This is a genomic window from Helicobacter brantae (genome assembly GCF_003364205.1).
GTDB lineage: Bacteria > Campylobacterota > Campylobacteria > Campylobacterales > Helicobacteraceae > Helicobacter_G > Helicobacter_G brantae.
Window position 1 is genome coordinate 1 of record NZ_NXLV01000011.1, and the last position, 52,108, is coordinate 52,108.

At 39.1% G+C, this 52,108-nt stretch carries 43 protein-coding genes; 11 read left to right on the forward strand and 32 right to left on the reverse strand.

Features of this window, described 5'->3' with window-relative positions; translation table 11 throughout:
• Nucleotides 1–384: 384 nt before the first annotated feature.
• The 5 genes from uvrA (at nt 385) to CQA58_RS05960 (ending at nt 5,752) form a co-directional block, all read left to right on the forward strand.
• On the forward strand, nt 385–3,189 hold the full coding sequence (gene uvrA, locus CQA58_RS05940) for an excinuclease ABC subunit UvrA (protein ID WP_115569810.1): 2,805 nt from the start codon (nt 385–387) through the stop codon (nt 3,187–3,189).
• Complete coding sequence (locus CQA58_RS05945) at nt 3,183–3,749, forward strand: tetratricopeptide repeat protein (protein ID WP_115569811.1); 567 nt, start codon at nt 3,183–3,185, stop codon at nt 3,747–3,749. The genes uvrA and CQA58_RS05945 overlap by 7 nt, the downstream gene beginning before the upstream one ends.
• A gap of 190 nt (nt 3,750–3,939) precedes the next feature.
• Nucleotides 3,940–4,758 (forward strand): outer membrane beta-barrel protein, encoded by an 819-nt coding sequence (locus tag CQA58_RS05950; protein ID WP_115569812.1) that lies wholly within the window; start codon nt 3,940–3,942, stop codon nt 4,756–4,758.
• Nucleotides 4,759–4,884: 126 nt separating this feature from the next.
• Nucleotides 4,885–5,082 carry a hypothetical protein gene (locus tag CQA58_RS05955; RefSeq protein WP_115569813.1) on the forward strand — a complete coding sequence of 66 codons (198 nt, stop codon included), beginning with the start codon at nt 4,885–4,887 and terminating at the stop codon, nt 5,080–5,082.
• A 142-nt stretch (nt 5,083–5,224) separates the two neighbouring features.
• A complete protein-coding gene (locus tag CQA58_RS05960; RefSeq protein WP_115569814.1) occupies nt 5,225–5,752 on the forward strand; it encodes an outer membrane beta-barrel protein in 528 nt (175 codons plus the stop codon).
• Here the strand turns inward: CQA58_RS05960 and CQA58_RS05965 are convergent.
• On the reverse strand, nt 5,749–8,943 hold the full coding sequence (locus CQA58_RS05965; RefSeq protein WP_115569815.1) for an autotransporter outer membrane beta-barrel domain-containing protein: 3,195 nt from the start codon (nt 8,941–8,943) through the stop codon (nt 5,749–5,751). The genes CQA58_RS05960 and CQA58_RS05965 overlap by 4 nt on opposite strands.
• Nucleotides 8,944–9,062: 119 nt before the next feature.
• Here CQA58_RS05965 and CQA58_RS05970 point away from each other — a divergent pair, with 119 nt between their 5' ends.
• Nucleotides 9,063–10,232, forward strand: coding sequence for a pyridoxal phosphate-dependent aminotransferase (locus CQA58_RS05970; protein ID WP_115569816.1), 1,170 nt, complete (start codon nt 9,063–9,065; stop codon nt 10,230–10,232).
• Nucleotides 10,232–11,464, forward strand: coding sequence for an exodeoxyribonuclease VII large subunit (gene xseA / locus CQA58_RS05975; protein WP_115569817.1), 1,233 nt, complete (start codon nt 10,232–10,234; stop codon nt 11,462–11,464). Before CQA58_RS05970 ends, xseA begins: the two co-directional genes overlap by 1 nt.
• Here xseA and CQA58_RS05980 read toward each other — a convergent pair.
• From CQA58_RS05980 to CQA58_RS06015, 8 genes are read right to left on the reverse strand one after another with little or no spacing between them, the layout of a single operon-like run.
• Nucleotides 11,450–12,298, reverse strand: a complete 849-nt coding sequence (locus tag CQA58_RS05980) for an ankyrin repeat domain-containing protein (protein WP_115569818.1) — start codon at nt 12,296–12,298, stop codon at nt 11,450–11,452. The genes xseA and CQA58_RS05980 overlap by 15 nt on opposite strands.
• A gap of 9 nt (nt 12,299–12,307) precedes the next feature.
• Entirely contained in the window at nt 12,308–12,790 is a 483-nt protein-coding gene (locus CQA58_RS05985; protein ID WP_115569819.1) for an HIT family protein, read from the reverse strand.
• A gap of 8 nt (nt 12,791–12,798) precedes the next feature.
• Entirely contained in the window at nt 12,799–14,259 is a 1,461-nt protein-coding gene (locus CQA58_RS05990) for a Mur ligase family protein (RefSeq protein WP_245942786.1), read from the reverse strand.
• Nucleotides 14,256–15,005: an alpha/beta fold hydrolase gene (locus CQA58_RS05995; protein ID WP_342767785.1), complete on the reverse strand. Its 750-nt coding sequence runs from the start codon at nt 15,003–15,005 to the stop codon at nt 14,256–14,258. Before CQA58_RS05995 ends, CQA58_RS05990 begins: the two co-directional genes overlap by 4 nt.
• Nucleotides 14,971–16,005 carry a D-alanine--D-alanine ligase gene (locus tag CQA58_RS06000; protein WP_115569821.1) on the reverse strand — a complete coding sequence of 345 codons (1,035 nt, stop codon included), beginning with the start codon at nt 16,003–16,005 and terminating at the stop codon, nt 14,971–14,973. The genes CQA58_RS05995 and CQA58_RS06000 overlap by 35 nt, the downstream gene beginning before the upstream one ends.
• An 8-nt stretch (nt 16,006–16,013) precedes the next feature.
• On the reverse strand, nt 16,014–17,720 hold the full coding sequence (locus tag CQA58_RS06005; RefSeq protein ID WP_115569822.1) for a pyruvate carboxylase subunit B: 1,707 nt from the start codon (nt 17,718–17,720) through the stop codon (nt 16,014–16,016).
• Nucleotides 17,721–17,762: 42 nt separating this feature from the next.
• A complete protein-coding gene (gene yaaA / locus CQA58_RS06010) occupies nt 17,763–18,467 on the reverse strand; it encodes a peroxide stress protein YaaA (protein ID WP_115569823.1) in 705 nt (234 codons plus the stop codon).
• Between the two features lie 2 nt (nt 18,468–18,469).
• Entirely contained in the window at nt 18,470–18,775 is a 306-nt protein-coding gene (locus CQA58_RS06015) for a tetratricopeptide repeat protein (protein ID WP_115569824.1), read from the reverse strand.
• Nucleotides 18,776–18,881: 106 nt separating this feature from the next.
• Here CQA58_RS06015 and CQA58_RS06020 point away from each other — a divergent pair, with 106 nt between their 5' ends.
• Nucleotides 18,882–20,006 (forward strand): metallophosphoesterase, encoded by a 1,125-nt coding sequence (locus CQA58_RS06020; protein ID WP_115569825.1) that lies wholly within the window; start codon nt 18,882–18,884, stop codon nt 20,004–20,006.
• Here the strand turns inward: CQA58_RS06020 and CQA58_RS06025 are convergent.
• The 5 genes from CQA58_RS06025 to CQA58_RS06045 form a co-directional block, all read right to left on the reverse strand.
• Entirely contained in the window at nt 20,003–20,563 is a 561-nt protein-coding gene (locus CQA58_RS06025) for a DUF2393 family protein (RefSeq protein ID WP_147288615.1), read from the reverse strand. The two genes, CQA58_RS06020 and CQA58_RS06025, sit on opposite strands and share 4 nt — an antisense overlap.
• Nucleotides 20,564–21,637 (reverse strand): prohibitin family protein, encoded by a 1,074-nt coding sequence (locus CQA58_RS06030; protein ID WP_115569827.1) that lies wholly within the window; start codon nt 21,635–21,637, stop codon nt 20,564–20,566.
• A 2-nt stretch (nt 21,638–21,639) separates the two neighbouring features.
• A complete protein-coding gene (locus CQA58_RS06035) occupies nt 21,640–22,560 on the reverse strand; it encodes a branched-chain amino acid transaminase (RefSeq protein WP_115569828.1) in 921 nt (306 codons plus the stop codon).
• 65 nt (nt 22,561–22,625) lie between these two features.
• A complete protein-coding gene (locus tag CQA58_RS06040) occupies nt 22,626–24,104 on the reverse strand; it encodes a DUF2779 domain-containing protein (RefSeq protein ID WP_115569829.1) in 1,479 nt (492 codons plus the stop codon).
• 13 nt (nt 24,105–24,117) lie between these two features.
• Entirely contained in the window at nt 24,118–26,163 is a 2,046-nt protein-coding gene (locus CQA58_RS06045; RefSeq protein WP_115569830.1) for an AAA family ATPase, read from the reverse strand.
• A 122-nt stretch (nt 26,164–26,285) separates the two neighbouring features.
• Between CQA58_RS06045 and CQA58_RS06050 the strand changes: the two genes are divergently transcribed.
• Nucleotides 26,286–27,224: a Fic family protein gene (locus CQA58_RS06050; protein WP_245942787.1), complete on the forward strand. Its 939-nt coding sequence runs from the start codon at nt 26,286–26,288 to the stop codon at nt 27,222–27,224.
• A gap of 2 nt (nt 27,225–27,226) precedes the next feature.
• Here the strand turns inward: CQA58_RS06050 and CQA58_RS06055 are convergent, their stop codons facing one another.
• From CQA58_RS06055 to CQA58_RS06085, 7 genes are all read right to left on the reverse strand, one after another.
• Nucleotides 27,227–27,490, reverse strand: a complete 264-nt coding sequence (locus CQA58_RS06055; protein ID WP_115569831.1) for a Txe/YoeB family addiction module toxin — start codon at nt 27,488–27,490, stop codon at nt 27,227–27,229.
• A complete protein-coding gene (locus CQA58_RS06060) occupies nt 27,471–27,740 on the reverse strand; it encodes a type II toxin-antitoxin system RelB/DinJ family antitoxin (protein ID WP_115569832.1) in 270 nt (89 codons plus the stop codon). Before CQA58_RS06060 ends, CQA58_RS06055 begins: the two co-directional genes overlap by 20 nt.
• Before the next feature lie 49 nt (nt 27,741–27,789).
• Nucleotides 27,790–29,676 carry a BspA family leucine-rich repeat surface protein gene (locus CQA58_RS06065; RefSeq protein WP_115569833.1) on the reverse strand — a complete coding sequence of 629 codons (1,887 nt, stop codon included), beginning with the start codon at nt 29,674–29,676 and terminating at the stop codon, nt 27,790–27,792.
• Nucleotides 29,677–29,739: 63 nt separating this feature from the next.
• Nucleotides 29,740–31,080, reverse strand: a complete 1,341-nt coding sequence (locus CQA58_RS06070) for a BspA family leucine-rich repeat surface protein (protein WP_115569834.1) — start codon at nt 31,078–31,080, stop codon at nt 29,740–29,742.
• A 284-nt stretch (nt 31,081–31,364) separates the two neighbouring features.
• Nucleotides 31,365–32,738, reverse strand: coding sequence for an McrC family protein (locus CQA58_RS06075; RefSeq protein ID WP_115569835.1), 1,374 nt, complete (start codon nt 32,736–32,738; stop codon nt 31,365–31,367).
• A complete protein-coding gene (locus CQA58_RS06080) occupies nt 32,738–34,771 on the reverse strand; it encodes an McrB family protein (protein ID WP_115569836.1) in 2,034 nt (677 codons plus the stop codon). The genes CQA58_RS06075 and CQA58_RS06080 overlap by 1 nt, the downstream gene beginning before the upstream one ends.
• A gap of 62 nt (nt 34,772–34,833) precedes the next feature.
• Nucleotides 34,834–39,621, reverse strand: a complete 4,788-nt coding sequence (locus CQA58_RS06085) for an autotransporter outer membrane beta-barrel domain-containing protein (RefSeq protein WP_115569837.1) — start codon at nt 39,619–39,621, stop codon at nt 34,834–34,836.
• A 155-nt stretch (nt 39,622–39,776) separates the two neighbouring features.
• On the opposite strand from CQA58_RS06085, the gene CQA58_RS06090 reads away from it, so the two are divergent.
• Nucleotides 39,777–40,688: a helix-turn-helix transcriptional regulator gene (locus CQA58_RS06090; protein ID WP_115569838.1), complete on the forward strand. Its 912-nt coding sequence runs from the start codon at nt 39,777–39,779 to the stop codon at nt 40,686–40,688.
• A gap of 57 nt (nt 40,689–40,745) precedes the next feature.
• Here CQA58_RS06090 and CQA58_RS06095 read toward each other — a convergent pair whose 3' ends face one another.
• Entirely contained in the window at nt 40,746–42,161 is a 1,416-nt protein-coding gene (locus CQA58_RS06095; protein WP_115569839.1) for a GmrSD restriction endonuclease domain-containing protein, read from the reverse strand.
• On the reverse strand, nt 42,158–43,324 hold the full coding sequence (locus CQA58_RS06100; RefSeq protein WP_115569840.1) for a DUF262 domain-containing protein: 1,167 nt from the start codon (nt 43,322–43,324) through the stop codon (nt 42,158–42,160). Before CQA58_RS06100 ends, CQA58_RS06095 begins: the two co-directional genes overlap by 4 nt.
• Nucleotides 43,325–43,738: 414 nt before the next feature.
• Here CQA58_RS06100 and CQA58_RS06105 point away from each other — a divergent pair, with 414 nt between their 5' ends.
• Nucleotides 43,739–44,644: a helix-turn-helix transcriptional regulator gene (locus CQA58_RS06105; RefSeq protein WP_115569841.1), complete on the forward strand. Its 906-nt coding sequence runs from the start codon at nt 43,739–43,741 to the stop codon at nt 44,642–44,644.
• A gap of 3 nt (nt 44,645–44,647) precedes the next feature.
• On the opposite strand, the gene CQA58_RS06110 is transcribed toward CQA58_RS06105, so the two are convergent.
• From CQA58_RS06110 to CQA58_RS08460, 9 genes are all read right to left on the reverse strand, one after another.
• On the reverse strand, nt 44,648–45,481 hold the full coding sequence (locus tag CQA58_RS06110) for an SMP-30/gluconolactonase/LRE family protein (protein ID WP_115569842.1): 834 nt from the start codon (nt 45,479–45,481) through the stop codon (nt 44,648–44,650).
• Between the two features lie 70 nt (nt 45,482–45,551).
• Nucleotides 45,552–45,809, reverse strand: a complete 258-nt coding sequence (locus tag CQA58_RS06115) for a hypothetical protein (protein WP_115569843.1) — start codon at nt 45,807–45,809, stop codon at nt 45,552–45,554.
• Between the two features lie 129 nt (nt 45,810–45,938).
• Nucleotides 45,939–46,229 carry a hypothetical protein gene (locus CQA58_RS06120; RefSeq protein ID WP_115569844.1) on the reverse strand — a complete coding sequence of 97 codons (291 nt, stop codon included), beginning with the start codon at nt 46,227–46,229 and terminating at the stop codon, nt 45,939–45,941.
• 124 nt (nt 46,230–46,353) lie between these two features.
• Complete coding sequence (locus CQA58_RS06125; protein ID WP_115569845.1) at nt 46,354–47,064, reverse strand: agmatine deiminase family protein; 711 nt, start codon at nt 47,062–47,064, stop codon at nt 46,354–46,356.
• Between the two features lie 9 nt (nt 47,065–47,073).
• Complete coding sequence (locus CQA58_RS06130; protein ID WP_115569846.1) at nt 47,074–48,297, reverse strand: BspA family leucine-rich repeat surface protein; 1,224 nt, start codon at nt 48,295–48,297, stop codon at nt 47,074–47,076.
• Between the two features lie 44 nt (nt 48,298–48,341).
• Nucleotides 48,342–49,043 (reverse strand): uracil-DNA glycosylase family protein, encoded by a 702-nt coding sequence (locus CQA58_RS06135; protein ID WP_115569847.1) that lies wholly within the window; start codon nt 49,041–49,043, stop codon nt 48,342–48,344.
• A gap of 162 nt (nt 49,044–49,205) precedes the next feature.
• Complete coding sequence (locus tag CQA58_RS06140; RefSeq protein ID WP_115569848.1) at nt 49,206–50,468, reverse strand: hypothetical protein; 1,263 nt, start codon at nt 50,466–50,468, stop codon at nt 49,206–49,208.
• A gap of 113 nt (nt 50,469–50,581) precedes the next feature.
• A complete protein-coding gene (locus CQA58_RS06145) occupies nt 50,582–51,955 on the reverse strand; it encodes a rhodanese-like domain-containing protein (protein WP_115569849.1) in 1,374 nt (457 codons plus the stop codon).
• The coding region (locus CQA58_RS08460; protein ID WP_170126755.1) for a YeeE/YedE thiosulfate transporter family protein at nt 51,955–52,108 on the reverse strand (154 nt) is incomplete at its 5' end. The genes CQA58_RS08460 and CQA58_RS06145, both read right to left, overlap by 1 nt.

Here is a 52,108-nt window from a genome sequence, read left to right on the forward strand (position 1 = left end):
CTCTCACAAATCTTTTAAGAGGATAGAAAATCTCTTTATCTAGCTCTCTCATCAAAAAAATCTATCCATAGATAGATAGTAGTCTTGCTGATACCTCTAGTTTCTAGAGGTATCACAGAGCCTACTCCTTTGTTGAGAATTTTGATTTTTAAGGCTCTGTTTTTGTTTTTTTCTCATTTTTGAGTGGGCTTTGCCCCACTCTAGCAAAGATTTGCTGATACTTCTTTAGCTTAATCAAGGAAGTATCACAGAGTTTTTCCCCTAGCCTATTGCAAGAGGGTATAAAAGCCCTCTTAACCCACTCGCTCAAAAACTTCTAATACCTTTATTTGTGAGTTTTAATCTATAATCACAGATTTAATCCCCAATCTTTTGGAGCAATAAATGACAGAATACATCACAATCACAGGTGCGAAAGAAAACAATCTCAAAAATATCAACCTCACTCTTCCCAAAAACAAACTAATCGTCTTCACAGGACTTAGTGGAAGTGGCAAAAGCACCCTAGCATTTGACACCCTCTATGCTGAAGGACAAAGACGCTATATCGAATCCCTCTCAAGCTATGCAAGACAATTCTTGGATAAAGTGGGCAAACCCAATGTCGATAAGATTGAGGGGCTAACCCCTGCGATTGCGATCGATCAAAAAACCACTTCCAAAAACCCTCGCTCCACCGTGGGGACGATTACAGAAATTTATGACTATTTAAGACTTTTGTATGCAAGGGTGGGCAAACAGCATTGTCATCTCTGTGGCAAACCTATCTCTCATATGATACAAACTGATATTATCAATCAAGTGCTATCTCTCCCCCAAGAGAGCAAACTTATCATTCTCTCCCCTATCATCAAAGAAAAAAAAGGAAGCTTTGCTGATAAGCTTGAATCTTTACGCCAAAAGGGATATGTAAGAGCCTATATCGATGGGGTAATGGTGCGACTTGATGAAGAGATTACACTAAGCAAAACCAAAAAACACACAATCAAAGTCGTGATTGATAGAGTGGTTTTAAATGAAGAAAACCACACAAGAATCGCTCAAGGAGTAGAAAAAGCCCTTAAAGAATCTTATGGGGAAGTCGAGCTTGAAATCTTGGGAGAAGAAGGCTCTAAATTTTTGCATTACTCTGAGCATTTTGCTTGTTTTGATTGCAAGGTGAGTTTTGAGCCACTAGAACCTCTAAGCTTCTCATTCAACTCTCCAAAAGGAGCGTGTGAGGATTGTGGGGGATTGGGAATGAAATACAGCATTGATATCAAAAAGATTCTCAATCGCTCTCTTCCCCTCAATCAAGGAGCAATCAAATTCATCTTTGGCTTCAATCGTGGGTATTACAATCTTCTTTTTGAAGGGTTTTGTGAGGCCAATAAAATCGATATGAAAAAATGCTTTGATGAGCTTGAGTCTGTGGAGCAAAACGCCCTGCTTTATGGCAATAGTGTAGAAGTGGAGCTAAACTGGAGAGGAAGCAAACTCAAACGCCCTTGGCAAGGGATTATGCAAATTGCCTATGATTTATTCAAAGATGAAAAAGATTTGGCTGATTTTATGAGCGAGAAGACTTGCCCAAGCTGTCAAGGACATAGGCTAAAGCCCCAATCTTTGGCTGTCAAAGTCGCTGATAAGGGGATCGCTGAAGTGCTAGATATGCCCTTGCAAGAGTGCTATGAGTTTTTTGCAAATGAAGATAATTTCTCCTATCTCACAGCCCAAGAGCACCTTATCGCCTCTCCTATCTTCAAAGAGATTAGAGAGCGATTGTTTTTTCTCTATGATGTGGGGCTTGGATACCTCACACTTGGAAGAGATGCAAGGACGATTAGTGGAGGGGAAAGTCAGAGGATTAGAATCGCCTCTCAAATCGGAAGTGGTTTGACAGGAGTGATGTATGTGTTAGATGAGCCAAGTATCGGACTTCACGAGAGGGATACCCTCAAACTCATTCGCACCCTAAGAAGTTTGCAAGAGAAAGGCAACACCGTGATTGTGGTAGAGCACGACAAAGAAACAATTTTGCAAGCAGACTTCATCGTGGATATTGGTCCAAGAGCAGGGGTAAATGGAGGAGAAGTGATTTTCTCAGGAAGTGTGAAAGAACTTTTGAAGCAAAACACCCTTACAGCCCAATATATCAATGGAGAGAAGCAAATTTTCTATCCTCACAACAGACCTCAAGAAAAATTTATCGAGATTCAAAATGTCAATATCAACAACATTAAAAACCTCAATGTCAAAATCCCACTTTCAAACTTTGTGTGTATCACAGGAGTGAGTGGAAGTGGAAAAAGCTCTTTGATCCTCCAAACCCTCCTCCCAGTGGCTCAAGAACTCCTCAACCATAGCAAAAAGATTCAAAAATGCGATGGGGTGAGTATCATCGGATTAGAGCAACTTGATAAAGTCATCTACCTAGATCAAAGCCCTATTGGGCGAACTCCACGCTCCAATCCTGCCACCTATACAGGGGTAATGGACGATATAAGGGCACTCTTTGCTGAAGTGAAAGAGGCTAAGATTCGAGGCTACAATGTAGGGAGATTTAGCTTCAATGTCAAAGGTGGGCGATGTGAGAAGTGTCAAGGCGAGGGAGAGATAAAAATCGAAATGCACTTCTTGCCTGATGTAATGGTAAAGTGTGATAGCTGTAATGGTAGCCGATACAACTCCCAAACGCTTGAAATCCTCTACAAAGACAAGTCAATCGCTGATGTTCTCAATATGAGTGTTGATGAAGCCCTACCTTTCTTCTCCAAACTCCCCAAAATCGCCCAAAAGCTCCAAACCCTCCAAGATGTGGGGCTTGGCTATATCACACTAGGGCAAAATGCCACAACCCTTAGTGGTGGGGAAGCTCAAAGAATCAAACTTGCCAAAGAGCTTTCACGCAAAGACACAGGCAAAACGCTCTATATCCTTGATGAGCCTACGACGGGATTGCATTTTGCTGATGTGGATCGATTGACAAAAGTATTGCACCATTTAGTCAGTTTGGGGAATTCTGCGATAGTGATTGAACATAATCTTGATATGATTAAGAATGCTGATTATATCATCGACATTGGACCTGAAGGTGGAGATAAAGGAGGAAAAATCGTGGATATGGGAAGTGTAGAGCATATTGCCAAAAATGCCAAAAAAAGTGGAAGCTATACAGGAGCATTCCTAGCCAAAGAGTTGCAATGCTAAAGAGTTGTCTAGTTTTGGGGGTTTTGAGTGTCTTGCTTTTTGGAGCTGAAAGCCCAAACCCCTATATAGAGGCCTCTAAGAAAAAAAAAGATCCCCATGTAACCTCAACTCACGGCAAACCCGTCCCTCGCTATCAACTCCTCCCACCCGTAACTGCCAAAAAACCCAAGCCCAAACCAAAGCCCAAACCCAAAATCATCATCGATGAAAATGGCAAAGAAGTAGTTGTGCAAGAAGAAGAGGTCAAGCTCAGCCCTCAAGAGCTAGAGCTAAAAGAGGCAAAAATGAAATGTATTGATGATGATGGGGCGTGGTGCTGGAAGGTGGGAATCTACTATCTTGAGGGAAAAATCGTGGAGCAAGACTATGATGAAGCCCTCAAAGCTTTTGAGGCAGGATGTGCCAAAAAAAGTGGAGGAGCGTGTTATAACGCAGGATACCTCTATGAGTTTGGGCGAGGAGATATCCCCTATGATCACGCAAAAGCCCTAGATTACTTCCTCAAATCTTGCAACTATGGATATGATAGAGGGTGTGGAGCGTGGAGGGATATGAAGTAATCCCCCTACTCTTCTCTCCTCAAAAAACCAAAATCTCAAAAACCCTTCTCTGTATTCTTCAAAAAAGTGTTACAAAATGTAAAAAAATATCAAAATTGAAAAAAATTTTCAATTTTTTTCAATTTTTAAGCTTCTTTTAAGGGGGGGGGGGTAGAATGCGATTTTTCATTTTTATTACAAGGAGAAAAATATGAAAAAAGCATTAGCTTTTTTATTTGCGTGTGCTTTGGTATTTGCAGTAGATCCAGAGCTTGAAGAAGAGATTGCAGGACTTGAGGAAACAAAGGCCTCTATTGAAGAGCAACTCAAGGCAGATGATGCCAATACTGCTGTTTTGAATTTGGAGCTAGAAGCTCTTGAGGCACAGATTGAAAAACTCAAAAATGAGCCTTCAAGAGATGATTTCCGAACAGGTTGGTTTGCTGGTGCAGGTGTTGGAATCCTTAGCACAAATTGGGATTGGACTGCTGGAAGCGAAACACTTTATAAATCAAGTGATAATCTATTTACTATTGATGCACAAGGTGGTGGTATCACAATGTTTAATCGCTATTTTGGGATTCAATACTATGGAGATGTTGAAATAGGCATTCCTAGCACAAGCAGTAATTTAGATGGTATCCTTCTTGCCACTGCAACTGCAAATGTTGATTTGATTGTGAATTTTTATAATACACGAAAATTTGGAATCGGTGTATTTGCAGGTATTGGTGGAGGGACAGAAATTGTCTTTGGTGAATATAGTAGAGATTACTCTTATAACTATCAAACAGGAAATGTTGAGGTTACAAGAAATTATGCTCCATCTCGCTATGGTTGGGTTGGAAGAGCCAATGTAGGTATGAGAATGACATTTGGTAAATATGGAGTGGATTTTGTAGCAAAGATTCCCTTTACAGACTCAATCATTATGGATTCTGTGAATGCACCTACATACCTTCAAGGATCTGAGGTAAAACTCAAAGACAAAATTGCTTTTAGCGTTCGATTTGTCGCAGGACAATTCTAACCCCACTCAATAGAGGATTTTTCCTCTATTGTTAAAAAATACAAAACTTATCCTTCATCTAATTGCATTTCCATCTCTTTGTGATATAATCTTTGCCTTATCAATCTCAAAATGAAAGGAAAAAATATGAAAAGACTCGTTTTTTCATCATTGATTGCTTCTTCATATCTTTTTGCAATAGATATGACATTAGAAGAATTACAACAAGAAAACCAAAGATTGCAACTCCAAATCCAAAATGCACAAATGAAGCAACAACTTCAAAGTATGACACAAGAGAATACAACTACTCCCCCCCCCCCAACAAGTAGAAAAACACGATAAACACGAGCCTGAAAGCTCCAAAATTTCACAATCCCAAGACAAAACTCCACCTCAAGAACAATCAGAGCAAACACAAGAGGAAACTATCATTTCCAAAGATGAGTATAGAAAAGGGATTTTATGGGGAATTGGACTTGGTGGGGTGCTTTCTGAATATCAAACACCCTCTGCCATTTTTGGCTCAAGTCTTTTGAGCAATGAATCTATCTCGTTTTTCTCTCTTCAATCACAGCTTGGACAGATTTTGATGTTTAATCGATATTTTGGCTTACAACATTATGCTAATTTAGAGCTTGATTTTGGTGGAAACTCAATGTGGAGTAATATCTATGCAGATGTTACTTACAATCTTGATTTGCTACTCAACACTTACAATAGCGACTCTTTTGGAAGTGGATTGATTCTAGGTGTGGGTGCAGGACTTAAAATCTCCTCCTTCAAACTTGCATTAGAAGATCAATCCACAAAAATGGCTGATTTTATAGCCAAAGTCAATGTAGGGGCAAGACTGATTTTTGGACGCTCTTTTGCACTTGATGTCATTATGAGAATCCCCTTGCTTGAAACTCAAACAGGCTATTATCGCACTACCTCATCAGGAGATAAAGAATTTTTGAAATACAAAGACTATTTTTCTGTGGCTGTAAATCTCACACTTGGCACTTTTTAATCCAAGATGATATACTCTGCTCCTCTTGTAGATACACCACTCCCCCCAAAGCTTGGATTTGGAGGGGTTGTAATCTTCTCACCAAAGATAAATCTCACGCCTACATTGAGATTGAATACGGGTTGAATGTATCCCAAAAACTTAGAATCTGCTTCAAAATACATTCTGACTCTATCTTCAAAAATGATATTTCCCCCTACTCCTACTTTGAGATTGAACAATCCTTTGCTATTGAGGGTAACCTCATTGACAGGGCTTGAAATCAAAACATTGCCCTTGCTAAATGCTGTATATTCTCCCCCAAAAGTTGCAAAAATATCTCCAAGCACTCTAGGGCTATCAAATCGCTTCCCAAAATCCACACCTGCCCTCATCTGCAATGGAGTGGAAGAAGAGAGAGTGGAGTTGAGGGCATACCCTCCAATATGGCTAAACTCCACGCTCTGCCCTGATAGCACCCCCAATGCCACTCCCACTTCAGGCTTGAGATAGAAAAACCCTCTTTGAAAATCTTGTGTAAAAATAGGAAGTCTAAATTTTTTACCCACCTCAACTGAAGCGATGAAGCCGTGAGTGGAGAGCTTGGGAGCATTATTGACTAACTCTTCTACCCCCATAACAAACTCACTACTTGCATAAAAATACTTCAGCACGCTATCGATATAAAGTCCATTGTGAAACAAAAAAGTATCATACACACTCACCCCAAAGCTCATCGCACTGCCCTCATAAGCTTTGGAAACCCCCTCAAACTCTCCACCCCAATCTTGATAAAAACTCACATCAAATCCACCCCCTAAGAAGTTTCTCCCATAGGGGGTATAAAAGCTATAATCAGCCCCAAAAGAAAGCGTAGTATTCATCTGCTTAGAGGAGATAAACTCGCTCCCCTCCTCTCCTAGCATAATTCCATATTTAATCTTGCTCCATACATTGGTAGGGGTGGTGAGATTCCTTAAATCCCCTAAGCGTGAATGGAGATTTTCGACTTGAAAACTCCAAATTTTGTATTGTGAGGATAAAAGGGTGTTAATCACTTTGGCAGGGGTGGAGAGCGTGGGTGTGGGGAGTGTGATTGTGGGAGGTGTAGGGGGCGTGGGTGTGGGAGTTTCAGGCTCAGGCTCAGGTGTGGGTTCAGGGTCAGGTTCAGGTTCAGGTTCAGGATCTATGGGTGGTTCAGGAGTAGGCTCTACATATTCCCCCAAAATCCACTCATACCCCACGACATTATCATTTTCATCTTTTTTCTCTACCTTTGTAAGCTTAGTATCATACTCATACACTCCAAAGCTACTCTTTGCTCCCACAAACTCTCCCCCTCCATTAGTGCTAGTTTGCTCTGCGACAACAATATGCTCATCATAGAGATTGGTTTGAAGCAATGATTTATCAAGCTTGTTGAGATCCCAAAAGATTTTGATATTGTGAGTGCCTTGCAAGGTGGTAGTAGAGATTTTATCTGTGGCAATTTTCCCTCCCTTGGCATCTACTCCCCACGCAGTGCGATTGAGAATCCCATACAGAGAAAAAGTCCCACCATTTCCTGTGATGGTGTGGGCTTGTAAGAGTAGGCGATTACCCTCATTGATATTTATCAAACTTCTTGCTTGGGTTATGTCAAACCCTGATGTTGTAAAATCCACATTTGAAGCACTATTGAAAGTCAAAGTATTGACCTTGCTACTTGCTTGGATATACCAACTGGCATTGTTGCCCATTGTCATTTGGATATAATCTGTTGTATCTTGCATAATATTTCCCAAAAAAATCGCGTTATCAAGATTGACTTGGGATTTTGTAGGGGATGAGTTTGCAGATAGCTCAATGATTGCTTTTGAGGTTGAGTTTCCTTGAAGCTGAAGGGTAAAGCTTGGAGTAGAAGAGAGGGTAATATGGGAAGAAAAATTTGAGGAACTATCAATCGTGATTTGAGCTTGAGAAGCCCCACCTAGCGAAATCCTCCCCTCATAGGTAGAATTTTGTGTGAGAGAGAAGCCTGATGTGGCATTCTCAATCAAAGAAAGGCTGAAACTCCCTGTGCTTTGAGAAGAGATAGAAGTCTCAAATGCACTCCCTCCACTTGCACTCACACTTCCCTCAATCCTTGAAGCACTAGAGTTGAGTCTATATCCTGCACTGCCTCCTAGAGCGATTCTCCCATTATAAAGCGAGGTTTGATTAAGCTCTAGGCTGTGATTGCTTTGGCTATCTGCGATGATATTACCACGCCAAGTCCCACCTGTGAGGTTGGAAGTGCTTTGAGAATTGCCCAAAGCAGTCATATCTACAATGAAGCTAGAGTTGTTGATTGTGAGATTTGCTCTTGTGCTATCTGCTAGATTAAGTATGCCACTGATTTGGGATTGATTATCTGCAATGAGACTCATCTCTGAATTATTTGCCAAATCAAATACGCTATTGACTGCCCTTGCTTGAGAATCAAACTTGAAATTTGTATTTGAGCTATCCCTCAAAGCCACCCTGCCTTCAAGCAATGAGCGACTTGTGATGAAATTTGCCACTAGAGTGCCTGAAGAGAAGATGTCTCCCTTGAGGACAATATCATTATTTTTGAGATTGGGATTGACATAGATTGAGCCTTGTGATATATCAAAGATGGGTTTTAAAGCCCCTATACTCCCACTAGGAGTAAGCCTACCGACTGCACTCGATACATCAACATTGAGGGCTTTCTCAAAAGTAATTGAGCTATTTGCTCCTGCACGAAAAACAGAGAAAAGCCACTGCCTCTTTGTAATACTCACACTTGTATAAACATCAATAAGAATATTGCCACCACTATCTGCGTCAAAAAGACTCTTGGCTTGTTGAGTTCCTGAGATAAACAATGCCATTGTCCCATCTCCACTAATGTTTGTGGTTTTCCCCTTGGTGTGGTTTTTGTAAATTGTGCTTTGCAAAGCAGAACCTTGAGCATTATCCACTGCTAAAACATTGGCATTGATGACTAGATTGTGATTGCCATTGATTGTAATATCTCCACTATAAGCCCCACTATTTTTGATGAAAGCAGAATCTATTGTGAGATTGAGTGTGCTATCTTCAAAGACATTGATATTTGTAGGATTAGGCGTGGGATTCTGATTGAGTTCATACCACTGATTTGCAGTTTTTGCCTCAAGTATCCCATAGAACAATGCAAAACACAAAAGCCCTGTTTCTTTTTTCAATGCCTAATCCATTTATCCTAAATCTATTTCTAACTCTATCATTTTTACCCCATAGATTCAAATCTACTTAATCCTTGTTTTAGCTATAATCTAGCAAACACTAAAATAAGGAAAAGCAAATGCTATACTCAAATAAAATCCTCACACTTGAAGAATCCAACACTCTCGCTATCAGTGCTTTGGCTCAAAGTCTCAAAAAAGAAGGCAAAGAGATTATCAATCTCTCCACAGGAGAACCTGACTTTGACACACCACAAGCTATCAAGGAGAGTGCGATTAAGGCCATCAATGAGGGATTTAGCAAATATACAGCAGTCAGTGGGATTGCAGAGCTAAAGAGTGCGATTTGCCAAAAGCTACTAAGGGATAACTCCCTCTCCTACTCTCCTAGTGAAATCATTGTCAGCAATGGGGCTAAGCATTCGCTTTTCAATGCTTTTGGGGCTGTGCTAAATGCAGGAGATGAAGTGCTGATTCCCTCACCTTATTGGGTAAGCTATCCTGAAATTGCAAAATACAATCAAGCCACGCCTATTTTCCTCCCCACCACTCAAGAAAACAACTTCAAAATCACACCCCAACAGCTCAAAAATGCACTTACCCCTCACACCAAGCTCCTTATCCTCAACTCTCCAAGCAACCCCACAGGCTCACTCTATAGCAAAGAGGAGTTAGAAGCACTAGGGGAAGTGCTAAGGGGAAGCAATGTGTGGGTTATCAGTGATGAGATTTATGAGAAGCTTACTTATAGCGAGGGTTTTACTTCTTTGGCTTCACTCTCAGATGACTTGCTCTCTCGCACCATTACAATCAATGGCTTAAGCAAATCCACAGCAATGACAGGCTGGAGAATGGGCTATCTAGCAAGTAAAGACAAGACTCTTATTAAAGCTATTGATAATCTTCAAGGCAATAGCACAAGCAATATCAACTCTTTCACTCAAATGGCTTCAATCACTGCCCTCTCCCCTGCACTTGAGAGGGAGATTGCGATGATGAGAGAGAAGTTTAGAGAAAGAAGAGATTTTGCCTACTCTCAATGCTCTTCTATTCAAGGACTAAGCCTCAATCTCCCTGATGGAGCGTTCTATCTCTTTATCAATATTCAAGAAGCCAAAAGATTTGGTGGAGATAGTATGAGCTTCTGCAAAGCCCTATTAGAAGAGCAAGGTGTCGCACTTGTGCCGGGTGTGGCTTTTGGTGTTGATGGATATGTGAGAATGAGCTTTGCCACCTCTCTTGAAGTGCTAAAGAGAGGATTTGAGAAAATTGCAAAGTTTTTAGAGTAATGCAAAAGCCTCTAAGTGTCAATGAACTCAACCTTCAAATCAAAGGGATTTTGGAAGAAACCTTTCTTTCTGTGTATGTGGAGGGGGAGATTAGCAATCTTGTGATTCACACAAGTGGGCATATTTATTTCACACTCAAAGATGCTCAAAGCTCAATAAAATGTGTGCTTTTTAGAGGCAATGCACAATTTTTGGACTTCAAACCTCAAAATGGGCAAAAAATCATCGTTCTTGGTGGGCTAAGTGTCTATCCTCCTAGAGGGGATTATCAAATCTTATGTAAAAAACTCATCTCTAGCTCTATGGGAGATTTGTTCCAAGCCTATGAGGAGTTGAAAAGAAAGCTAGAATCCAAAGGATATTTTGGCAAAAATGCTCCACTCCCACCCTTTCCCAAAACAATCGCTCTAGTTACCTCTAGCACAGGGGCAGCTCTGCAAGATATGCTAAGAGTGGCTTCCAAACGCTGGAAGCTTAGCAAACTCAAAGTCATCAATACTTTGGTGCAAGGGGAGAATGCCAAAGAATCTATCGCTCAAAATATCGCTTATGCTGATAGTTTGGGGGTGGATTTGATCATTCTGGCTCGTGGAGGTGGGAACAAAGAGGATTTGTGGGCATTCAATGAAGAAATAGTCGCTAATGCTATCTATCAAGCCAAAACCCCCATCATCTCAGCCATAGGGCATGAGAGCGATGTGCTTATTAGTGATTTTGTGGCTGATTTGAGAGCCCCTACACCTTCAGCAAGTATGGAAATGGCATTGCCCGATCAAGTAGAGTGGCTTTATAGACTCCAAGATTTAAGAGAAGCACTCTCTCAAACTTTTCTCTATCATCTCAAAGGCAAAAAACAGCTCTTGGAATTTTTGAGTGAAAAATATCAACTTGCCTCATTTGAGGGCAAACTCAATACTCAAAGCAAACAGCTTGAGGATTTAAGAAAAATGCTTCATATCAAGCTCTCTTTAATTTTGCAACACAAACAAAGCTCACTCACTCTCCCTTTGATGCTCAAAAATCTCAATCCCCTTAGCCACTTTGAAAAACTTCTGGATAATCTCCAAGAGATTTACAAACTCCAAAATCCACAAAGCAAATGCCAAAATGGCTACGCACAAATCACACAAAATGGGGAGATTAAACAGCTTGAAGAATTGAGAGAGGGAGAGGTTTTTGAGCTTAGTAATCCCAAAACCTCACTTCTAGCCCAAGTGCTACCAAAGGTTTAGTTGCACAGGCTTTTCATTATCATAGCTCTTTGCAGAGCCATCAATCATATACTCAATGGCAAGTCCATAAGTAATCGTGCTTTTTCCATTGTTTTCGATTTTGAAAGATTGATAGATTGAAGTAGGAAGCTTGATTGTCCCAATATTGGGGACTTTTGAGTTTGGAGCGATATTTTTCTCCACTGAAAGCTCTCCGACTAAATCTCCATTGAAATACACTGCAATTTGAGTCACTTTCATAAATTTCTTTGTCTTATTGGCTACTCCAATGCTTACAACACTTTTACCAAGCAAAAATGATTGAGCTGAGATAATCAAATCAGGACTATCAAAGCTTACTGAGGGCATTGATTTTTGAGAGAGGATATAGCGTGCAGGGGTATCTCCTCGCTTATTTTTGATATACATATCTGCCCCATTATCAAGCAAAAGCTTAATCATCGCAGAATTTTTATTGAGGATTGCAAGATAAAGAGGTGTATTGCCATTTGCATCTTTGGCATTGACATCAGCATCGTTGTTGATAAGAATCCTTGCAAGATTGACATCATTGACTTTTCTACCTGCAACTTTGAGAAGTGGAGTTTCCCCATAGCTCTCTGCATCTACATCAGCTCCCTTTTTTATCATCAACTCCACCACATCGCCCCACCCACTTCTACACGCATTATAAAGGGGTGTCATTCCCCTCCATCGCACATTGAGATCTGCCCCCATACTGATTCCTTTTCTCACTGCTGTGTAATCATCGCTAAAAAGATAGGCATTCCAACGATCATCAGCACCAAAAAGCACACCAAAAATCAAGAAAAAACCAAAAACTATCTTTCTCATCTTTCCTCCTTAGAAATATTTGCGTGAAAGTTCTTGTATTGTATTGAAAATTTCTTCAAAATCACACCCATAAATGCGACCCTCAGCAATTGAAGTCATAAAATTGGTATCTCTTTGAAATCTTGGAACTAAATGCCAATGCAGATGATTGGGTATCCCTGCTCCCCCTGCTTGTTTGATATTGATTCCTGTATTGATCCCCTCTGCTCCAAACTCATAGAGCATTTCAATTCCACATAAAACCTTGCCTGAGAGATGAAGCCATTCGCTCTCGCTTAAGAGATGAGGAGAATCAATGTGCTTATGAGGGATAATCATAAAATGAGCAGGATTATAAGGATAAGCATTCATCACACCATAGCAAATCTCATCTTTGTAAAACACCCACTCTTGCCCCACCTCAACACTAGAGAGATGACAGAAGATACATTCACAATCTTGTTTTTTCTCTTGCAAGTATGCACTTCTCCAAGGAGAATAAAGGTGTTGCATTTTCCCTCCTAGATATAGCTTGGGGCGTCATTGGCAAAGAGGATTAGATCTCCATCTTTAACTGAAGCCTTAAGAGTATTCTCTAGCATTCCTTTCTCTTTGAGAAGGATTTTTTTGCTTTTGTGGATATTGTCTGAGAGGATTTTGGAGTTTAGCTCTCCTGTGATGATAGCGATTTCAAAGACTTCATCTATGGCTTTGGCAAGTTCGATATTTGCCTCTTCTGTGCTTTCTACAATACCAGGGGTTACGATAATTTTGCGTCCTTGATGCTCTGAGGAGATTCTAATCGCCTCTTTCATTCCCTCAAGATTACCATTGAAGCTATCATCTAAAATCACTCTGCTATTGACATCACTTCGGTGCAATCGATGTTCTACACCATTGAGTTTTTTTACTTTTGCACTAATCTCAGCCAAACTTAGCCCCACTCTCTTTGCCATAAGGATTGCTAGGGCGATATTGTAGGCATTAAATGTGCCAAGCACAGGGGTTTGGAAAGTATGCCAATTCCCATCAATCTCTAGCTCAAAACTTGTGCCTTTTAGCGTTGCGACTACATTTCTAATCCCTTGAGGGGCTTTTTGGACTTTGTTTTGTGCGTATTGGGGGATAGGATTGCTTGATTCTGTGAATGCATATCTTAAGCGATTGCTTTGCAAGGCTTCGTATTTGGTTTCTACAATATTCTCAAAGCTTTTGAAATACTCTAGGTGCTGTTCTCCAAGTTTGCCGATGATGACATATTGGGGGTTGAGAAATTGAGTGATTTGAGCTATATCACCCTTTTGTCTAGCCCCAGCCTCCACCACATAAAACTCATTTCTCACATCAAGCTCGGTATTGATATCAGCAATGATTCCTACCAAAGTATTGACACTTCTAGGGGTAGAATGCACCATATAGCGAGTTTTGAGAATTTGGGTTAGATAGTTTTTGATACTTGTTTTGCCATAACTTGCAGTGATAAGAATGATTTTGCAATGCGACATTGAAGCGATTTTTTCAGTGGCGATTTTTTTGTAGCGATTGAGAAGAAAATATTCAAAGAGATTAGAAACCACCACAGAGAAAGCCAAAGCCACAAAATAAGAAAAATAGTTATCTCCATAAGCGATTTGCAACCCCATATCAGAGAGAATAAAAAGCAGATAAATCCCAAAAAAGCGATAGACTCGCCCTGTCCATTTGAGGCGTTTGTCTAGCTTCTTTGCCCAAAAAAAGAGCGAGGGAATGTAGGCAAATAAAAAGTAGAAATAAAAAATATTCCCCCATTCTAAGGCATTGAGCAAGATAAAAAGTGTGATAGGCAAAACAAAATAGAGTAAATGCCAACGCCATTTGTGGTGCTTGGTAAGCACTCTAAAGATACTGTAATTATACCATTGTAGATTTGTTGCAAGATAGTAGCCCAAAGTCAGCAAAAAAGCGATATTCAATCCATCAAGCAACATTTTATTCTCTATCATTCTCTCCACTCCAAAAATCTTTCCTCAATCTCTTTGCTTCTCTTGATGAAAAAGAAGTGATCGCCCTCCATTGCATAGAGTTTGCTATCTTTAAGCAGTGAAGCGATTTTCTCTCCACTGCTTAGAGGTGTGGCAGTATCCTCTTTGCCCCAAAACAGCAAGGCCTTTGAAGTGCAAGAAGAAAAATGAGAGGAAAAATCCTCATCTACAACTCTCTTAAACACCTCATACATCACCTCACTCATTCCATTGACATCTTGACTTCTTAGCATTGAGCTTGAGATTTTAAATTTTTTGAAAATCTTAGCACAGATAATCTTGATTCTCACACTTAAGGGCTTAGGACATACAATTCCTGCACTACTTAGCAAGACCAATTCTTTGGGATTAAGCAAAGTTGCCACTTTCCCCCCAAAACTATGTCCAAACACCACGCTAGGGGTAACTCCTAGCTCTTGCAAGAAAATTGAGAGGATTTGAGCATAATCTTGTGTATCAATCACTTCAGTATTGGAGCTTTTCCCAAAACCAGGGAGATCGACATAGAGATGAGTAAATCCCTCAAATCTCCCTCCAAAAGAGCCTTTCATTATCTCTTTGTTACTCCCCCATCCGTGCAAAAATAAAATATATTCTTTTGTTTGATTACCCAATATCTCATAGGCAATCTCAAAATTTTTCCCTTTGTATTTTAAAAATTTTTTTGCCAAGTTATGCTTTTCCTTTGGCTCTTTGGATTTTTCCAATATAGCGATAATCTATATTGATCATTCTTGGGCTTGGCATCATCACTTCCTCTATGGCTTTAGAGAAATCAGGGAAGAGATAGTTTGCCATTGAACCTGGGATTGGGTTAATCTCATTGAGATAGACCCTGTCTTCAATCACAAAGAAATCACATCGGATAATCGCTCCCTCAAAGCAATTTTTATAAAGCTTGACAAACGCTTCTCTTAGTGCATTTTCTAGCTCTTGGCTGATTTGGGCTTTGCAAACTTGCTCTGTGCGTGAAAAATCCAAATATTTGTTTTCAAAGTTTAAAAAATCGCTTTTTTTAGGCTCTTCAACGATAGAGAAGACAAAATCTCCCTCTAAATTGCGATAACCTGCAAGGTTGTATTCTTTTACCCCTGAGATAAATGGCTCTACAAGAATGCACTCATCATACTCAAATGCCTCATCAAGTGCGTAAGCCAAATCATTTTCACTCTCTATCACGCTCACACCAATAGAACTTCCAAGTCTTAAGGGCTTGATAATGCTAGGATATTTACCCAAACTTTTGGGAGGATTTGCAATCTCAAAAAGCTCAAAAGGCAAAACCTCTACCCCCCTATCTTTGGCATAAAGCTTTGTGAGGTGCTTATCAAAACTCACCACACAAGCCTTAGTGCGTGGAGCAATAAAAGGGATTGAGTAAAACTCTAGCATTGAAGAAATAATCCCATCTTCTCCATCTCCACCATGAATCACGCTCAAAAGCTTTCTCACACCCAAAGCCTTATCACCCAAAAAACTTGAATGATAAAAATCTCTTCCTTTGATTGTTAGTTTTTTGCACTGCTTGTATTCTCCTGAACTAAATGTGCTAGATTTCATCTTTTCTTGAGGGATAAGATAAAACTGATGTTCGCAATCCAAGAAAATAAAATGCTCTATTTTCATAATCTTGCCAAGAGAAATCGCACTTACGATACTGATCTCATGCTCATAACTCTTGCCACCAAATAAAATACTAATTGCCATACTTTCTCCTACTTCAATAAAAATAAAATTGTTTTTGGGCTTACCCCTTCTCTGCACTCCACACAAACCTCTTCAATCACGCCATCACGATCGCTTAGGATTTCATTTTCCATCTTCATCGCTTCCACAACCCCTAGCACATCTCCCTTTTTGATACTTTGTCCGATTGAGACAAACACTTTGCTTAGCACTCCACTCATTGGAGAGTAAATCGCATTTTCTAGGACTTGTGAGCTTCCCTCTTGTGTGGAGCAAGAGATTTTAACCTCTCTTTCTTCATCATCGATTTTTACCCTCACACTCTCTTGAGAGATTTCTAAAATTTCAACTTTGTAATTTTGCCCCAAAATCTCTGCATCAAAGAAATTTCCTAAATCTTTTTTACTTTCAGTTTTGATTTGAGATTTTGCCTCGCCTTTGAGGAATGCCTTTGCCACATCGCCAAAGAGGGCATAAGAGATGATATCTGTGGGGGTTTTGGCAAAGTCTTTGCTCTCCTCTCTTGCCTTCTCTAGCTCATTTTGTGGTTTTTGGGGTGCTTCTTGGTGCGAGAGCTTTTGTCTAAGATTTTCACAAATGGGTGCAGGGGTTTTGCCATAAAGTCCCAAAATGAGATTTTTTGATTCTGTGGTGAGGGTTTTATACCTTTCGTTTTGCAATACATTTAGCACTGCTTGAGTCCCTACAATTTGGCTAGTGGGCGTAACTAGAGGGATATAGCCAAAGTCTTTTCTCACTTCAATTATCTCTCTAGCCACCTCTTGCATTTTATCTAGTGCGTTTTGTTCTTTGAGCTGAGAAGCAAGGTTTGAGATCATTCCCCCTGGGATTTGAGAAAGCAAGATTTCTGTATCAACAAAATTGTAGCGCGATTCAAACTCTGAGTATTTCTCCCTCACCTCTCTTAAAAGCTTTGAGGCTACTTCCATTGGCTCTAGGCTTAGTCCTGTATCCCATTGAGTGCCTTGAAGTGTAGCTACCATTGCTTGAGTGCAGGGATGAGAAGTCCCACCACTTAGGGCTGAGTTGCTTAAATCTAGCACATCAGCTCCTGCTTCTATCGCTTTGAGCATAGAGCCAAAGGCAAAGCCTGTGGTAGCGTGGATATGCACACTCAAAGGCACTCCTAGCTCTTCTTTGATTGCTTTGACTAACTCATAGGCTTCATATGGACGCAAAAGCCCTGCCATATCTTTGATAGCTAGACTTTGGCAACCCATAGAAACTAACTCTTTGGCATAGGAGACAAAAAAGCCCAACTGATGCACAGGAGAAGTCGTGTAGCATATCGCTCCTTGAGCCTCTGCCCCATTTTTCCTCACTTCTTCAATACTAAGTTTGAGGTTTGAGCTATCATTGAGGGCATCAAAGATTCTAAAAATATTGATTCCTCCTTGAGTGCTTAGAGCGATAAACTCCTTTAGCACATCATCAGCATAATGGCGATAACCCACAAGGTTTTGTCCTCTAAGGAGCATTTGAAGTGGAGTGGTTTTAAAAATCTCTTTGAAAACCCTCAATCGCTCAAATGGATCTTCATTGAGGTATCTCAAACACGCATCATAAGTCGCCCCACCCCACACCTCAACGCTATGAAATCCGATACTTTCAAAAATCTTAGCAACCTCTAGCATATCTTGTGTGCTTACACGCGTGGCTAGGAGGGATTGCACTCCATCTCTTAGTGAATTTTCGGTGATTTTTATGCTTTTCATTCTCTTCCCTTAGATTTCATAAAAACACAATTCTATCAAACCTTAGAGGATACAAAAAGTTAAAGTGGTGCAATTTTTTGAATTTTTGATCCCCTCACTTTGGATTCCATACTCTCTCACCCTCTCTTCAATCCCCTCAAAACCCCTATTTAGTGCCAACTCTCTTAGCACAATCCCACGATAGTATTTCCCAAAATGACTAACTTTTTTGCCATTTTTGTAAAACTCCATTGAGTAGTGATGAGATTTTGGCATATAGAGTTTTTTGTAAAACTCTGCCCTCAAATCTAGCACAAACTCCCCCTCCAAACTCTCATCAATCTCACTCTCTTGCTTTTGATAGACTTCTTTTGTGCTAAAGGAGGCAAACCCCTCTCCTTGCTTAAGCTTGTAAAATGGCAACAACTCCTCTGCACTCACTGCTCCAAAAAGATTGCTAAAGATTAGGGTGTTTTTGCTTAGCCATTGCTTGGAGTCTTGAGGGAGTGAGGGGAAATCTAGTGCATCATAAGCCACTCCACTATATAGCTCTATGGCTTTGCCTAGCTTTGGCTCTTGGGTGATATGGCTTAGGGCTTGGGCGACTTCTGAGAGCTTAGAATACCCCATCGCTTTGGCAATCTCCCCCTCACTTGCACTAGAGATAAACTCAAAATATCTCTGATAAATCCCCTCCACTCTCTCACTCATCACTCCCCTTTGGCTAGGGAAAATCTTGCCCTCAGAGGGGGAAAATAGGATTTTCATTGCTATCTCCCCAAATCCTCATATATCACGCCCAAAAGCACACACACTTGCATCTCTCCATTATCACACGCTTTTTGAAAGTATTGCATTGCTTTGGGTTTGCTCTTTTTCACCCCTTCACCCTTATCATACATTACTGCAAGATTGAAACACGCCTTTGCATTCCCCTCATTGCAAGACTTCTCAAAAAGCTCAAACGCACTCTTAAAATCCCCTCTCTCATAAGAGCTTTTTCCTTGCTCTAAAGCATTGAGGGTGCTATTTGCAAACACAAAACTTATCAGCCAAAACAAAATTATATTTCTCATCAAAAACTCCTTTTATCCCAAATCATAACAAGTATAGATAAAACTCTATACACAAAAAATCTATTTTTTGCTACATTACGCAATATTTTTGATTTAAGGATTATTTATGAGTTTAGAGAAAATGCTTATTGTGATAGTTTTGGGGTGTTTGATGCAAGTTTCTGTGTATTTTGGGCTTTTGCGACCAGCTTTTGGAATCTCATACAAATGGGTTGCTCTATCCCTCTCTTCTTTGCTCTCCCTTTGCTCGATTGCCTATATTATTTTTATCCACAATGCCAACTCTTTCACGCAAAATTTTTCCCTAGCTTTGGGGATACTTTTTATTTTCTTTAGTTATTCTCTTATCTCTTGGCTTGTCTTTGGGATTTGCAAGTTCTTTTTGCCCAATGCTTTGGAGTTTCAAAGGCTTTGGGCGATAGGTTTAAGTCTTTTGGCGTGTGTGAGCATTGTTTTTGCTCTCTTTCAAGCCTTGCAACCCCCCAAAATCTACACTCAAAATCTCCACCTCAACAATCTTTCCACCCCCCTAAGAGTCTTGCAACTGAGTGATTTGCATATTGGTGGAAGCTATCTGACAAGCAAAAAACTTGAAAAAATCATCGCCCAAAGCAACGCACTCAAGCCTGATTTGATCTTGCTTACAGGAGATATCATTGATGCTCCAAGTCAAAAAGTGCTTCCTCAAATCCATCTCCTAAGCCAACTCAAAGCAAAATATGGGGTATTTTATGCTCTAGGGAATCACGAATATTTTTATGATACAGACAATATCTTAAAAGAAATCCAAAAGATGGGGATAAAAACTCTAGTCAATGAAAACTTTGTCTTAGAGGTGGATTCAAAGCCTATTCTCAATCTTGCAGGGGTTGCTGACTTTAATGCCAAAAAATATCAAAAAAACTTTCCAAACAAGCATTTCATCTATCCTGATTTGGAGAAAACAATCAAAGAGTTAAATCCCTCTCTGCCAAGTATTTTGCTCTCTCATCAACCCAAAGTGATTGAGTTTTTGCCCTCTCCCTCGCCTTTTTCTCTCATCCTTAGTGGGCATACGCACGGAGGACAAATCTTTCCTTTTAACTTCCTTGTCAAGATTGAGCAACCTTTTGTCAAAGGGCTTTATCAAGAAAAAGATAGCTATATTTATATCAATCAAGGCACAGCGTTTTGGGGGATTCCGATGAGATTGGGAAGTGAGTGTGAAATCACACTTTTTGAGTTAAATTAATCTTTTTTTCCAAAGCAAAATACTTTGCTCTCATAGTGTTTGTAATCAAAATCATTAAAAGTGGTTTTAAAGTTTTGGGTTTGCCCAGCTTTTAAAGAAGTGTCAAACTCATAGCGATAAGTGTGAAGTGAAGAAAAGAAGTTTAAAATCTTATTTTTGGGATAGATAGGATTGCGAATCGCATTGAGGACATAAACACACTTGCCAATCTCTCTTTTGCCTATATTCTTAACATCTGCATCGACAAAATACGCAGGAGCATATTCTAAAGATTTGTTCATACGATAATTTACTTGAGTTTTATAAAAAAACTCTTGGGAAACATAATACATCCCCACAGGAGTTGCAAAAAATACCAAAAAAGCTAGGAGTTTAAAGAATTGAGGGATAAAAAACCTCACTCTTGCAAGTAAGCACCCTATCATATACAAACAGACAAAAACTATAAAGCAAATCAAAAAAATCAAGAAATCAAAAGGTGTGAGGATAGAGAGAATGCTAAGGAAAAAATCCTTAGCCAAAAATATGTATTCTCTAATTATTTCGATGAAATGCACTTAGTTACCTGCACTCATTGATTTTTGGCGACTTTTTGAATCTACCCAAAGGTTTGGAACTACACCATTGGGGGTAAGGAAAATTTGAGCATCTTTATTGACTTTGAGAGCTTCATTGAATTTGCCTTGCACCTCAATCTGTCGTAATTCCAAAAGTCGATTTGTCAAACTATCAGCAATTGTCTTGTTTGCCTTGCTTTGAGCATTTGCCTCGATCAAAATTGCATCTGCTACACCTTGAGCCTTCACACGATTTGCCTCTGCCTCTCCTCTAGCAAGTGCAGCGACTTTCTCAGCTTCTTGCTTGGCTTTATCCACTTCATATCTCACTCGCTCAGATTCTTGTCGTGCGATTTGCACTTTTTCAATCTGCTCTCTGATATTTGTAGGCAAAACAATCTCTCTAAGCTGGACTGAATCAAGCTTGACAGGGGAGTTTGGAAGCCTTGAGATTTCATCTTGAATATTGGTGCTAATGAGTTGAGCAATTTCATTTCGCTTGATTGGAAGCTCTTCAGCTGGATAGCGTCCTACCACGCTTCGCACTACATCACGCACCACAGGATTGATAATCTTTTGCTCCCAAGAAAGCCCATAAGTAGCGATAGTTTGAGGGACTTGAGAGGGGTTGAGAGAGTATTGAACGGTAAGCTCAATAGAGACTGAAAGCCCTCTTGAATCCATTACAGAAATCGCATCATTTCGGATAATCCCTTGATTTCTCCCCACTACTCCCATATCTTCGGTGCGTGAGAAGTTGATGATCCTTACTCGCGTATCTACTACAATCACATCTTGCAAGATTGGGACAAAGAAGTGAAATCCTGGTTGCAATGGAGTATTATCATACTTTCCTGCTGTAACCTTAATCCCCACTTCTCCTGAGTTGATTACCACAAAAGGACGCATAACAATAAGCAAGAGCAAAAGCACTCCTGCGACAATCAATCCTACAAGCTTCTTCCCACCAAAACCACTTATTTGAGGGCTGTTTTCCTTCTTTGGTTGAGGGCTTCTCCCCTCATCTCCTCCTAGATTTTTCTTCCTTAAGTGTTCATTTAAATCAATTGGCATTTTTACTCCTTAATATAAGTTAGATAATCACAAAAGCGTTCATCTTCGCCTCTTACCATAGAGAAAAATTTCTCTTGTAAGAAATGTGTGAGGGGTTTGCTCTCCCCAATTTTTCGGAAATCTAGCTCATTGATTGGCACAATCTCAGCAGCAGTTCCCACAAAAAATGCTTCATCAGCACTATACACTTCATCTCGTGTAATATGGCGTTGCACTACTTCAATCCCCTCAATTCTAGCTAAAGCAATGACACTCTCTTGAGTGATTGATTTGAGAGTGTTATCCCAAGGTGGGGTAATCAAAGTCTTATCTTTGACGATAAACACGCACTCCCCACTCCCCTCAGCCACCATTCCATTCTCATCTAGCAATAAGCATTCTTGAAATCCACATTTGTGAGCCTCATACCTTGCCATTTGAGAGTTGAGATAATTAGCTGCTACTTTGGCTTTGGAGAGAGAAGAGTTAGCTGAATTGCGTCTAAAAGAGCTAGTTTTGACTTTGATTCCTTTGCTCAAACTTTCTTCTCCCAAATAATTGCCCCACTCCCAACACGCCACGATCGTATGCACAGGGGCATTCCAATGAGCAATCCCCATACTTCCATAACCTAGATAAATCAATGGGCGAAGATAGACACTCTCCTTGCCACTAAAAGCATTGGCTCTAAGAATATCTATCTGAGCCTTGCATAACTCCTCATAGCCAAAAGGACAATCAATCGCAACAATTTTGGCAGAATCAAGCAATCTTTTTGTATGAGCTTCAAGCCTAAAAATTGCCAATCCCCTCTTTGTCGGATAGGCTCTCACACCCTCAAACACAGAGTTTCCATAATGCAAAGTATGACTTAGTACATGCGTTGTAGCATCTTTCCAAGCAACCAAATCACCATCTTTCCATATCCATTGAGACTCATTCATATCATCTCCTTAGTTTTAAGAAGCTCTAATTCTAGCAAAACTCATACAACTCTTATTTTTTATTTTTATTTTTCTATCGCTTCTTTTAACTTCTCCAATACTTTTACCATCGCCAAAGTATCAAGGTAGCAATACTTCAGTAGTGCTTCTCTATATGCTTCTCGCTCCTTTTGAGGCAGTAGATGAAGCGAAGCATACGCACTCATCGCCTCTCCCCCATCGTGGATAAGCTCCAAATCCTTATAAGCATTTTGCATTTCAGGGACAAGGGCAGGAAGAACCTTTTTGATCGAATAGCTCCCCTTCATTGCAGGGTGATAGCAATCTTTGTCAGCAAAAGGAGTCATCAAATCGACAATATTTGAAGCAAGGTTTTTTAGCTCTTGGGAATACTTCCCAAAAGCCCTAGAGAGCTTGTGAATCACCCCTCTCTCAAAACTTGCATTATAAGCCATTAGCATTGCATTTTGAGGAATATCTTGCAATAAAGATTTAACTAACTCTTCTCTTGGATCGCTCCCCTCTTGAGCCAAAAACTCCCTATGCTCCAGCCTACCATCGCCATAATCAATATGCAAAGAATACTGAAAAGGGATTTGCTCATAGGGAGAAATGCCCTTCCATTGGGGAATGCTTTGCTGAAAGGTTTCAAAATCAAGATGATAGATTGGGTATTTAAGAGTAGAGAGAAAGGATTGGATTTTGTCTTTTTTGATGACAATCTGAGGATTTTTCTCTGAGAGAATTTGTAGCTTTTGCCCCTCATTAAAAGGAGACAAATCCTCTATTTCTTCAAGTTTGGTTATCCCTGAGTGATAAAGCTCAAATCGTTTTTCCCATTTAAGCTTTGCAATATCAAAAACGCTATAACTTGGAATCCCCCTTTGCTCCTCCCAACAATACTCACACGCATCACACTCATAGGGGTTGAGACAATGCATTCCTATCTCCACATTTGGCTCTTCGCCCTTTAGCATTTCTCTAAAATCTTGCAATCTTGAGGGAATATCTTTTTGCTTTTCTTTAACAATCTCACTTATATCTTCTATGGCAAAAAACTTCTCTAGCTCCAAACTCTCCCCACGCACATAATCACTATTGATATGCACCACATTGGCACTGCCTATCTCATAGCCAAGCCCATTGAGGACATAATATTGTATAGCTACATCATTTTTATAAATTTCTTTGACTGAAGTGGAGCTTTTAACCTCATAAATATGAGCCCTGCCCTCTTTGAAGACCAAAATATCCACCATTACAAGCACATCATCATATTTAAAAGTTGCCTCATAAATCACGCTCTTCCCCTGCTCTATCCACTCTTTACTCTGCTTGATTTTCTCATCAAAACTACTTCCCTCAAACACAATCTCTTTGCCATTGGGGAAAAGTGCGTGAGCCAAGCTCCCCACATCATCACCATTGCTAAAAATCGCCTCTCTTGAGCTATCTGGAGGTGTGATAACACTTGGTTTGCGTTTTTTAAGCCATAGAGATTTGGGACATTGCAATCCGCGTGTATAAAGTGATTTTGAGAACATTTTGATTCCTTTCTTAGAAATTTGAAGCAAAGCCTATGGTTTTGCTCTCTTCTTGATTTTTGATTTTTGCTTTTTTAAGAAGTCTTTGATAAAAATCCAAACCATCAATGATGGGTGAAAATCTCGCTTGGCGTGTGATTGTAGCAAAATCTCCTGCTGAAATGTTTGAAAGAGCTTCTACTTTTTCTTTGAGACTTTTATCCACTTTTAAGCCCAAAATCTCACACTCTTTAGAAAACAATCCCCAAACTTGAGAACTTTTGAGATATTTGAATTCTGCTTTGAGATCAAATCTCCTCAAAGAGGCCTTGTCAAGGTTGTTGATGAGATTGGTTGTAGCGATAAATATCCCATCAAAACTTTCCATTTGAACAAGCATTTCATTGACTTGCGTTATCTCCCAATTCCTCACTGCCCCACTTCTATCTTGCAAGAAACTATCCACTTCATCAAAGATTAAAACTGCATTGTTTGCTTTAGCTTCCTCAAAGGCTTGGGCGATATTTTGCTCTGTGCCACCCACATATTTATCTAGCAAATCACTTCCCTTTTTGAGAATGCAAGGTAGGTTTAGACTCTGAGCCAAATAGCGTCCATAGGCACTTTTTCCACTTCCTGCTACGCCATAGAGGCAAATCCTTGCATTAGGGTTTTGATGCAATCCCTTGAGGATTGAGTTTGCGTCAATATCGGCATTGATAAACCTTAAATCATAGCTTTGAGGGAGATTTGAGGATATTTTTTCTCTCTTATATCCCATTGCTTGAAGTGAGTTATCAATGTATTTAGCAAAAAGCTTTGAGCTGTTTTTTGTATTTGAAATCTCTACAAGCCTACTTGCTCTTTGCACCAAAGCAGGAGAGATTTTTTCATTGAAAGAAATATCTTCTATTATATTTCTATCAATGAGTTTAGAGCAATATTTTTGAAGCAATTCTTTTCTTTTGCTCTTAGGAGGGATAGGCAATTCAAGAATATAATCAAATCTTCTAATAATCGCTTCATCGATTTTGGAAATCTTATTGGTAATCCAAAAAGTAGGAATCTTATTGCACTCTAGTGAGCGATTGATCCACGCCTTGCCTTTTTGCAAAAATCTCTCATCGCCATAGAAAATATCTTCTGCCTCATCATACATCAAAAGTTTTTTGCCTCTAAGGAGATTTTGGGCGATTCTATAAGCTCCCATCCTTGATCTTCCCTCGATAAAATCCCCATCTTCATCGGTATAACTCACCTCATAAAGTGAGGCTTTGAGAGTTTGAGCAAGGGTCTTGACAAGCTCGGTTTTCCCTGTCCCTGCCTTGCCATAGAGCAAGATATTAACTCCCTCAATCTTTTTACTTAAAGCATTTTTAAGATAATTATAGATATTGCTCACATCTTCTTGAATATGATTGTAGTCTTTGAGGGTAAGCTCACTTTTGGAGCAAGGTTTGATGATCGCCTCAAAAAGCTCTTCAATCTTTGAGATTTTTCCAAACATTTTGAAGACAAAGCGTTTGTCGCTAATTTCAATCTCTCCATAGCGATCTATTTCAATTATGGCAGTTTTGCATAAGGTAGATCTAGGAGAAAATATCGTTTCAACCTCACTTCTAGAGATTTCTAACAAGCGTGAGAAATTTGTAATGAGATTGGGTAGATTTTGCTCTCTTGGCAACAAATCCATTGCTTCATCTAAAATCTTATATTGCTTTAAACAAAGCAAAAACTCTAGGATTTTAACCTCATTTTTTGAGAGATGAAAAAAGCTTTTGAGTTTGGCTAGATTGTCCTCCAAAGCCTTGTTCCCGCCAATCTTTAAATCTTGCATTTTCTGATATTTCTCTCTCAAAGCTCTAAGCAACTCTTGAGGATTGACTCCACGCCCAGAACTCTCAACCCCCTCTAAATCCAAGAAATGAAGTATCGTGTGATTAGAAATATACCCATCAATATCACAAAATCTTCTCAACCCATCTAATTCCAAAAGAATTTTTAGAATCCAAAACTTAAGCCTATCTTGCACTTCAGTCTCACACAAAAAACTTTCTACTCTTCTATGATGTCGTCGCATTTTCACTCCTTGTTTTTAAATATGAAAAGAAGTGTAATCAAACTTATTGGACATTTTATGTCTTAATATTTTATTTTTGAGTTTTTGTGATAGAATCAAGTCAAAAACAAAGGCAAAAAGTGATGAAAGTCCCTCCATACACAATCACCTCAAAGATTCTTACTCTCTCCACTCTGATTGCCCAAGAGCTTACAAAACTTGAACTAAAATCTTCGCACAAACCCTCACTTAAGCTTCGCAAAGAGAATAAAATCAAAACTCTAGCAGGGACTTTGGCGATTGAGGGAAATCATATTGGGGCAGAAAAAATTACAGCAATTTTAGAGGGGAAAAGGGTGCTTGGCACTCCAAAAGAACTTGCAGAAGTGCAAGGAGCAATCAAGGCTTATGAGAATTTATCTAATTTTAGATTTGATAGCTTAGAGGATTTGCTTATGGCTCATTCTATCCTTATGGGTGATATTTTAAATAATGCAGGGAAGTTTAGAGATGTTAATGTGGGAGTTGGCTCACACATTGCACCTCCTCCCAATTTGATTGAGGAATTGATGAAAAATCTCTTTGTATGGCTCAAAGAGAGCAAAGAGCATTGGCTTTTGAAATCGTGTATTTTTCATTATGAATTTGAGTTTATCCACCCCTTTGTCGATGGAAATGGGAGATTGGGGAGATTATGGCAAAGCGTGATTTTGAATGCTTACAATCCTATTTTCTCTTTTTTGCCTCTAGAAGCGTCTATCAGCGATTTTCAAACACAATACTATCAGGCTATTGAAGACTCAACTGCACTTGGGGAAAGCACACCTTTTATTGAATTTATGCTAGATTTGATTCTAAAAACATTGAAAAATGCCCAAAAAAGTAGCCAAAAAAGTAGCCAAAAAAGTAGCCAAAAAATCCTCTCCCTTATCGCCTCAAACCCCCATATCACAATCCTTGAAATCGCTAATACCCTCAATCTAAGCCCCTCGGGGGTAAAAAAGATTCTCAAATCTCTCAAAGACACCCAAAAACTCAAACGAATTGGAAGCCACAAAGGAGGGGTTTGGGAAGTGCGTTAGGGTTATTTATCGCGATAGTGAGAGCCACATTGCACAATTTGTATCATCTCATCTTTGATACGATAAACAATGCGATTACACTCATCAATTCTTCTACTCCAATAGCTTGATAAATCCCCTTTTAGTGGTTCAGGTTTGCCAATACCACTATAACCATTTCTCTCTATGTCTTTAAGAAGTGTCAAAATCTTTTTTAGAGTCTTTTTATCATTCTTTACCCAAAACTCAAAATCCTCCCAAGCCTCATCACTCCAAGCTTTGATCAAACTCTACCTCTCTGATTGTCCCACCTGTTGATTCCATTTGCTCAATAGATTTCTTCAATCTCTCCATATTGGCTTGAGAATAAAATGGATCGGCACAAATCTCAAAAGGAATGCGTCGCTCTCTTGCCACTTTTTTTGCAAAAATTGAAAAAGCCGAACTCATTGACAACCCCATATCCACACACGCCTGTTCCATAGCCTTTTTTACTTCAATATCAAGTTTAAAATTTACATTCACATTTTGTCCCATACAAAACTCCTTTTAAAATACTCCATTGTAAATCATTTTTCTTTATTTTTTATTTACGCTGTATCCCCTTTATCTCAAAAAACTTCTCCACTTGAGAATATTCACACCCCTCAAACATCCCTTCCACATTCTCCACGCCACTCATATCCCAACTCTCTATCCCACAAAACTCCCAATCCTGCCTACCACACTCAGCAAAAAGATAGCTCATATCCTTCACACCACTCACATCGATGGCATAGAGTGGGATTGATTTGTCTTTGATGATGAGTTTTAGCACGCTTTTGGTTTTGGGGGTGTAGATCTTAGGATAACTCGCAAAATCAAAAGGATAACTATGAGGGCAATCATCAATAAGACTTATTAGAGTATAGCCCTTTGGCACAAGATGATTGAGTGGATAGGTATAAGGAGTATCCAAAAACATATAAGAGTTTTGCACCATAGGGCAAATCTTCCAAGAAAACAAGGGTTGGTTGAAAGAAGAGTTTGCAAACATATATTCCATATATCTGACATTTGACACATTCCAAGAATCTATGGGCTGATTAAAATCACTGCCCTCAAACATCCCCTCCATACTCCACACTTCCCCCACATCCCATAAATCCAAGGGCTGATTAAAAGAAGAGCAATAAAACATACAACTCATATCTTTGACATTGCTGACATTCCAAGAGTTTATGGGGTGGTTAAAAACACTTTCCATAAACATCCGCTCCATACTCTCTACCTTCCCTACATCCCATAAATCCAAGGGTTGGTTAAAAGAAGAGTCGCAAAACATATAGCTCATATCTTTGACATTGCTGACATCCCAAGAATCTATGGGGTGGTTGAAAGAAGTTCGTGCAAACATATCTCTCATATTTACCACATTGCTGACATCCCAACTCTCAATCCCACTGAAATCATCTCGACTCACCCCACAAAACAAACCACTCATATCTGTGATGAGGGAAGTGTCAATATCGCCTAGATGGATATTTTTGTTGCAGATAAGTTTTAGCAATTCTTCTTTATCTTTGGGGTGATAGAGATGAGATGAGGGTTTTTGGATTGAGGGTTTGGTGGGGGTTATAAGGGATTGTTTTTGATACTTGGCGATGAGCTTCCATTTTTTCTTGCTCTCTCCTCTGCCCCAAGCACCAACCAACCCTTTGGCTCTACAAAACATTGTTTTGTATTTCTGAACTTTATCAAGATTCCACGATGAGAGAGAGTGGGTAAAAAAAGTGTAGGCAAACATATAATCCATATCTTCCACACACCCCACATCCCAAGAGGAGAGAGGATGGTTGAAAGGAGAGTTTCTAAACATCATTTTCATTGTCTTGACTTTGGAGACATCCCAAGACTCTAAGGAATAGTCAAACAAAGAATCACAAAACATATAGCTCATATCTTCCACATTGCTTACATTCCAAGAGTCTAGGGGGTGGTTAAATGGAGAGCTATAAAACATTTCGCTCATATTTTTGCACCCACTCACATCCCAAGAGTTTAGAGGTTGATTAAAGAGGGCGTATGCAAACATCCTCTGCATATCTTCTACCTTGCTGACATCCCAAGAAGAAAGAGGTTGATTAAAAAGAGAGCCACAAAACATATCCCTCATACTCTCCACATTCCCCACATCCCAAGAATCTATGGGCTGATTGAAAGCTGAATAATGAAACATTCCAAGCATATTTTTGCACTTGCTGACATTCCAAGAATCTATGGGCTGGTTGAATGATGAAGCCTCAAACATATGGCTCATATCCTCTACATTACTCACATCCCAATTCTCTATCCCTGAAAAGTCTCTGCGATGTGAGCAATCAAATAATCTACTCATATCTGTAATAAGTGAGGTATCAATATCTCCTAGATAGATATTTTCATCATAGCAAAGAGCTTGTAGCTCTTCTTTGATAGTGGGTTTGTATTTCATCCTTACTCCTCCATAAAAAATATTATGGAGAAAGTATAAGGATTTAGTGGGACATTATATGTCTTATTTGAATGGATTTTTATCTCCCCAACTCTCTAGCGAGTGAGAATAATCACAATCTGCAAAAATGCCTTCCATATGCTCCACACCACTCACATCCCAAGAGTCTAGGGGTTGATTGAAAGAGGAGCAAGAGAACATATGACTCATATCCTCTACATTTGCTACATTCCAAGAATCTAAGGGCTGATTGAAGGCTGATTCATAAAACATCCCACTCATACTCTTGACTTTCCCCACATTCCACGAAGAAAGAAGGTGGTTATACTTGCTTACAAAAAACATATATGAGAGATTCTCCACATTTGACACATTCCAAGAGTTTAGGGGGTAGTTGAATGATGAGGCCTCAAACATATGGCTCATATCTTTCACGTTAGCGACATTCCATCGATCTAGGGGTTGATTGAAAAGAGAGATATGAAACATATAACGCATATTTTCACACCCACTCACATCCCAAGAGTTAATGCATTGATTGAAACAAGAGAAGCTAAACATCCCCTCCATATTTTTTACCTTAGACACATTCCATAGGATTAGGGGATGATTGAAGCTAGAGTTGGCAAACATATAGCTCATATCCTCCACATTACTCACATCCCATTTTTCTATCCCCAAAAACCTTCTTCTCTTTGAATCTGCAAACAACCCACTCATATCTGTGATTTTTGAAGTGTCTATCTTGCCTAGATAAACGCTCTCATCTTCACATAGGACTTTTAGCTCTTCTTTGGTGGTGGGCTGATATACCTCTTCACTTATAAATCTAAAATTAAAATAAAGATTGTGATAGAGATATGCTGAAATCCCCTGCTCTAATGAGCCTTTGGCGTATTGATAGAACCAATTCTTGATGATTTTCAATCCACAAAAATACTCATACCCTGCAATACACATCCTCATACACTCCAAGCCCCTTCTTCCACTTGTTTTATTGATAAGCTCTGATAGCCAAGATTCACCACGCTCATATGGGATTGCGAGTCGAATGTATTTTTTGCTTTTTTTGTTGTATCTTTTTTCTTTTCTGACAAAGTCGTGCCAAATCCCTTCATTTACCTCTTTTGAGGCTAGATAAACCCCTATCAAAAAGAGCACTATCATGCGTTGTCTTCCATCAATGATACTATGCCTCCCACCCTCTCTACACACAATCATATCGCCTAGACAAAAGGAGGGGTTACCCTCTTCTTTGGACTTTTTTATACTCTCCAAAAGAGCTAGGATTTGCTCTTTGTTGCATTTGTATTTGCTCTCACTACTAGGGATTCTCAACAAAAACCCTTCATTTATAAGTCGTGGGATTGTGTATCTTTTGCTTTGATTTGGTGTATCTTGCATACTTCCTCCTTGTGTTTAGAAGGAAGTATAAAGATTTAGTAAGACTTTTTATGTCCTGATTTGAGGGGATTTATCTCATTCTCTCTTTCTGTATTCCCCAACCTCTGAAAAAGCCCCAATGAGCGAAATACTTGCTTGAATGACAATATCGCTTTTTGGGATAGCAGTAAGCATATAGATTCCCTTTTTGCTAAACACTTTGGGAAGAGTTCTGACTTTGGAATAATTTGTGGTCGTTTTTTTCGACAGCAAATCTTCAAACTCATATACAAGGCAAAAAAGCCTTATGGTTTTTCTATGGTTTCAATATATTTTTTTACTTCCTTAACTATTTTTTCCCTCATCTTCTCTTCAAGCTCTAAAATTTTTGAGTGAAAGTCTTCTGTGTTCTCTTTATCAAGCCATTGAAGTGGGAAAGAGAAGATAAGGATTTTTCCCTTTTTTTCATTATCGATTATAGCCTCTTCACAGCCACACTCTCCATTTTCTGCATTAGGGGTTATGAAGATTCCAAGATGACAATCATAGCGATACATATAGCTCATCATCTGATAGCGATCTTCTCGTGATATTTCTTTGATTTTACTGACATTTTTGTATTTGGCATCTATGATTGCTACAAGTTCATTTCCTTGCATAAGCTTGAAATCAGGACGCATCTCACCCAACGCATCTTCATCTCTAAAGATTTTATCGTCCCCATCAAGATTGCAATTTCTCACTTCAAATCCTTCAAATTTGGAGAGGATTTTGTTGTAGAGATAGGATTCCCACACCTCACTCATATCTAGGAAAAACCCTTGCCCCATAGATGAAGTTTGCAAAGTGGTGTTTGACTGCCCTTTTTGAGAGATGATGATTTTAGAGAGTTCAATAACTTTTTGATAAGCACGATTGAGGGGTGTGTAAGTGATATTTTCAATCTCTCTCATACTGATTTCATCTCTCACTCCAAAATCACTAAGCATTGAGAAATGCCCCTGAATGCTTGAGGAAAAAAGAGGAGAATCTGTCTTTTTGAGTATTTTATACACCTTACACAATGTGCGATTGATAGGTGTATCATAAGTGAGTTTGGGGTATTGACAATACATCTTGTGGGGAGTTGTGAGGTTGTGTATGATTTGCTTCCCCACATCTAATCGCCCTTTGAAATATGCAAGATTTTTACTCTCTCTGATATAGGTTTTGGGGATATGAGCTTGAGTGATTGCACTCTCCAATGCCCCAACCCACAAAAGAGCCAAAAACCATTGATTGTGAAACTTGTCTTGTGAGATTGAAGTAGTAGAATCTGTGAGATATACCCCCAAAGCATTAGCATAGAGGTAGTTTGAAACTTTTTCTCCAAAGCGTGGAATGATTGTGAGGGAGATTTGTTTCCCCTCAATGGCTGTGTTATAAAACCCGACATAGTGGGAAGTGAAGAACTTATAATTATCCTGATTGCTTCCCTCATAATAAACAATATCAAAGGCTTTTACTTCTGCCAAATTATCATTTTTATTTTTTTTCAAAAAAGAGTAAAAATGTCCTCTACGATAGTTTTCATAAAAATGAGTAATCATCTTAGACACATCTGTAATTAGAGGTCTATTTTTGATTTTATACCACTCCACCCCCTCCAAACGAGATTCTTCTAAGACTAAATTATTCACTAAATTGCCTTGATCCAAAAAATCTTCAGATAGTCTAATTTATCTGACACTTCTTTGCTATTCATAGAAAATCCAATATACTCTTCAATCAAAGGCTGAAGATGATAAATCCATAGCTTTTCCAAATGTGGAACTTTGATTATTTTTTCTTCTTTTCCTAAAAAGTCTCTGATTTTTGCAAAATATGCCTGTCCGATTTTACAATGAGACTCTAGCCCAAGCACCCACTCCCTTTTTAATCTTTCTTTATCCTCTTCTTCTATTTCTCCACTAATAAGAGCATTTAAGTCTTGACATCTTCCAATATAGGCATCAAGATTACCTATTCCTTTGCTCTTTAATATCTCCCCAATCACATCACAATCCACCCCAACTTCATAGAATCCAAACCTTCTCCTCAATGCCAAATCAAAGGTTGCAAGACTTTTATCCACATTATTCATCGTTCCGATGATATAGACATTGCTAGGGATGACAAAAGGCTCTTTAAAGTTTGGGATAGTTATCCCCTCGTCTCGATACTCTAGAGCATAAAGCAACTCACCCAAAACTTCAGAGAGATTTGCTCGATTTATCTCATCAATGATAAAGACAAAAGGTGTTTGTGAATTTGCACTTGCATATTCACAAAACTTCTTAAACTTACCACTCTCTACCTCATAAGTCAGACTTTTATATTTTTCTCCTGTTTTTGGGATGATTCCACCGATGAAGTCTTGATATGTGGTGTTTGGATGAAATTGCATAATATCCCATACAATAGGAGCTCCTGCAATTTTTTCACAAATCTCATAATCTAATTCTATACAATCTCCTCCCTTCTTTTCTTTTGCAATCTCACCAAATTGCCAATCCTTCAAATCGTCTTCTTTGTTTGACTCTTCCTGAGTAGGATGGAATGCTTCTTTGCTCCATTTTCTAATCAACTCTTTTGCACTATGGGTTTTTCCTGTCCCTGGCACACCATAGAGGATAACTTGTTTATGGGTTTTCAAAAGCTCATCAATGTTTGTCATATCTGTTTCTCCTAAAGTTAAAAGTGAGATAAGTAACGAAAGATGATGAATATTATCCTTGCTTAGTTGAAGTTTTTCCATAATCTTGTCGCTCACTTTTTTCCAAATTTCAGGAAAGTATTCAATCTTAGCATTAGTGATTTTCTCTGCATAACCTGATGTCTGCTCTCCCAATTTGAATTCTTTTTCTTTGTTTTTGTCATATAGAAGTTCTTTTAAATCATTCTTCTTGCTCTCAAAAATTTCACTCATAAATTCACTATCAAGAAAACTTCTAAACGCTCTTAAACTTAGGGGATGAATTACTTCATCTTTTTTTGCCCACATCCAAAGAAACTTAAGAGGAAAACGATAGGGAAGAATTTGTTGTTGAATATCGCCTTGTTTTTTTAAATATTCTTCTCCCATATTTGTTGGTGGATTGCTATCCCCCCTTGATGGATAATGAAGTGCCATACGAGAAATATATTTATATAAATTCTTATCCCATTCTTCCTTAGTATTTTTTGCCACTTTTACAAAATCCACATACTCCATCACATAAGTATTGTCAGTAAAATGAGAGTTGATCCCTGCATTCAATCCAAGCTCTAATCCCCCACTATAATCCTTATCCTTTGAATTGTTGCTTAACAACCTATAATCCTCAACTGCAGTAAAGCGATAATTTCTTTCTTTTAAATCCTGTATGGTTTTAAAATCATAAAACTTAAAGCCACCCATCATTGATAGAAATTTGATAACAAATTCTTTTTTTTCAGGAAAATTGTCATTTTTACAAACTGCTTCTGCCTGCTTAAAAACACCATAAAATCTTGTGCTATCAGTCCATTCTTCTCGACAAGGCAAAAAGATTTTTCTCTCTATTCCTTCAATTCCTTTAATATCATTGCTTCCTATAAAATCAAAAATTTTATTAACATCATCAAATCTCCCTTCAATCTCTCTCTTCTGCTTACGCAACGCCTCAAATTTTTCAGAAAGATACTCTTCCATCACGCTCTTATCAATATACATCTTCACTCCTCATTTTTATATTTTCAATTCACAATTATATCCACCCCCACCTTAAAACCCCCTTATCTCACTCCCACCTCCTCTTTTTTGCTTAAGGTTTTCTCTCCTAGCTCATATCTCATCCCAAAATTCACTTGATAATTCACATTAAGTTTCCCACCGAAGTTTTTCTCAAAGTTAAGATAGAGCGATAGAGAATCTTTGAGCTTGAAGTTTGAGCCGATATTGAGGGCAAATCTCATATCTTTATTGTGAAACTCTTGCCTTTGACTTAGGCTCTGTCTATCCCACATCACGCTATCCCCTCCACTAAAATAATCATAGACAAAGTAAGTCCCCACATAGATATTTGCCCTATTTCCTTTCATAAGACTTGAAAAATCATACCCCCAGCTCACTCCCACACGATTTCGCACTACCACTAAGCCCTCTTGTGTGATTTCAATCTCGCTTAGATTCATCTTCCCACTAGAGAAATACGCCACACTCCCCTCATATTGTGGCGTGATACTCACTCCTGCAATCTCATAGCTATATCCCACCTCACTAGAGAGTGCAAGGGCGTAGTTTTGCATTGATGAATCTTCTTGAGTGGGGGCATAAGTGGTATCTGTGAGATAGAAAGAGGCTTTGAGGATACTATCATTATACCACCCACCCTCTTGGATAAAGCTATTATATACCCCCACTTCCACAGCGTTGTTTTGCACCTTTTCAAACCCATTAGATTCGCCCACTCCATAGCTATAAGAGAGATATGCTCCTGTGAAATTTTTCGCCCCCTCACTCATATAGCTCACATAGTCATACCCTGCTTGAATCGTGGCATAAGCGATACTCTCCCCCTGCAAAAACTCCCCTCCAAACACTCTCCCCCACACGCCACTCTCACTCTCTCCACCCCACCTAAGCTCTCCCATACGCTTAGAGAGGGAGTTGAGATTGACAAGATAGAGTGAGCTTGGGGCTAGAAGGGTTTGCTGAGAGGATTTGGCAAAGTCCTCTTGTATCTCTTTCTCCACCATTGATTCCCCCACATAATAGCTATCCCCATTATAGTCATAGCGTGTGATTTTGGTTTGGGTGGAGAAGATTTTGGATTTGCTCTCTCCTTGCGTGTAGATACTCTCGCCATTTTTTAGCCCATTAAACATCACTTTGTCCTCATACTCCACTTCCATACTAGGCAAAAGCACTTCTTGAGTAGAATCTTTGACATAGGCTAGAAGTGTTTTATCTCCTTGTCTAGAGTTTGCTGAAGTGTTTTGGATACTTAGAACTCCTTCAATTGGAGAGAGGGCTTGTCCTTGATGGGTATAGATTAGGAGCATATCGCTTCTTTGCACCAACCCCTCAGCGATTTGCACCCCTTCCACATCGCCATCATACCTCATCACAAACTCATATTTCCCCACTCCAAGTCCCCTCTCTCCCTCTCTTCCAATCTCTAAGAGTTTGAAATGCTCTCTTGAAGAGCTATCAAAATCCACTTTGATTCTATCCATTGCCCCCACCCCTTCTAGTGAGGCAAGATTGCCTAGAGTATAAAGCTCTTCTACTAGTGGCTTTCCACTCACTCCCCAAAACAACTCACTGCCATCACTTGCAATCATTCTAATCACACCACTCCCTCCTATGCCCCCTGTTTGGGTTGAGCTTTGAAATCTTAGAGTTCCATCAAGTTTGATTCTCTCATAGGCTTGAGCGTAGAGGGCATAGTCTTTGTTTGAGCTATCAAAGTGGGTTTCTCTCCCCAAAGAGAGTGTAGAGTTTTCAAACATTCCTATACTTGCACTCACACCCTTTGCATTCTCCCCTATGTTGAGCTGATAAGTATTGAAATCTACTGCCACATCCTCTATGGCAATCACCTCACGATCATAGCCTAGCCCACCTTCTCCTGAATAAATTGCATCTATCACTCCCCCTCCCTCAAAGCTCACGCTCCCACTCCCACCAAACCTCATCAAATGTTGCAATCCTCCACCATTGATAAAGCTCGTGCCATTGCCATCTGGAGTAGTGCCATTAGGACAATAATCTATATAAAGAGAGTTTCCAACATTGAGATACAAACTCTCTCCATTCATCTCAATATCAATCAAAGCATTAGCTCTATCTTTGCCATAGACAAGGCTAGAGTGATAGAAACTTAGTTTTGAGTTTGGGTTGTAGAGAAGATAGTTTTTGTAGCTAGGCTGATAGAAGTTTTGAAACTTAAGATCTGTTCGCATAATGCTTAGCTCTCCCTCACTCCCTTGAGTGTATATCCCATAAAGCTCTCCATCTTTTGGGGTAAGCAAGATTTTTGTATTCTCACTTCCTTGAGAGAAAATCTCTTTATCTGTCGTGATTAACATCTCTGAATTATTAACATATTTCCCCTCTATGATGATTTTTGAAGTGCTTTGGAAAAATATCCCTGCACTCTTTTGTGAGCGATGAAAGTCTTCATATCCCTCTCCAAGATAGAGATTTGTATTCTCAAACCTTAGTGAAATATGAGGGCTAGAGAGTGTATGAGCAGAAGAATCAGAGTTTTTGAAGACAAAAGAGCCATTAGAGAAATGCAAAGTAGAAGTAGTATCAAATACACCATATTCTACTTTGATTCCCTCATTGTCTTGAAGGATAAACCAACTCTCTTCCCCCATAGCAAAGTGAGGATTTGCATTCTCTCCTAGCACGATTGCTCTAGCCTTTTCCCCTCCACCATCTAGGATAATTTTGGCTTGATTTGAAATCAAAAAGTTTGAATCCCCACCAAAATACAATATCCCTGCATCATAGAAGGCATTGACAAATCTTGTAGTGCTTCCACTTCCAAAAAAATACCTTCCACCCAAATCATCTTGAAGTGTATAGGGTTTTGTAGAGGGCAGAAGCTCTGTGGTGCTATTGATAAGATTGGCTGAGATTGTGAGATTGGCATCTCTATTATAAAAGGTGTAATAATCCTCTGATTGCACTTCTTTGGGAGAGAGAAACACGCTCCCTCCATACAAATCAATATCCCCACCTGTGGCATAGAATGAATAGCTTAGAGGTGCTGAAATTGTGCTTTGGCTTAGGCTATCATAGAGAGCCAACCTCAAAGACTCTCCTTTGGGGTTGAGATAGATTCCATAAGCGATTTCACTCCCTTCTAATGAGAGGTTGTACATCACTCTCCCCTCTCTTCTACTCCCATAATCCAAAGATACTGCCTGATATCCTGTGAAATTCACTTCCCCTGCTCCGATACTTAGCCCATATACATCTCTCCCCACAATTTTGCTATCACTTGAAAAGTAGGGCTTAGGTGCCATAAAATCTACAAAAATCTTACCCTCTAGCCTTGCTCCTACCACATCTCCATTGGGATGAGAAAAATTCTTGACTGCAAACTCTTTGGCATTCAAAGAGATAGCGTGAGGGTTTGTGAGAGAGGAGAAGTGCATCAAATAGAGTGTATCGTTTTGGGGTGTAAGTAAGAAGCGAGAATAAGTATTTGCATATCCACTCTCATAAAAACTAGCATCGCTTGTCATAAGAAGCCCACTTGCAAAATCATATTTGAGCCTAAAGCTCTCATCTGCATCGCTTCCAAAGTTTGCATACAACATCGCACGCTTCCCTGAGCTATCAAAGTCTTGATAGTCCCCATAGTATATCCTCACCATCCTGCTCTCTATCTTCCCACCAAGTGCCAACATCACATAGCTTCCATAAGGCTCTACTCCCACATTTTGATTCACTCCTCTCATCTTATCAATGCTGACAATCCCCCATCCACTAAAACCTATATAGCTTCCTTGTGCGTTTTGCTCTATCCCCATTCCTATACTCATAGAGCCCAAGCTTCCAATCGTGCCAAAAGAGAGGGTAGAATCCACAAGAGAAAAATACACTCTATTGTTTCTGTTGTGAGTGGTTTCATCATTGCTGATATAAATCCCAAAAGATTGCTTATCTCCTATAATGCTATCAAACCTCACACTAGAGCCTATCAAATCAAATGCCAAATCCCCCTCTCTCCCTGCTCCCAAGCCTATGGCGTATTTGGAGTTGCTAATGTCTTTGAAATGGATTGTAGAGTTGTTAAGAGTGTAGTTCTGCGATGATTTATCTTCAGATACAAACCCTGTGGCAGAAAATCCTTGCAAGGAATCAAACTCAATTAAAGAGTTGTTTTTGAGGGTGAATGCATTGCTATAACCATTTGCAGATCCAATCCCCCAAACAGAATACGAACTACTAATCTCTCCAAAGCTTAGTGTCCCATTGTTTAGCTCAAACTCTGATTGCCCTATCGTGTATGTGATAGGATCACTCAAAAGCCCTCCATACACCCTTGCCCCCTCAAATCTCATTCTCCCACCCCCTCCGATATAAACTTTCTCACTTTCATAAAAATAAATATATGCCTTAGGAGTTGTGATATAGCCTTGTTCCTTATCAACGATGAAAAGATTTTCAAAAACGACATTCCCTCCAGAGCTATGGAAAAGATAAGAATCAATAGTATTAAACCCCATTAGCCTAAATCCCCCATCACTTGAGCCTACCACGTGGTGATTCCCTCCTGTGATTTTCATCCCCACAACCCCCTCTTCTCTTTGGGGATTTTCCACTCTTAGCTCACCACAAATTTGAGTATCTGTATCTACTCCCAAATCTTTAAAAAGGATTCCCACACCATTATAAACTTCTCTATACTCCCCACTTGAGGTGATTTTCCCTTTGGGAATATCCACCACCAAAGTCGCCTCATCTTTTGTGCTCTCTTGGACAATCTCTACATATTCATCACTCTCACTTCCATAAAGCACACAAGCCAAAGCAAGCGAGCAAAAGCATAATCTTTTCATTTTTTACTCCAAAAATAGTTTTTGACTATCTTAGGAAGAGAGTGAGACAAAAAGTGTCCCCTCAATCTAAAAAATTTCAAAAATTTTATTTTAAATTAGACATAAATTGTCCCAAAGTCAAAGATACAATTCTCTCAAAAAACTAAGGAGGAAATATGCAATACCCCAAAAACAAAAAATATTCAAGGATTGAGGAGATTTATCATCTCCTAGAGCAAAACCCACAAGGGTTAAATATCAAAGAGATAGCAAGTGAGTTTAGTGTCAGCCAAAAAACCATTCAAAGAGATCTCTACAATGAGCTTATCCCACTAGGGGCTTACAAAGAAGGGCGATATTGGAAGATCAGCCCTGCCAAACGTCACAGCCTCCTAGAAGTGGAGCAAAAAAACATTTTGGGGGTTTTAGATAGTTTTGCTAAAAATATGGGGGAGAGTTTTGAGTGCAAAGCCCACAAACTCCTCTCCACCCTCTCCCCCACGCTCCCCACTCATCTCTATACCCACCTTGCTTCTCAAAAGCTTGAAGATTCAATGCTTGAGAAAATCCAAAGTTTGCAAAGACATATCTCAAACTCCAAAGAAGTAAGCTTCACATACAAGGGCAAAAACTATCAACTCAAACCCCTCAAAGTCGTATCCTTTGAAGGGTATTGGTATTTGCTAGGATTGGATTGCAAAGAAGGGGATAAATTCAAAAAATTCATTCTCTCTGAAATCAATTATCTAATTGAACTTCCACAAACTTTTCAAACCGAGATTGACATCAACCACGCACTTAATCAAGCCCATAGCATTTGGTTTGAGCCAAATCAAAACTATCAAGCAAGATTAAAAATTTCTCCTTGCTACAAACACTATCTTCAAAGACAGCCCCTCAAAACCCAAAAGATTCTAGGAGAGTTTGAAGATGGCTCTATGGAGATAGAAATCAGCTTTAGCCACGATATGGAGCTTTCAAGTATCTTTATGAAACACTTCCCTCACATCTCTATCCTCTCCCCTAGCTCTTTGCAAACCTCAATCCTTGACGAGATAAATGAGAGTTGCCAAACCCTCCTGCCCTAAGTGGAGGGGTGCTTTCATCACTTTTGCATTTTGATCAAGCAATCCTCTTTTTAAAGATTAAAAATACAAAAGAGAATCCTCTAGGATTTTTATCATTTTGTTTTGGTGTTCCTCTGCCATCTGCAAGCTCCACACTTCCTCAATCTCTGCATACGCTAATACCATTTTCAAACTCTCTACTTTGCCCTCTTTGATTTGCTTGATGATTTGCCTTTTCTTCTCTTTGACGCTCTTGGCATTGAGGGAAGAGTTGAAGTTTTGAGAGATGAGGGCAAGATTGCCAAATATATTTTTGCTTTTTTTGCTCCAATCCCCCTCACTTGCCCTGCTTTGGGGTTGAATATGCTCTATGGAATTAAGTCTTCTAAACTCATAGCTCTCTGCAATCTCTGCAAAACTCTTCTCACCTATCCTAATATCCCTATATCTCTCTCTATTTTTGTAAAGATAGTAATCAAGCCGATAAAACCAATAGTGCAAAACCTCTACTCCACGATTTAAAAATCCCCATTCTTTGTGTTTTTTACATCTCAAATTATCAAGCCTCTCAAGATAGGGGATCAAGTCCTCTTTGGGTGGGGATTGCTCTATGACAAAGGCTAAAAACTCTTTTAAAATCCTTCCCCAACTTTTTTTGCTTCTTGCTATGGCAAGATAGGAGAACAGCTTGATATATTCCCCCCTCCATTTCTCTTCCAACTCCTCTCCTAGCCTCTCTTCCAACTTCTCTTCTAACCCCCACACTCCCTCACTATCCCTTCTTGGAAGATACAGGCTCACTTCCTCTAATCTCTCAAAAAATGCTTCTATCTCCTCTGCACTTCTTCCCTCAAATGCCTCTAATAATCCCTTCCCCTCTATCTTATCTCCAAAATTACAAAGCTCCAAAGCGATAAGCAATAGCCACGAGAAACCCACCACACCTCTATCACACACCCTCTTGCATTTTTGCCATATCTTTGCTTGTCGGCTATTATTAAATTTTCTTAAAAATCTTGCTTTGAGAATATCTATATCTTCAAAAGCCTTTTTTGTATTTTGCACTCTAAGGAGTGTTTGGTAGAGATTGCTTTGAGATTTTAGTTGTGTGAGAGAAAAGCTTAATTTTTCTTTGAAAAATCTTTCAAAATCACTTTTGTTTCCTATCTTTGCTATTTTTGATTTAAGGATTGCTAAGGCTTGTTTGCTTCTTTCATTTTCACTCCAATCCCTCTCACTGCCCTCAAGCAAATCCAAAATCATTTTACATATCACTATCCTTTGCCACCCATCAAGGATTTTATACACCCCCTCTTCCTCATACACTAGCACATTACCCAAAAACATTTTCCTATCTTTTGAAAATGCGTTTTGTATCTGCAAGAAAAAGTCTTCAACCCTCTCACTCTCCCACACAAACCCACGCAAGAAGGGAGAGGGAGCAAACCCCTCAATCTCCCTAAGAGCACAAAGCGACACACTTTGGATACTCATTGCTCCCCTCCAAATTTGGGGATATGGTATTGCTCTCTTTCTTTGGTTTTGATTGTATAAAGCTCTTTATTTTTTAGCTTTTCTTTTTTCTTATTAGATTCTATTTTTTTAGAAAGTCTAAAAATCGCCTCTCTTTCGCTCCCACTATGATAGAGGATTGCCAAAAGTTCCTTACCCCAATCTCTTGCACTGCTTCTTGTGATTTTTTGTTGCAAGGGCAATGAATACACACAGCGAAAAATCCACAAATGTGCTATGGCAAGATTGCTTTCTCTAAACTTATCAAGATAGACTAACATCATTAGCTCATAGATAAATCGCAAGTATTTTGAGTGCTTTTTGAGTTCTCTCCATATTGACATCTCCTCCACTTTATCAAGCAAAGAATCAAAATAAAACAGATATTCAAAAAACCCTCTCCCCTCGCCAAAATCTCTCAAAATCCCCATATCTTGATATGAAACTGCTCTAAACCTCTCAAACTCTTTGCCAATGTTAGGGCAAAACTCTTGATACACCCATTCACTAAACCCCTCATCTCCCCTCACTCTCTCACTGCTTTTATCTCTTATCCAAACTCTCCCAAGACTTAAAAGCTCATAAAAAAGTTTTCTTCCTCTCCTGCCATCTGCTCTTTGCACGATTTCATCAAACTTTTTTGAATAATTCTCTATTTCCCCCTCATTTTTTTCTATCATTTTGCCAAGATGATAGATTTTGATTCTCTCATAGGCTTCTTGCTCCTTTGATTGCTTTTTGTCAAAAGAAGGACATTCATCATCACTATCATAAAACACACAGCAAAACTCAAGGTTTTTCATAATGCACTCTCCAATCCCCACTTTTTCTCTCAATTTTTCACTGATAAATTTTTTGATTTTTTCCTCTTCCACTCCAAGCTCACCAAAGCCACTTTCTATCCCAAGAGTTTTTAGGATCAAAGATAAAGTGCCAAGCCTTTGCAATCCATCGATAATCTCACACCCATCTTCACATTTCAAAAATTCCAAACTCCCCATATACATTTTGCCCTCAAATCCACTGAAAATATCCTCTAGCAACTCCTTGCATACTTTCTCCCTCCACACATAATCCTGCTTATAGGGTGGGATAAAAATCTTCAATTCAAAAATCTCTCTCAAACTCAATGCTTCAACTCTCATATATATACCTTTAAGTTTTTTATCTAAACTATTCTATCGATTTCTAGGTGTGATACCCAATACACATTTTTCACTCTTTATCTCCAAGTCAAATTTTTCTCAAAACTTTTTCTTTAATATCTTGATTTTTGCCACCTAAATTAGGATTTCACACTCACTATACCCAAACATCTCTTTCACCAAAACCCCTTCTCCTGCATTCTAGCTCTTAAGATTTTTCTAACCTCACTTGCTTGATAAAACATTGCTCTCATCTTCACACAACGCTCTAAACTTTTTTATCCATAGATTGATATTTCTTCATCTTTTTCTCCGATTTTTTTGTGGAGTTTTAGCAAGTTATTCAAGACATCTTATGTCTTATTTTTATCTTTTAATGCTACAATCACTCAAATCTTCATCAAAGGACAAAATATGCTAGGACTTGAAAATTCCAAAACAAAAAGGATTAACTACATTTATGAAAAACTTCTCCAATCCCCTCTAGGGCTGAGTATCGGCGAACTTGCCAAAGAGTTAGGAGTCAGCACCAAAACCATTCAAAGAGATTTTTATGGGACTTTGGGGGATTATGGGATTGTCAAAGAGGGGAGAAAGTGGAGAATCGACTTTGAATCTCTCAAAGAGCTAGGAGATGAAGATGAAAGGATTGTCGCCTCAATCCTAGATGAACTTGCCAAAAACTCAGGCAACGCTCTCTACTCCAAAGCCCAGTCTCTCCTCACTCGCACGCTTCATCGCATAGAACACCCTATCTTTGCAAATTTTCAAAGTGAAAAGTTAGATGAAAAAGATCTTAGAAAATTCAAAATCCTAGAGAGAGCCATCAAATCCAAAAATGAAGTAAGCTTCACTTATGAGGGCAAATATTTTGAAGCAAAGCCCCTCAAACTCGCCTTTTTTGATGGGTTTTGGTATCTGCTTGTCTTTGATAGCAAACAAGAAGACACATTCAAAAAGTTTCACCTCAAAACAATCAAAAATCCCAAAATCGAGTCTTATAAATTTGAAGTGCCTTTTAGTATTGAAGAAAAACTCAAAAATGCAAACTCAATTTGGTTTAGCTTAAGCGATGCGTTTAATGTCGTGCTTCATATCAGTGCCAATGTCAAAAAATACTTTTTACGCAAACCTTTTGTAGGACAAAAATTTTTGGGAGAAGAAAATGATGGCTCTATCACCATAGAAGTGCCTGTTACCAACGATATGGAAGTTTTGCCAATCGTGTATAGCTATATCCCCCATATCAAAGTCATCTCCCCTGAATGGTTACGCAAAAAGACAAAGAGAGTGGTAAGGGAATATGCAAAAGAGCTATAAACTCTAAAAGTTTTGGATTCTACTCACTTTGTTTTCTACAAGTTTGGGTATCCACAAAACATTCCCATTCACACCAATATCTGCTGGACCTTTCATTGACTCAAGGTTAAGAGGAGTGATTTTCCCCTCTCTGCTAATACGATAAATTTTCCCTTGATATTTCTCTCCCCAATCACTTACAATGAAATTTTTATCTTTATCAAAAGCTATACCATCAAGTGATCCAATAGGTTGAGTTTGAAATATCATTTTTTTATCTTTCAAACTATAACCAAGCAATGAGCCTTTGATTTTCTTTGCAGGAGCGAAAGTAACGACAAAGAGTGTATCAGCCTCTCTATCCACCAATACTCCATTTGGCCCTCCAAATTTAGAATCTACTTCAAGGAAAAGCTCATATTTTTTCTTTGCAATATCTATCTTGTAAATCACTCCCTTACGATTATCACTCACAAAAATATATTTTCCATCTAAAATCGTAATATCATTAAGAGAGATTGCATCTTTGATTAATATTTCAAAAACTTGATTTTTATTAGCTAAATCAAATCCTTTAATCTTATCTATATCTGCCACATACAAAACACTCCCTACTCTTCCCATCCCTTTGGGTGCATTCAATCCTTTGATAAAATATCTCTCTAATACTTCTCCACTCTCTGAAAGTTTAGAAATATAACCATCACCATCCTTTGCCAATGCCTCTCTTTTCTCTCCAATATTGCTGACATACACTTCACTCCCTGCCAAAACGCTTTCAGGGTGAGAAAACCCATCAATCTCTAATGCCATAAGATTGCATACTATCAAAACTAAAAACAAGCATATATTTTTCATCTAATTCCCTTTCAAAAAGTATTTATAAATTTTAACAAATCTCGATAAACACAGAGATGGACTTAGAGAGCTAAATCTTCTCCTCTAAGATTATAGGAGGGATTTCTACTTCTTGAGGGGCTTCTTGCTGAGGGGCTATGACTTTGAGGGCTTCTTCTTTGGGGGAAGTGATTTTCTCATACGCCCAATAAATCCCCAAACATAGCAATACTATCAACCCTAGTGGCAAAATCACACGGACAAAAATTACCCACAAAGTGCTAAAAATAATCAATACAAGAAAAAGAGCAAAAAGAAAAGATATCAGCCCACCGATTGCAACACCCATTGAAACTCCTAGAATTTTTTCAGATTCTAACATACCCTAGCGACAGGGTGTGTCGCAAGATTTTGAACAACACTCTAGGGCAAAACCATTTTAGACAAATACTCTTTATCTGTAAAATATTGAAAAATATTATTTTAATTGCTCTTTGATTTTATCTTTTATTTCATCCCCCACTCCTTGAATCTTTTTTATTAATTCTTGATTTTCTTTTGATGATAACTCTTTTTTGATCCTTTCATCAACTTCACTTTTGTGTTCCATATACCATTGATAACCAAAATAAATGGCTATCAACAAGAATATCGCACTGAGAATTGAAAAGATCATCTTAAAAATCATTTTTCCAACAAAAGTAATCATAAAGACAACACACACAATCCCAATAAGAGCAGACAATCCACTACCAATAATAACTCCCATTCCTTTTCCTTAATATAATATTTATTTTTTAAAATTATAACATAAGATTGACAGACTTTCATCGCCCTATATCTCAGCACTCACACAATGCAATGCCCCACCTCTAGCGATGATTTCTTTGCACTCAATGGGGGATAATAGTTTTGTCTTCAAAAATCTCTTCAAATCTCTCTATAACTCTTTTATCCTCATTGATTCCATAAGTAGGGAGCAAAAGAAGATTTTTAACTTCTACAAAGTTTAGATATGCTCCCCATTTGTATTTGGATAAAAACTCATCTGAATACTTTAGAGAAATTATCTCATATCCCTCTAATGCACGCTCTAGCTTACTATGAAATCCTTTGCCTTCTAGTGAAAAATCATTGACTAAGATTCTCCTCTCATCTATCCAGCGACACATTGCATCGCTATGCCCATAGCGATCATAAGCTACTTTGGGGAGCAAAATCACTCTCTCCACCCCTGCCTTCTCTTCAATCATTGAGATAATCTCACTTTGTGAAAAGCTAGGATTCTCACTCAATATCTTTTCACACATCAAAACTGAATTTTTAAATCTAGCAAAATTTCCCCCATCAAGCACAAGCCCCAAGTCCTTCTCCCCTCGTGGATAAGAGGTGCGTAGATGAGGAGAAGATTTGAGATAATTTGGATTATATTCATAGGAGAGAAAGCTCCCATCTTCCAAAGCCAAAGGCATAAAATCCCTCATCCAAATATCCTTGCACCCCTCAATGAGAGCATACTTCACTCCTCTCTCCTCTAATGCCCCCTCAATCCTCCCCCACACTTTGGGGTGCTTCTGTGCTAGTAATCTTGCAAAAGCTATCATTCTCTCTCCTTACTCAGCCCACGCAGGAATCTTGTCTTCACGCTCTAGCTCGCTATCAAAAAACACTCTCTCCACATTTGCCTCTTTGCTAACTTCCCAATCTGAAATATTTTGATTAAATGGAGTTTCTGCAAATGCTTCATAGAAGTTTTTAACTTTACCCACTTTCCACGCACTCAAATCTGCATTGATTTTTGAACCCATAAACACACGCTCAAGATTTTCAACCCCACTTACATCCCAATATTCAATCCCCCTAAAGTCTTCTACTCTGCTCTCACATTTCTCAATCCTTTTAGAAGAGCAAAACACATAACTCAAATCTTTTATCTCACTCACATCAATCTCAATCAATGGCAAAGCCATATATCGCACTGCCACTCCATTGACTTTGCCATAGCCTACTAGCTCGTTTTGATATTGCTTCAAGATTTTTGCAAGCTCATCTTTGGTTTTGGGGCGAAATGTGGGATTTTTCTTTGCAAACTCCACATACCAAAGAGGGTATTTCTCAATATTGCTCCCCACAAAAAGGGCTTTCATATTTTTAACCCCTCTAGGATTCCACGCTTTTATCACTTCTAGCCCTCTGCCACTAAATCCCTCAAACATTCCCTCAAGACTCTCAGCCCCACTCATATCCCAAAACTCAATCCCCAAAAGATCCCTGCGAGAGTTTTTAAAGAGATAACTAAAGTCTTGAATCTTAGCCACATCAATCTCTGCAAGATTAACCCTACCATCTCTCAAAATCTGCTCTAGCTCCTCACGACTTTGTGGAGTGTAGGTGGGGTGCTTAAGGATAAATTCGATATACCACTTAGGAAGCTTAGCGATAGAAGAGGAAGAAAACATAAAGCTCATCTTCTTAGCCCTCACATCCCAATCCTCAATCCCACTCAAATCACTTCTGCCATAATCCTCATCAAAGAGATAGCTCATATCTTTGATTTGGCTTACATCAATATTTTGAAGTGGTATCTTTGGTTTTCTTAGAAGTGCTATTAGCTCCTTTTTACTCTGAGGGGTATAAGTCTGATTGGCCTGATAGCTATTCCTCTGTTCCTCTCTCATTCGCCTCTCTTCTCTAGCCCTCTCACGCTCGATTCTGCGTTGTTCTCTTATCATCTCTTGGGTGTTGTCTTTTTTGATAAACAAATCAAACACACCTGAAGCCAAACTCAAATTTGCCCATAAAAAAAGCATAAGTATCCCTATTGCGATTTTTTTCATTTTTATTTTCCTTTAAGCCCCCCCCCCCCCCAACAAATGAAAAATTAAAATACCATTTTGTCCAATCCTGTATTTTTTATTGCATTTCTCCACTTTTCCAATTTGCTCTGAAAATTCCCAGAATTCATCGGAGAAGGTGAGGTAAGTTTTCGAATCTTTACAGACTTTTTCCCCTCTTTAAATCTATAAAAAACCCCTCCCTCAACAGACGTGGGTTTCTCCCCTTTTCTATTTAATGGCAAGTTATCTCTATTGATTCTCAAGTACTCTTTTTTTGCAATCTGCTCCACCCAAGAACTCGTAAAGAAAATTGTTGTGATATCATCATATCTATCTAAATAATAAGTAAGATCTACAATTTCGATTGGAAAAATGTTTGAATCAGAAGAAAGATTGTCATAACGTTTAATTGTTTGAAATAAATCCAAAAAAGCAATACCTCTATTTTCGCAAAAAATTTTTCTCTCTTCTTTTGTGGCCAAAACTTTCCCTTGACATCCCAAGGCACATTGGAGTAAGCCATCCACTCCACCTTTCCCCCAAAAATCATTATCCTTACTTCCATAAAACCAATCAACATCATTCTTATTCAGTTGCTTATGTTTTATAGAAAACCTATATGGGGGAAAACTTCCTACAATCAAATATCTTGCCCCTGCAAGGTCATCAGGATTGTTAAATGGGTGATTTTCAACCCCAATCCCTTTAGAGGTTGTTATCACATTATGCTCTAACTTTTCACACATGCTCAGCTCCTTACTTCAAAAATTTTTCGGCATTATTGCAAAACAAAGCTTAAGCAGAGTTTAATTTATCTTATAATAAACTTAAATAAATATTCTATCCCTACAAGCTAATGATTCCTCCCATATATCATAGTTTGCAAGGATAGAATCCGATATTCCCCCCTATTCTCCTTTGGCAATCTGTGTAAGTCCTCTCACTTTCTCTCTCCCCTCCTCTGCCACCTCCACCTCTTGAAGCAGTTGTCCTTGTGTGCTAAACTCAAAGATTTTTCCATACATTTTGATTTTATACCCCAAGATTTTGCCCCATATCCTAAGCTCCCCATCATTCCTCACAAAATGCCACTTAATTTTCTCCCCCAAAATCCTTAGCACTTCCTCACGCGTTTTTTGGCGAAACTCACGCCGATCAAGGTGGATTTGCCTCATTTCATTGAAGATTCCCACCCCATAATCAGAGGTGAATTCCACAAGCTCCTTGCCCCTCCTCTGCGTGATGACAAAAATCACTCCATCAAACCTCTCACATCGCCTTGAGATATTGCGATATTTCTTTGCCACCTCCATCGCCTCTTCCCTCTCATCAAACAACACATCACTTAACCCCACAAAAAACTCACTTGCCCTCACACCTAGAGCATAAAACCCCCTGCCAATCCACTCTTCCAAACTCTCACACTCACTCAAAATCTCAGCCCCTTTTTTGAATCTCCAAAAATCCACAAACCCCATTTTCTCAGCAAGTCCATTATGGCTACTCTTTTGCACCCTCTCTCTCACACGCAAAAAGAGATCTTCTCTGCTCTCTTCACACAACGACTTCCTTAGCACTCTCACAAACCTCCCCTCCACATCAAGCCGACACACTTTCCCTAGTATCTCCACACGATAGCCTAGTATCTCCCCACACTTCTCTAATTTGCCTTCATTTGCCTTGTAATGCTCTTGAGCTATCACGCCACACTCACTCAATATTTCATTGAGCGTTTTTCTCTCAAATCGCTCTTTGAAGCCAGAGAGTATGATGAGCTTTTTCATCTTTGCATCAAGTGCTTGATAGTGTTTTACAAATGCAGTATTCAAAGAATCCATTTTTGAGCGAGTATAGCTAGGGATAATTTGAGTTTCTGCATACAAGATATTACAAATGATTTTCTCCCCATCAAGCAACTCTCTGCACTCACCAAACTCACTCTCTACCTCATCCCAATCAAACCCAAACCACCTCAACGCCTTAGCATAAAACTCAAAAGCATTGTGCCTTCTATCCTCATACCCACTTTCTAGCCAATCCCTTAGGCACTCATATTTCTCTATCTCACTCACAGCTTGGATAAACCACCCTTGCTCGGCATATCCCATCGCCTTGCAAGTGGCTTCATCGTGGGCTTTAAGCACTAGTTTTGCTTTAATACTAGAAAACATTTTCTCTCCTTAATTTTAAGATGAGAAAAGTCTAGCCAAATGTTTAGGACAAAAAATGTCCTATAAGCAAAAGATTTGAAATTTTGATAGTCCCACCTCCATTTTCCTCTATTTTAGTCTTTACAAGATTCGCCCTTTTTGAAGACTTTGCCAAAGTCGTTTTTGGCATCAGGCTTACTCATTCCATTAGGTGCTCCTAGCTGGATAGGCAAGCTCTCATCCATTTGCCACGCATTCCACCCTCCATCATAGACTTTTGCATTTTTCCATCCTGCCATTTGTGTCATAAACCACGATACCCCTGCTCTCCACCCTGTCCCACAATAAAACGCCACATAATCACTTGACTCTACCCCTTGAGATTTCCAAAGCTCAAAAATCTCTAGTGGATTTCTCAAAGTCCCATCAGGATCATAATAATCAGCCATATTTGAAGCATCGCTCCCTGCAAAGCCAAATATCGCTCCCACAGGCTCTCCTGCTCTTGGGATATAGCTATATCCACTAATCTTACCGATATACTCATCCCACGCTCGGTTACTCACTAGCTTTAATCCCTTTTTTTGCTCTTTGATTAAGTCTTTTGGCATTGAGATGATGATTTGAGAATCTTTGGGGATTTTACTTCCAAACTCTTTCTCTGCCTTTGGGATATTGACTTTATCTTCAGTTTCAAACCCTGCATCAATCCAAGTGTCTAAATTGCCATTGAGAACCCTCACATCTTTTACTCCTGCCCATTTAAGTGCCAAAAACACGCGATAGGCTGCAAGTTGGTTGCTTGAGTAAAGAATAATTGTCTTATCTGCCCTAATGCCGTTTTTTAGCAAGTTTGCCTCTACTACTTCAGGAGAAGAGAGATTCCACACGGGAGCATTCTCTATCCAATCGGTGTTAAAATGATATGCTCCTTTGATGTGTCTAGAGTAGTCTTTGGCATCTTTGAGATCTCCCCAAGATACTTCAAATACCATATAAGGAGAGCCATTGTAACTCTCAAGCTTCTCTCCACTCATCAGGGCATTGAGCCAAGAGGGAGAAACACTATAAGAGAAGTTAGGGAAACTCTCTAGGGGATAGTCTGCATTTGCATACTCAATCGCTCCATCATAAGTCTTGACTTTATAGCCCCTAGAGGCAAATTCTGCACTTACTCGCTCCAAGCTCTCAGGATTGCTATCATAGAGGATAAGTGTCTTATCTTTAGTGATCCCCTTTTGCTCTGCAAATCGCTCTAGCTCATTCATATCCATATAATCAAGCCAAGAAGTGCTAAACTGAATCGCCCCCTTGATATGCCCTCCTCTCTTTGCTCCACTCTCTTTAAATCCATTATAAAAGCTATCATCTCTTATATCAATCACGATATTTTGAGGGTTATTGATAGATTTTAGAAATTCTTGAGTTTTTATCTTCTCCACCACTTCCCTATCGCCACAACCTAGCAAAACTAGACTTAATCCCAAAGCCAAAGATTTGATTCTCATTATCTTCTCCTCAATTCACATTGTTTCACTCTAAAAAAGCTTGAAGCCACCACGCACCCCACAATCATCGCTACCATTGCAATCCACCCTTGCCAAGAGAAATACGCACTTGCCACTAGTGCATTTGTCGCTGTGCAACCCCCTGCCCAATAC

Bases quoted from the DNA above. Each gene is read 5' to 3' on its own strand.
- uvrA (WP_115569810.1), top strand. From the start codon at position 385: ATGACAGAATACATCACAATCACAGGTGCGAAAGAAAACAATCTCAAA.
- CQA58_RS05945 (WP_115569811.1), top strand. From the start codon at position 3,183: ATGCTAAAGAGTTGTCTAGTTTTGGGGGTTTTGAGTGTCTTGCTTTTT.
- CQA58_RS05950 (WP_115569812.1), top strand. From the start codon at position 3,940: ATGAAAAAAGCATTAGCTTTTTTATTTGCGTGTGCTTTGGTATTTGCA.
- CQA58_RS05955 (WP_115569813.1), top strand. From the start codon at position 4,885: ATGAAAAGACTCGTTTTTTCATCATTGATTGCTTCTTCATATCTTTTT.
- CQA58_RS05970 (WP_115569816.1), top strand. From the start codon at position 9,063: ATGCTATACTCAAATAAAATCCTCACACTTGAAGAATCCAACACTCTC.
- xseA (WP_115569817.1), top strand. From the start codon at position 10,232: ATGCAAAAGCCTCTAAGTGTCAATGAACTCAACCTTCAAATCAAAGGG.
- CQA58_RS05980 (WP_115569818.1), bottom strand. From the start codon at position 12,298: ATGAGAAAGATAGTTTTTGGTTTTTTCTTGATTTTTGGTGTGCTTTTT.
- CQA58_RS05985 (WP_115569819.1), bottom strand. From the start codon at position 12,790: ATGCAACACCTTTATTCTCCTTGGAGAAGTGCATACTTGCAAGAGAAA.
- CQA58_RS05990 (WP_245942786.1), bottom strand. From the start codon at position 14,259: ATGATAGAGAATAAAATGTTGCTTGATGGATTGAATATCGCTTTTTTG.
- CQA58_RS06000 (WP_115569821.1), bottom strand. From the start codon at position 16,005: ATGGCAATTAGTATTTTATTTGGTGGCAAGAGTTATGAGCATGAGATC.
- CQA58_RS06005 (WP_115569822.1), bottom strand. From the start codon at position 17,720: ATGAAAAGCATAAAAATCACCGAAAATTCACTAAGAGATGGAGTGCAA.
- yaaA (WP_115569823.1), bottom strand. From the start codon at position 18,467: ATGAAAATCCTATTTTCCCCCTCTGAGGGCAAGATTTTCCCTAGCCAA.
- CQA58_RS06015 (WP_115569824.1), bottom strand. From the start codon at position 18,775: ATGAGAAATATAATTTTGTTTTGGCTGATAAGTTTTGTGTTTGCAAAT.
- CQA58_RS06020 (WP_115569825.1), top strand. From the start codon at position 18,882: ATGAGTTTAGAGAAAATGCTTATTGTGATAGTTTTGGGGTGTTTGATG.
- CQA58_RS06030 (WP_115569827.1), bottom strand. From the start codon at position 21,637: ATGCCAATTGATTTAAATGAACACTTAAGGAAGAAAAATCTAGGAGGA.
- CQA58_RS06035 (WP_115569828.1), bottom strand. From the start codon at position 22,560: ATGAATGAGTCTCAATGGATATGGAAAGATGGTGATTTGGTTGCTTGG.
- CQA58_RS06040 (WP_115569829.1), bottom strand. From the start codon at position 24,104: ATGTTCTCAAAATCACTTTATACACGCGGATTGCAATGTCCCAAATCT.
- CQA58_RS06045 (WP_115569830.1), bottom strand. From the start codon at position 26,163: ATGCGACGACATCATAGAAGAGTAGAAAGTTTTTTGTGTGAGACTGAA.
- CQA58_RS06050 (WP_245942787.1), top strand. From the start codon at position 26,286: ATGAAAGTCCCTCCATACACAATCACCTCAAAGATTCTTACTCTCTCC.
- CQA58_RS06060 (WP_115569832.1), bottom strand. From the start codon at position 27,740: ATGGGACAAAATGTGAATGTAAATTTTAAACTTGATATTGAAGTAAAA.
- CQA58_RS06065 (WP_115569833.1), bottom strand. From the start codon at position 29,676: ATGAAATACAAACCCACTATCAAAGAAGAGCTACAAGCTCTTTGCTAT.
- CQA58_RS06070 (WP_115569834.1), bottom strand. From the start codon at position 31,080: ATGCAAGATACACCAAATCAAAGCAAAAGATACACAATCCCACGACTT.
- CQA58_RS06080 (WP_115569836.1), bottom strand. From the start codon at position 34,771: ATGTATATTGATAAGAGCGTGATGGAAGAGTATCTTTCTGAAAAATTT.
- CQA58_RS06085 (WP_115569837.1), bottom strand. From the start codon at position 39,621: ATGAAAAGATTATGCTTTTGCTCGCTTGCTTTGGCTTGTGTGCTTTAT.
- CQA58_RS06090 (WP_115569838.1), top strand. From the start codon at position 39,777: ATGCAATACCCCAAAAACAAAAAATATTCAAGGATTGAGGAGATTTAT.
- CQA58_RS06095 (WP_115569839.1), bottom strand. From the start codon at position 42,161: ATGAGTATCCAAAGTGTGTCGCTTTGTGCTCTTAGGGAGATTGAGGGG.
- CQA58_RS06100 (WP_115569840.1), bottom strand. From the start codon at position 43,324: ATGAGAGTTGAAGCATTGAGTTTGAGAGAGATTTTTGAATTGAAGATT.
- CQA58_RS06105 (WP_115569841.1), top strand. From the start codon at position 43,739: ATGCTAGGACTTGAAAATTCCAAAACAAAAAGGATTAACTACATTTAT.
- CQA58_RS06110 (WP_115569842.1), bottom strand. From the start codon at position 45,481: ATGAAAAATATATGCTTGTTTTTAGTTTTGATAGTATGCAATCTTATG.
- CQA58_RS06115 (WP_115569843.1), bottom strand. From the start codon at position 45,809: ATGGGTGTTGCAATCGGTGGGCTGATATCTTTTCTTTTTGCTCTTTTT.
- CQA58_RS06120 (WP_115569844.1), bottom strand. From the start codon at position 46,229: ATGGGAGTTATTATTGGTAGTGGATTGTCTGCTCTTATTGGGATTGTG.
- CQA58_RS06125 (WP_115569845.1), bottom strand. From the start codon at position 47,064: ATGATAGCTTTTGCAAGATTACTAGCACAGAAGCACCCCAAAGTGTGG.
- CQA58_RS06130 (WP_115569846.1), bottom strand. From the start codon at position 48,297: ATGAAAAAAATCGCAATAGGGATACTTATGCTTTTTTTATGGGCAAAT.
- CQA58_RS06135 (WP_115569847.1), bottom strand. From the start codon at position 49,043: ATGTGTGAAAAGTTAGAGCATAATGTGATAACAACCTCTAAAGGGATT.
- CQA58_RS06140 (WP_115569848.1), bottom strand. From the start codon at position 50,468: ATGTTTTCTAGTATTAAAGCAAAACTAGTGCTTAAAGCCCACGATGAA.
- CQA58_RS06145 (WP_115569849.1), bottom strand. From the start codon at position 51,955: ATGAGAATCAAATCTTTGGCTTTGGGATTAAGTCTAGTTTTGCTAGGT.